At 36.8% G+C, this 46,145-nt stretch carries 39 protein-coding genes, 1 pseudogene and 1 riboswitch; of the genes and pseudogenes, 6 read left to right on the forward strand and 34 right to left on the reverse strand.

Going from position 1 to position 46,145, the window contains the following annotated elements; genetic code table 11:
• Positions 1 to 56 precede the first annotated feature (56 nt).
• Genes U473_RS12065 through U473_RS12080 form a run of 4 tightly spaced genes read right to left on the reverse strand, consistent with a single transcriptional unit; the run spans position 57 to position 4,028 of the window.
• A complete protein-coding gene (locus tag U473_RS12065) occupies positions 57 to 1,046 on the reverse strand; it encodes a TIGR01212 family radical SAM protein (protein WP_068726724.1) in 990 nt (329 codons plus the stop codon).
• Between the two features lie 55 nt (positions 1,047 to 1,101).
• Positions 1,102 to 1,899, reverse strand: a complete 798-nt coding sequence (locus U473_RS12070) for a TIGR01457 family HAD-type hydrolase (RefSeq protein WP_068726727.1) — start codon at positions 1,897 to 1,899, stop codon at positions 1,102 to 1,104.
• 5 nt (positions 1,900 to 1,904) lie between these two features.
• On the reverse strand, positions 1,905 to 3,323 hold the full coding sequence (locus U473_RS12075; RefSeq protein ID WP_068726729.1) for a sodium:solute symporter family protein: 1,419 nt from the start codon (positions 3,321 to 3,323) through the stop codon (positions 1,905 to 1,907).
• Positions 3,324 to 3,347: 24 nt separating this feature from the next.
• The gene (locus U473_RS12080; RefSeq protein ID WP_068726732.1) at positions 3,348 to 4,028 is read right to left on the reverse strand and encodes a site-2 protease family protein; all 681 of its coding nucleotides are present in this window, start codon (positions 4,026 to 4,028) and stop codon (positions 3,348 to 3,350) included.
• A 75-nt stretch (positions 4,029 to 4,103) separates the two neighbouring features.
• Between U473_RS12080 and U473_RS12085 the strand changes: the two genes are divergently transcribed.
• The gene (locus U473_RS12085) at positions 4,104 to 4,664 is read left to right on the forward strand and encodes a beta-class carbonic anhydrase (RefSeq protein WP_068726734.1); all 561 of its coding nucleotides are present in this window, start codon (positions 4,104 to 4,106) and stop codon (positions 4,662 to 4,664) included.
• A 46-nt stretch (positions 4,665 to 4,710) separates the two neighbouring features.
• On the opposite strand, the gene pheA is transcribed toward U473_RS12085, so the two are convergent.
• The 3 genes from pheA to U473_RS12100 form a co-directional block, all read right to left on the reverse strand.
• The gene (gene pheA / locus U473_RS12090) at positions 4,711 to 5,844 is read right to left on the reverse strand and encodes a prephenate dehydratase (RefSeq protein WP_068726736.1); all 1,134 of its coding nucleotides are present in this window, start codon (positions 5,842 to 5,844) and stop codon (positions 4,711 to 4,713) included.
• A 25-nt stretch (positions 5,845 to 5,869) separates the two neighbouring features.
• Positions 5,870 to 6,883 (reverse strand): 3-deoxy-7-phosphoheptulonate synthase, encoded by a 1,014-nt coding sequence (aroF, locus tag U473_RS12095; protein ID WP_068726739.1) that lies wholly within the window; start codon positions 6,881 to 6,883, stop codon positions 5,870 to 5,872.
• Positions 6,884 to 7,168: 285 nt separating this feature from the next.
• A complete protein-coding gene (locus U473_RS12100; protein WP_161937333.1) occupies positions 7,169 to 8,251 on the reverse strand; it encodes a prephenate dehydrogenase in 1,083 nt (360 codons plus the stop codon).
• A 277-nt stretch (positions 8,252 to 8,528) separates the two neighbouring features.
• Here U473_RS12100 and U473_RS12105 point away from each other — a divergent pair, with 277 nt between their 5' ends.
• Complete coding sequence (locus U473_RS12105; protein WP_068726741.1) at positions 8,529 to 8,828, forward strand: hypothetical protein; 300 nt, start codon at positions 8,529 to 8,531, stop codon at positions 8,826 to 8,828.
• A gap of 94 nt (positions 8,829 to 8,922) precedes the next feature.
• Here U473_RS12105 and U473_RS12110 read toward each other — a convergent pair whose 3' ends face one another.
• The 5 genes from U473_RS12110 to U473_RS12135 form a co-directional block, all read right to left on the reverse strand.
• Positions 8,923 to 9,522, reverse strand: a complete 600-nt coding sequence (locus tag U473_RS12110; RefSeq protein WP_321164171.1) for a ZIP family metal transporter — start codon at positions 9,520 to 9,522, stop codon at positions 8,923 to 8,925.
• A 343-nt stretch (positions 9,523 to 9,865) separates the two neighbouring features.
• Positions 9,866 to 10,591 carry a formate dehydrogenase subunit gamma gene (locus U473_RS12115; RefSeq protein ID WP_068726743.1) on the reverse strand — a complete coding sequence of 242 codons (726 nt, stop codon included), beginning with the start codon at positions 10,589 to 10,591 and terminating at the stop codon, positions 9,866 to 9,868.
• On the reverse strand, positions 10,584 to 11,432 hold the full coding sequence (locus tag U473_RS12120) for a 4Fe-4S dicluster domain-containing protein (RefSeq protein ID WP_082732533.1): 849 nt from the start codon (positions 11,430 to 11,432) through the stop codon (positions 10,584 to 10,586). The genes U473_RS12115 and U473_RS12120 overlap by 8 nt, the downstream gene beginning before the upstream one ends.
• Positions 11,429 to 14,512 carry a formate dehydrogenase-N subunit alpha gene (gene fdnG / locus U473_RS12125; protein WP_082732534.1) on the reverse strand — a complete coding sequence of 1,028 codons (3,084 nt, stop codon included), beginning with the start codon at positions 14,510 to 14,512 and terminating at the stop codon, positions 11,429 to 11,431. Before fdnG ends, U473_RS12120 begins: the two co-directional genes overlap by 4 nt.
• A gap of 109 nt (positions 14,513 to 14,621) precedes the next feature.
• Positions 14,622 to 14,789 carry a twin-arginine translocase TatA/TatE family subunit gene (locus U473_RS12135; protein WP_068726750.1) on the reverse strand — a complete coding sequence of 56 codons (168 nt, stop codon included), beginning with the start codon at positions 14,787 to 14,789 and terminating at the stop codon, positions 14,622 to 14,624.
• 280 nt (positions 14,790 to 15,069) lie between these two features.
• Between U473_RS12135 and U473_RS12140 the strand changes: the two genes are divergently transcribed.
• Together U473_RS12140 and U473_RS12145 are read left to right on the forward strand one after the other, a co-directional pair.
• Positions 15,070 to 16,248, forward strand: coding sequence for a pyridoxal-phosphate-dependent aminotransferase family protein (locus U473_RS12140; protein ID WP_068726752.1), 1,179 nt, complete (start codon positions 15,070 to 15,072; stop codon positions 16,246 to 16,248).
• 189 nt (positions 16,249 to 16,437) lie between these two features.
• Entirely contained in the window at positions 16,438 to 16,623 is a 186-nt protein-coding gene (locus U473_RS12145) for an H-type small acid-soluble spore protein (RefSeq protein WP_068726755.1), read from the forward strand.
• 221 nt (positions 16,624 to 16,844) lie between these two features.
• On the opposite strand, the gene U473_RS12150 is transcribed toward U473_RS12145, so the two are convergent.
• From U473_RS12150 to metX, 3 genes are read right to left on the reverse strand one after another with little or no spacing between them, the layout of a single operon-like run.
• Positions 16,845 to 17,612: a methylenetetrahydrofolate reductase gene (locus U473_RS12150; protein WP_201024192.1), complete on the reverse strand. Its 768-nt coding sequence runs from the start codon at positions 17,610 to 17,612 to the stop codon at positions 16,845 to 16,847.
• A complete protein-coding gene (locus tag U473_RS12155; RefSeq protein ID WP_068726757.1) occupies positions 17,612 to 18,931 on the reverse strand; it encodes a homoserine dehydrogenase in 1,320 nt (439 codons plus the stop codon). Before U473_RS12155 ends, U473_RS12150 begins: the two co-directional genes overlap by 1 nt.
• Positions 18,918 to 20,012 (reverse strand): homoserine O-acetyltransferase MetX, encoded by a 1,095-nt coding sequence (gene metX, locus U473_RS12160; RefSeq protein ID WP_068726760.1) that lies wholly within the window; start codon positions 20,010 to 20,012, stop codon positions 18,918 to 18,920. The genes U473_RS12155 and metX overlap by 14 nt, the downstream gene beginning before the upstream one ends.
• Positions 20,013 to 20,121: 109 nt before the next feature.
• Positions 20,122 to 20,228: riboswitch (SAM riboswitch) on the reverse strand.
• 153 nt (positions 20,229 to 20,381) lie between these two features.
• On the opposite strand from metX, the pseudogene U473_RS12165 reads away from it, so the two are divergent.
• Positions 20,382 to 20,813: pseudogene (locus U473_RS12165) on the forward strand (cell wall hydrolase).
• A gap of 17 nt (positions 20,814 to 20,830) precedes the next feature.
• The gene (gerQ, locus tag U473_RS12170) at positions 20,831 to 21,238 is read left to right on the forward strand and encodes a spore coat protein GerQ (RefSeq protein ID WP_068726762.1); all 408 of its coding nucleotides are present in this window, start codon (positions 20,831 to 20,833) and stop codon (positions 21,236 to 21,238) included.
• Positions 21,239 to 21,411: 173 nt separating this feature from the next.
• Here gerQ and ptsP read toward each other — a convergent pair whose 3' ends face one another.
• The 19 genes from ptsP to U473_RS12265 all read right to left on the reverse strand — a co-directional run bounded on the left by ptsP (position 21,412) and on the right by U473_RS12265 (position 46,062).
• Entirely contained in the window at positions 21,412 to 23,142 is a 1,731-nt protein-coding gene (gene ptsP / locus U473_RS12175) for a phosphoenolpyruvate--protein phosphotransferase (protein ID WP_068726764.1), read from the reverse strand.
• A gap of 40 nt (positions 23,143 to 23,182) precedes the next feature.
• Positions 23,183 to 23,440, reverse strand: a complete 258-nt coding sequence (locus U473_RS12180) for an HPr family phosphocarrier protein (protein ID WP_068726767.1) — start codon at positions 23,438 to 23,440, stop codon at positions 23,183 to 23,185.
• A 41-nt stretch (positions 23,441 to 23,481) separates the two neighbouring features.
• On the reverse strand, positions 23,482 to 25,521 hold the full coding sequence (gene ptsG / locus U473_RS12185) for a glucose-specific PTS transporter subunit IIBC (RefSeq protein WP_068726769.1): 2,040 nt from the start codon (positions 25,519 to 25,521) through the stop codon (positions 23,482 to 23,484).
• 124 nt (positions 25,522 to 25,645) lie between these two features.
• Positions 25,646 to 26,506 carry a glucose PTS transporter transcription antiterminator GlcT gene (gene glcT, locus U473_RS12190; protein WP_068726771.1) on the reverse strand — a complete coding sequence of 287 codons (861 nt, stop codon included), beginning with the start codon at positions 26,504 to 26,506 and terminating at the stop codon, positions 25,646 to 25,648.
• A 114-nt stretch (positions 26,507 to 26,620) separates the two neighbouring features.
• A complete protein-coding gene (locus U473_RS12195) occupies positions 26,621 to 27,556 on the reverse strand; it encodes an FTR1 family iron permease (RefSeq protein ID WP_068726774.1) in 936 nt (311 codons plus the stop codon).
• Between the two features lie 149 nt (positions 27,557 to 27,705).
• The gene (locus U473_RS12200) at positions 27,706 to 29,217 is read right to left on the reverse strand and encodes a glycosyltransferase family 39 protein (protein ID WP_161937334.1); all 1,512 of its coding nucleotides are present in this window, start codon (positions 29,215 to 29,217) and stop codon (positions 27,706 to 27,708) included.
• 17 nt (positions 29,218 to 29,234) lie between these two features.
• A complete protein-coding gene (locus U473_RS12205) occupies positions 29,235 to 29,996 on the reverse strand; it encodes a hypothetical protein (RefSeq protein ID WP_068726779.1) in 762 nt (253 codons plus the stop codon).
• A 75-nt stretch (positions 29,997 to 30,071) separates the two neighbouring features.
• Positions 30,072 to 30,818, reverse strand: coding sequence for a glycosyltransferase family 2 protein (locus U473_RS12210; RefSeq protein WP_068726781.1), 747 nt, complete (start codon positions 30,816 to 30,818; stop codon positions 30,072 to 30,074).
• Positions 30,778 to 32,289, reverse strand: coding sequence for an alkaline phosphatase family protein (locus U473_RS12215; protein ID WP_068726783.1), 1,512 nt, complete (start codon positions 32,287 to 32,289; stop codon positions 30,778 to 30,780). Before U473_RS12215 ends, U473_RS12210 begins: the two co-directional genes overlap by 41 nt.
• On the reverse strand, positions 32,286 to 33,224 hold the full coding sequence (locus U473_RS12220; protein WP_068726785.1) for a lysylphosphatidylglycerol synthase transmembrane domain-containing protein: 939 nt from the start codon (positions 33,222 to 33,224) through the stop codon (positions 32,286 to 32,288). The genes U473_RS12215 and U473_RS12220 overlap by 4 nt, the downstream gene beginning before the upstream one ends.
• Positions 33,221 to 34,171, reverse strand: coding sequence for an NAD-dependent epimerase/dehydratase family protein (locus U473_RS12225; protein ID WP_068726788.1), 951 nt, complete (start codon positions 34,169 to 34,171; stop codon positions 33,221 to 33,223). The genes U473_RS12220 and U473_RS12225 overlap by 4 nt, the downstream gene beginning before the upstream one ends.
• A 213-nt stretch (positions 34,172 to 34,384) precedes the next feature.
• Positions 34,385 to 35,557 (reverse strand): hypothetical protein, encoded by a 1,173-nt coding sequence (locus U473_RS12230; RefSeq protein ID WP_068726791.1) that lies wholly within the window; start codon positions 35,555 to 35,557, stop codon positions 34,385 to 34,387.
• A 71-nt stretch (positions 35,558 to 35,628) separates the two neighbouring features.
• A complete protein-coding gene (locus U473_RS12235; RefSeq protein ID WP_321164185.1) occupies positions 35,629 to 37,056 on the reverse strand; it encodes a UDP-glucose dehydrogenase family protein in 1,428 nt (475 codons plus the stop codon).
• A complete protein-coding gene (locus tag U473_RS12240; RefSeq protein ID WP_068726796.1) occupies positions 37,020 to 38,402 on the reverse strand; it encodes a glycine--tRNA ligase in 1,383 nt (460 codons plus the stop codon). Before U473_RS12240 ends, U473_RS12235 begins: the two co-directional genes overlap by 37 nt.
• A gap of 342 nt (positions 38,403 to 38,744) precedes the next feature.
• Positions 38,745 to 40,409 (reverse strand): glutamine--tRNA ligase/YqeY domain fusion protein, encoded by a 1,665-nt coding sequence (locus tag U473_RS12245; protein WP_068726799.1) that lies wholly within the window; start codon positions 40,407 to 40,409, stop codon positions 38,745 to 38,747.
• A gap of 385 nt (positions 40,410 to 40,794) precedes the next feature.
• The gene (treC, locus tag U473_RS12250; protein WP_068726802.1) at positions 40,795 to 42,474 is read right to left on the reverse strand and encodes an alpha,alpha-phosphotrehalase; all 1,680 of its coding nucleotides are present in this window, start codon (positions 42,472 to 42,474) and stop codon (positions 40,795 to 40,797) included.
• A gap of 22 nt (positions 42,475 to 42,496) precedes the next feature.
• On the reverse strand, positions 42,497 to 43,903 hold the full coding sequence (treP, locus tag U473_RS12255; RefSeq protein ID WP_068726804.1) for a PTS system trehalose-specific EIIBC component: 1,407 nt from the start codon (positions 43,901 to 43,903) through the stop codon (positions 42,497 to 42,499).
• A 151-nt stretch (positions 43,904 to 44,054) separates the two neighbouring features.
• Positions 44,055 to 44,765: a trehalose operon repressor gene (gene treR, locus U473_RS12260; RefSeq protein ID WP_068726806.1), complete on the reverse strand. Its 711-nt coding sequence runs from the start codon at positions 44,763 to 44,765 to the stop codon at positions 44,055 to 44,057.
• Positions 44,766 to 44,898: 133 nt separating this feature from the next.
• Complete coding sequence (locus U473_RS12265) at positions 44,899 to 46,062, reverse strand: DEAD/DEAH box helicase (protein WP_068726808.1); 1,164 nt, start codon at positions 46,060 to 46,062, stop codon at positions 44,899 to 44,901.
• Between the last annotated feature and the right edge of the window lie 83 nt (positions 46,063 to 46,145).

A 46,145-nucleotide genomic window follows, 5' to 3' on the forward strand; every position in this document is an offset into this window, starting at 1 on the left:
TGGGAGACTTCTTTCGGAGGGAAGTTAAAGCATTTTCACCAATCTTTCTTTCAAGATTAGAGGTGATCATCATGGAAGATACAATTTTCTTCAAAATATTTGCCTTGCCATGTATCCCTTCTTGCTAATTCTTTATCAATCCCATTTAAAACTTCCCATTTCTTCAATGTCCATAATGGTTCTACTAAAAGATCTGGTGGGCCATCTCCTGTTAAACGATGAACAACCATCTCAGGAGGCAAAATTTCAATCATATCTACGACCAACTTGGTGTATTCCTCACGATTCATAAAAGTTAATTTGCCTTCCCGATATAATTTCATCATCGGTGTTTTTCTCAAGAGATGAAGCATATGGATTTTTATACCTTGAACAGGCATCTGGGCTACAGCTTTTGCCGTTTCCATCATTTCTTCTTCACTTTCTCCAGGCAAATTCACAATAATATGAACCACTACATTAATATTCCGTTCTCTTAATTTACGAACGCCATCTAAAAAAACTTCATAACTATGGGCTCTGTTTATCAATTGTTGGGTATGCTCATGAATGGTTTGTAGACCCAATTCGACCCAGAGGTTTGTTTTATGATTCATTTCCTCTAGTAAATCAAGAACATCATCTGGCAAACAATCTGGGCGAGTAGCAATGGATAGGCCAACAACTCCTTCTTCCTCTAAGATTGCTTCATACATCTCTCGTAATTCGTTTACAGGAGCATACGTATTAGAGAAGGCCTGAAAATAGCCAATATATTTTGCCTTCGGCCACTTTTCATGCATCTTATCTCGTACTTCTCTAAATTGCTGTTTTAATTCTATTCTTCTATCTCCAGCAAAATCGCCGGATCCACGAGCACTACAAAAAATACAACCTCCTGTAGCCACTGAACCATCACGGTTTGGACAAGTAAATCCACCATCTAACATCACTTTAAATACTTTTTCTCCAAATTTCTGGCGATAATCATAATTTAATGTATGATAACGTTTGTTCCCCCATAAGCGAGGAACCTGCTCTTGAACACTTGTTGTTGATTTGATCATTACGTAATCTTCCATTCTTGTTTTCAAAATGATATCTACTATTTTAACATACTTCCTATAATAATTTCTGTGCTAACTCAAACAAATCATTTACCACAATTTGTGGCTGAAATGAAGAAAGGTTAAGATCATCTGCTTTGGTTATCCCTGTTAATACTAATGCAGTTGATAACCCGGCTTTGATTCCTGCTTGGATATCTGTATGCAGATTATCACCGACCACCCAGATATTTGCCCTAGATAAAGAAGGGGCTTGACTCATTAGCTTAGTAATGGCGTATTCCATGATGATTGGTGAGGGTTTACCAATCACCACCGGTTCTTTTTTGCTCGCGGCCTGAATCGCTGCTGCAATTGAACCCGCTCCTGGTTGAGGCCTTTTGTCAGAAGGAAGAAGATGATCAGGATTTGTTATGATAAACCTTGCCCCTTGGTGGATCAATTGAACAGCTTTCGTTAATTTTTGATAATTGAACGCTCGATCGATTCCTTGAATAACCGCATCAATCTGTTCCTTTCCCTCATTAATTCCCTCACTAATTTGGATTCCTACCTCTTCTAGTGCTGCTTCTAATCCAGATTCACCAATCATATATACATTTTTACCTAGTTTGTAGTCAATAATATATTGTGCTGTGGCTTGAGCCGATGTATAAATCTCATGCTCATGTGCAGGAATTCCTAGTTTGTTAAGATGATCGGCCACCATCTTAGGTGTCCTTGAAGAGTTGTTGGTTACAAATAGGAATGGAATCCCTCTTTCCCTTAAATGTTGAATGAATGATGGGGCATGAGGAATTGCTACTCCACCATGATACATCGTTCCATCTAAATCAATTAAAAATCCTATCAATCTGATTAAAACCTCCTTGGTTTTGTGAAAAGAACCATCAACAGGATCAAGCCAATCGAAACAATCATCCCAATCGCTTGAGGGGTTAAAATGCCAAACCCTTTTCCACCCGTAGTATAATTTAGTACCAAAGTAATCCCTATCCCAAGTCCACTTGCCAGAAAAGCAGATAATGTATTGGCCCCCTTTGAATACAGACCGAATAATAATGGTGCAGTAATCGCAACAGACATTAAAGAATAGAAGATAGACAAACTAGCAATGATATTAGGTAAATATAAGGCTAACACCACACCAGCTACGCCACTAACAATAGTAATCATCCGGCTTACTTTCAGCAATTCTTGATTGGAAACCTTTTTATTGATATAGGTTGCATAAATATCCTTTGCTAATGAGGATGTAATCATAAATAATACCGCATCAGCAGTGCTTGCCTCGGCAGCAAAAATAGCAGCTAGCGCTAACACGCTGATCCCAACAGGCAGCATTTCTTTCATTACCATAGGTAAAGCCATCTCTCGACTTGCTAGTTCAGGGAAAGCGGCAAAAGCCGTCATTCCTATGATGACTGGGATAAAAGCAAAAAATAATTGAATCAATCCATTATATGCCGTTCCTTTTTTGACTACCTGCTCATCTTTTGCACCAAAAATCTTCTGAATCAGTCCAGGCGAGATAATAAAAGAAGGTGTTAATAAAAAGATATAGCCAATAATCGCCTTGATGCCAATTCCGCTAAAAGAGAAATATTGTCGACTTTTCTCTACATCATCTAGATGTTGACTAACTAATTGTACTAATGAATCCCAACCGCCAATGGAATTGAGAGCAAAAGGCAAAGAGATGATAAAGCCAAACAAAATCATAGATAATTGAAATACATTAACGATCGCTGAGGATAAAAGACCGCCGATCACAAAATAAAGACTAACTACAATTGCCCCAATGAGTACACCGACCGTTTTTGAAGTTCCAACAACCACCGTTAAAATCCAAGAAATCCCAATCAATTGTCCAGCGAATAATGCCAGTGTACCAATGGCCATCATGGCTGCAATCATTAAACGGAAAGAAGTATGATATCGATGTTCAAGATAATCACCTAATGTGATAAGATTATATTGTTTTGATAGTCCCCAGATTTTAGGCCCTACTGTATAAGCTAACAGAAAGGAACCAATGGCTGAAGCACCAATCCACCACCATGCAGAGACCCCATTGATATAGCCCAAACCCGCTACTCCTACTGTTGACCCAGCCCCAATATTAGCTGAAAGCAAAGTGGTAAATAATAGCCCAGTGTTTAGTCTACGTCCTCCAACCAAGAAATCTGAGGAATCTTTAATATATCTTTTTGTAAAGATGCCAATGCCAAAAATAATAAGTAGATAAAGAATAAAACCAAAGACATAAATAGACATTACGCCATCCCTCTTATCTATAAATTACAAGCTAAAGATGAAAAGAAATAAATTCTCCAATGAATTAAAGATGATTGGTTGGATAATATCAAAGATTGAGCCAAACACAAAATCCCCAACAGGTGTGATAAATAAAATGAGGAAAATAAACAAACTATAATGTTCATATTGAATAAGTTTTGATCTGACTTGACTTGGTGCTAAATCCTCGATCACTCGATAACCATCAAGTGGAGGAAGTGGGATTAAATTAAATATAAATAACACCACATTTAAATTGATCAAAATTGTAAATAATGGAATAAGAACATCTATTGCCCTAGCGCTTAATTGAGCAAGTATTCCAATAGCATCAAGTGCAAACCATAATCCCATAGCGATGGTAGCCACCAATAAGTTACTGATCGGGCCTGCAATGGATACTAAAACACCAGCAAGTCGTTTATTCTTAAAAAAGAAGTAATTCACAGGAACTGGTTTTGCCCAACCTAATCCAGCAATAAATATTAAAATCGTTCCAATCGGGTCTAAATGAACCGCGGGATTTAATGTCAATCGGCCTTGATTTTTAGCAGTAGGATCGCCAAATTTATACGCAACAAAGGCATGGCTAAATTCATGTACAGTAAAAGCGACAATTAGTGCAAAAATAACATAAGGTAATTGGTTGATAGGATAATATAAAAAACGTTGTAATGTCTCCATTTTCTTCACCACCTTCAACCTATTATAGCTAAAATGAATTGAGAAGTAAAAAACTTTAGCAAAGGAGCAATAGAAATGGAAAAACTTTATGAAATTTTAGCGTTTAATGAAACGTTTGTCGAAAATACTGAATATGAAAGATATCAGACAAGCAAGTTCCCCAACAAGAAAATAGTGGTCTTAACCTGTATGGATACCCGTTTGGTGGAACTACTTCCCCAAGCGATGAACATAAAAAATGGAGATATTAAAATGATAAAAAATGCAGGAGCGATTGTTTCTCATCCATTTGGAAGTGCGATGAAAAGTATTCTTGTTGCGCTATATGAGCTTCAGGCAGAGGAGGTAATGGTGATCGGCCATTATGACTGTGGTATGAGCCAAATTGATAGTAAGCAAATGATTAAACATATGAAGGAAAGAAGTATATCTGAAGAAGTGATCAATACACTGGAACATTCAGGTATTCCTCTTGTTGAATGGTTATCTGGATTTGAAAGTGTGGAGGAGAATGTAAAACATAGTGTTCAAGTCATTAAAAACCATCCCTTATTACCAAAGGGGACCCCTGTTCATGGACTAATTATCGATCCACATACAGGCAGATTAGATTTGATTGTAGATGGGTATAAATAAGGGGATTAGGCTACACCTAGTCCCCTTTTTTTCTTAAGTTTATTCCCTAATAGTTTCCGATGATTTTTAAATTAATGATATTCTCTTGTAATTCCTCAATTGCTCGTTGTATTTGTTTATCTAATAAATTCCCTTCAACATCCACATAAAAATGATATTTCCATGGTTGGTTAGGAATTGGCCTTGATTCTAATTTAACAAGGTTAATACCGTGTTTTGTAAAAATTCCTAAACTATCATACAGTGATCCAACATTATGTCGTAAAGAATAGATCAAACTTATTTTTTTACTTTCTTCACTCAATTCCACTTTTCTCCCTACGATGATAAAACGAGTCCAATTTTCTTGATTGGTTTGAATATTGTTCTTTAATACCTTTAAGCCATATAATTCGGCTGCTTCCTTACTTGCAATCGCCGCTTTACTTGTCTCGTTCAATTCTTTAATGAGTTTTGCACTTGCTGCTGTATTATCATAAGTGATCAATTTCCAATCAGGATGCTGATCTAAAAAGGATTTGCATTGACGGAATCCCTGGATATGGGAATATACCTCAACAATTGATTCTTCGGTCGCCCCTTCAACACTAAGAAGATGATGTTCAATCGGTAAGATTTCTTCACCTACAATATATAAATCGTATTTTAGCAGAAGGTCATAAACTTCATGAATACCCCCTGTTGATGAATTTTCAATCGGTAATACCCCATAGTCGGCATTCCCCTCTACTAATGCCTTAAACACATCCTCAAATTTTTCAAAATGAAGAACGGTTTCTTTATTACCAAAATATTTTTTTAAGGCTTGATGGCCAAATGCACCTGGTTCACCCTGAAAAGCGATTGTTTTTTTGCTTAATGGTTCCCCAATTGGAAGTAAAATCGATTCTCCTATCAAAAGCAGATCTGACAGATTCCACTTTTTAGCCTGAATCTGTCTACTTAATTTCATGATAATTCGATATAATTCCTGAATTTCTTGAGTTAGTTCTTTATCTTGTAGATGTCGAACCACTTTATCCAAAACGAGTTGTTCTCGATCTTGTTGCAGGATAGGAAGCCCAAGCTCTTGTTTGATTTCTAAGGCTTCTAATGCTTTTTTTATTCTTTTTTCAAAGTATTCAACGATTTGTTGATCATATTGATCAATTTCAGCTCTTATTTGGTCTAACCGTTCCATGTTTCGTACCTCTTTTTCAAAGAAATTAGATTTTACGACCCATTACATCTGCCATTTTCTTCAGATCATTGATTAAGTCATCAAACATCGGTAAGGTTAGTTGCTGGGCTGCATCGCTTAAAGCAATTTCTGGTTGTTGATGGACCTCAACAATAATTCCATCGGCTCCTACAGCCATTGCTGCTCTTGCAAGTGGAATCACCCAATCTCTTTTTCCTGCAGCATGACTTGGATCAACAATCACTGGCAAATGACTTAATTTTTTTACAACCGGGATAGAGCTTAAGTCTAACGTATTTCTGGTATATTTCTCAAAGGTACGAATACCTCTTTCACATAAAATGACGTTCTCGTTTCCTTCAGACAAAATATATTCAGCCGCTAATAACCACTCTTCAATCGTAGCAGAAGCACCTCTTTTTAACAAAACAGGCTTATTGGTTTTACCGATTTCTTTTAATAGTTGGAAGTTCTGCATATTCCTTGCACCAACCTGTAAGACGTCAGAATACTCACTCACAACCCCAACTAAATCAGGAGAGATAACCTCTGTTACAATGGGTAAAGAAGTATGCTCTTTAGCCATTTTTAATAATTGTAGTCCTTCTTCCTGTAATCCTTGAAAACCATATGGCGAGGTTCTCGGTTTATATGCCCCACCTCGAAGCATATGGGCACCTGATTCCTTAACACCTTGAGCCACAGTCATTATCTGCTCTTCACTTTCAACAGAACATGGGCCGGCAATGATTGTAAAAGAGTCGCCACCTACTTGTTGGTTCTCAATCTTTACTGTTGAGTTCTCAGGATGGAATAAACGATTGGCCAATTTAAAAGGTTGTTGTACTCTAATTACTTTTTCAACAATATCAATGGATTCTAACTTACTGGTATCTAATCTTTGTGTATCACCAATTAATCCTAGTATTGTTAAATCCTGTCCACGACTCACATGAACTAATACACCCATTTTCTCAATCTTTTCACTTACCTTACTTACCTGCTCTTCATTTACTCCGCTTTTTAATACAACGATCATAATGACGCCTCCTTTTTATTTTTTGGTAAAAAAATAGAGGCTCTAATGAGCCTCTTATGAATAAATTCAAGATTAAGCTTTTATTCAATACTCATTAAAAAAGGTAGTTTTCGTTTTTTATAACCCAAAAAACCAGCGCTAAAATAAAAGCCCCAGCTAAAAAAGTAGTTATAAAATCGATTCCCTTTTTTAATATTCGTAAGCATGGTTTAACTCCAACGCCTTTCTTGAACAGTTGTGAAAATTTAAACTAATTTTAACCCTTTAAAGTGTGTGTGTCAACCCTTATTTAAAAACAAGATATTCATGTTTTTGTAAAACTTGATAAGCAGAGACTTGATCTAAACGATTTTCAAGAATAATTTTTAGGCAACCATTTTCAAATTCCCGATTATGAATGATTCCGATATTTTTAATATTGATCTGATGTTCGTAAAGTAAGGTTGAGATCTTGGCAATCATGCCAGGCCGATCTTCGATATCTACAATTAAAGCATATTGCTTGGGGATATCTGTGTTTACCGTATCTACGATTTGGTCTCTCATCTCTTTTGCCTTTGAAAAATAGGTAAACAGATAATCGTTGTTCTCTTCACGTAATCGTTGTTTATATTCATCAATGGTTGTAAGAAGCTGTTTTAATACTAGATCGATTTTTTCTTTATTACTCAAACTAATATGTTGCCATAAATGAGGACTTGATGAAGCAATACGTGTAATATCTTTAAATCCTCCAGCTGCTAATTTGATTAACACCTCTTTATGATCAAACTCTTTTATCATATGCACCAATGCAGAAGCTATAATATGCGGAACATGACTAATAACAGCTGTAAATAAGTCATGCTGTTCTGCATCCATGGTAATTGGCATCGCCCCAATCGCATCGATCATTTCATATAAAAGGGTGATTTTTTCTTCTTTGGATTGCTCTAATGGTGTGAGAATAAAATAGGCATTTTCAAACAAATGGCCTTTTGAATGGATATAACCGGATTTTTCCGAGCCAACCATTGGATGCCCACCTATAAAATCATAGTTTACCTTTGCTGCTAGCTGCATAACTTGCCCTTTGGTACTACCAATATCGATGACAGTAGCCGTATCCTTTACTTTGCCATCAATTCTTTCCATCCATTGTAAGGTGATTTCAATCGGTGTACAAAAGATAATCAGATCAAAAACTTCCCAAGATAAGGTTTCTAAATGATTTAATCCATATTGGATTGTTCGTTCGGCCATAGCAGTTTCTATAGTTGTTTGATCTTGGTCCACTCCCGTAATGGTTACATCCCACTTACTTTGTAATGCCTTTGCTAAAGATCCCCCCATAAGACCTAGACCAATGATTGCAATTTGTTTTCCCAATCTCCTTCTCCCTTTCTCATTTAGTAACATAGTTATATTATAATTTACAGCTTTTATGTTTAAAAGCATTAAATTACTATTTTTCTTTTTAAATTTTTGATTTTGCTTATTTTTCTGATTATTGCTAAATATATGTAATATCTTTTTTGAATATTTGTCACACCTTTTTCTTTGTTTTTGATTTATAATGTCAATTGAGGATGTGAAATGATTAACAAATAAATATATCCTTTTAAAGCATGGATAGAAGAAAATATGATCATCGGGGGAATTCATTATGAGTATTTTTGAGATTGTCATGTTACTTTGTTTTGGTGCAGCATGGCCATTTTCTATTTACAAATCCTATGAATCTAGATCTATAGAAGGTAAAAGCTTTTTATTCTTAACTATTTTACTAATAGGTTATATTGCTGGGATTTTAAATAAACTTTTCAATAGCTATGATGGGGTTATCTATTTATATATCATCAACTTTGCCATGGTTGCAACAGATATGGCATTATATATCCGTAATCGCCGTTTTCAAAACCAACATGTGCAAAAACGCCCATTACGTTCTTCACACTCGCATTAAAGTGTATCGTATTTTGCATACGCTCCGTCATTCATGTCTTTTCTTGAAATAAAACAATAATAATTTAAAACACCTCGATTGAGGTGTTTTTGTTTTACATAAACCATTCATTTAAAAAGAACATGACTAATAAGCCATTGACAAAAGCAATCGTTGCTGATACTTCATAACCATGGCCATGGCTTTCTGGAATCAGCTCCTTGTATACGATATAAATCATAGCCCCAGCTGCAAAAGCTAAACCATATGGGACAATAAAATCCACAATACTTATGGCAAAATACCCAGCAATTGCTGCTACCACCTCAATCATTCCTGTAAAGAGGGCAATGAGAAAGGAACTTCCTTTGCTAATTTTTTGTTGGACTAGGAAAAGCCCAACCAATAGCCCTTCAGGTGCATTCTGCAAACCGATGGCTATAGCAATAAGTGGCCCCAGTTGACTATGTTCTGAGGCATAGGATACCCCAACAGACAAACCCTCTGGAATATTATGTAGAGTAATGGCCACAACAATTAACCATGCTTTATGATCAATTCCTTTTAAATTTTGGTTAAAGTTCTCGATGTCAATGTGCGGTATGACTCTTTCCATTAAAAGCAAAATGTTGGTTCCTAAAAACACTCCTATAAAAACAGGAAGAATTCCTCCCTCTTTTGCCTGAGGGATTAAACTAAATGTACTTGCAGACACCATCACCCCTGCTGTAAAAGCTAAAAGGGTATCTCTCATTCTATGATTTAATTCTTTTAAAAAAACAGGGGTAAAGCCCCAATGCCGGTGGAAATCCCCGCTAATAGACTACCGATTAACATGCTTATCATACTTTACACCACTCTTTCTAGCAAAGCACCCCTAATATATTAAATTAATATCTTCTTATATTTTACGTGAAAAAAAGAAAAGAAAAAAGTTTTACTCCAAAATGCTAATCTCCAAATGTAGAGTCCCTGTCCATGCACTTGTTAAAAGAAACCAGAAATAATGGTTATCGAAAAAGGCACACTTACGTAATGTAAATGTACCTTTTTCCTGTTTAAGCTTGGAATGTATTGTTTTTATTTTGATCGACCTGTTTCATTTTCCTCATTTTTCTCTCACCACAGGTAATCATTTGATCGTACTTCACTTTATCAAACCATAATTTGTGGTGATGTTCTGCATATTCTGCCTCCATCCATCCTGTTGTCATCGCATTGAAAGATGCTCTTTCTCTGGCATGGAAAACGGTTAAATGCAAATGGATCCCGAAGAAAATCGTGATGATTACCGCAGAAACATCATGTATGACTAGCATCCATACTCCCAAAGAACCATTAAACCAATCAAACCATAATGCAAAACCTGACATGGCTAGTAGCAAACCAAAGACAATGACAACTAGAAAATACAGTTTTTGTCCTGTATTATACTTATCCTGTGGCGGCATCCCTTCACCACCAATAAAATAGTGTTTAGGAGCGGCCTTTAACCAACCAAAGTCATATTTGCCCCATTTAAAAGCAACTAAAAACCCCCAACGTTTACTAGAAAAAAGAAAATAAATCAGTGGTGCACCAATGAAGAGAATCGCCCCAATGCGATGTCCTTGGCGAAAAGCCATACCTGCTTCTGTTGTGAGCAGTGAAGCTGGTCCTTTAAAGAAAATCATAAACCCCGTTACAAGTAAAAGTATAAAACCAAGGGCAACCATCCAATGCATTATTTGATCGGGAACACAATATCTTTTTACATATTTCGTCCGTTTATAGGCTTTACTCATGTTTCTTCTCCTCCTTCAAAAAATCTTCAGGCTCATCTTTTCCATTAAAGTTAAAGGCGGTGGAAGAAACAATAAAGTTGGCTAGGAATCCAATTCCCGCGACACCCATTAATACCTCGGTAACAGGTTTGATTACACCAGAGCGGAATTCAACCAATTCATTTGTTTTTGGATTGGTTGGTAAACCATACTCCTCCGGTTTCTCAGTTAAAACGTAAATATAGTGGGTTCCACCCATTAATTTGTCACCGTAAACATTCGCATTTGGAAAACGATTTTTAATTTGTTTAACTCGTTTATAGGCTTGTTTTATTGCCTCATCCCATGACATGAATTCTAATGCTTTGGTCGGACAAGTTTGTACACATGCAGGTGCTTCTCCATTGGTAATCTTATCCTGACAAAAATTACATTTATTCATCTTATCCTTACCTGTAAAAGCATCATGCTGGTATCTTGGGATATCAAATGGACAAGCCTTCTCACAGTAGCCACAACCAATACAGCTTTCCTGATCAAAAGCAACAAAACCTTCCTTATGCTGATATAGCGCCCCTGTTGAACAGATCGCAACACAAGGAGCATCGGAACAATGCATACATTGATCTTTGCGAATTAACCACTCAAAAGTATTGGTCTTCGGATCATATTTTTCATCAAATCGCATCAAGGTTAAGGTATTAAACGAGCGATCAGCAGGGTTTTGGTAAGTACCTGGAACCTTATCAAACTCCGTAGCTGGAAGATTATGCCACTCTTTGCAAGCCAATTGACATGCTTTACAACCTGTACAAAGTGAGGTGTCAACTAATATCGCTTTATCTGTTTTTTGTGCCATCATTCATTATCCCCCTTCGTCACATTGCATAAGCATGCCTTATATTCTGGTGTACCTGTATTTGGATCGGTTACCGAGTTGGTCACAAGATTAATTGAATCCCCAGTTACAAGACCTTTAAATCCCCAACCCCAAGGAACACCAACGACTTCAATTTGTTTCCCATTAATCGTTAAGGTTTGGATACGATCAGTTACCATTGCCGAAATTGTTACCTTTCCCCGTGCTGTGGAAATCGTGACTTTATCTCCAGACTGAACACCGATTTTCTTTGCAAGATTTTTACTCATCTCGACAAAGTTGGAAGGCATTAATTCGTTCAATTGCGGTGTATTCCTAGTAACCCCACCTGATAAAAATTGCTCTGTCAGCATATAGGTGGTTAGAACATAAGGATAGTCTTTTGCTTCACCCAGTTTTTGAATTTCGGGAACTCTGAACTCACGCAAAATCGGGTTATTTTTTTGTTTTGGATAAAAAGCATTTTCTACCGGTGACTCTTTCGGCTCATAATGAGCAGGTAATGGTCCATCTGCAATTCCTGCTTCCTTAAGTATTGGAGCCACTTTGAATATGTTAGGGTCATACCCTTCTTTCAATTCTACAGATACTTTTTCTGCTTGTGGTTGGGCATAAACCGTTCTAAACAATGCTCCTTTTGCATCAGCGATTGGGAAGACTTTTGATCCTTCTGGTGTATTTGGTGCTTTATCTTTGGCAGCAACGTCTAAAATATCTGGACCTGTCCACTTGGTTCCATCCCACCATACAAGGGCACGATCTTTATCTCTAGGCTTCCCATTAATGTCAGCAGATCCACGGTTATAAAGAATACGAATATTTCCTGGCCATGCAAACGTCCAATTTGGATAAAGTCCCAAGCCGCTAGGATCACTATTATCATGACGTAACGTGTGGTTTCCTTCCTCTGTAATCACGCCTGTATAAAGGCCGCCTAAGCCAGAAGAAACTGTGCCTGGTTCTGCTTTTTGGATCTGTGCTGCACTATTTAATAGTTTCCCAGTTGTTAAATCATAGCCGTTTATCTCTTTTAAGACTTTCTCAAGATCGATTTCTTCTTTGCCTTCTACATGATAATCCCATGTTAAATCGAGAATTGCGCGATCTTTTTCATCAGTGCTATTTTTATATAATTCTTTTAACTTTAATAGAATCATTGAGATGATATCGGCATCTGGTTTTGCTTCTCCAGGTGGACGAACCGCCGCCGGTTTCCCTTGAATCCACCTTGCAGAGTTGGTCATTGTACCTGCTTTCTCAAAAGACATCGCTGCAGGTAAAAGAATGACCTCTGTTTTGATCTCTTTTGGATTAGCACCAGGATGTTGCCAGAATGCTGCCGTTTCCGTTTCAAATACTTCAGAAACGACCAACATTTCTAATTTCGATAAGCCTTTCCAGACTAACTCTAAGTTCGGCGTACTAACCGCAGGGTTTTGTGCAAAAATAAGTCCTAATTTAAACTTCCCTTTGTTCATATTTTCAAAAATGGAAATATGACCTTGAGATGCTTCTTTTGAATCCCGTTTTGGCAAGTAATGATAACCGAACTCATTTTCAGAAGTTGCTTTATCCCCATACCATGCTTTTAATAATGCAATTGTCTGCTTCGTTCTTGTTGTACCAAATGCCATCGCATAATCATTTAATGTCGCATGTTTATCGGTTGGCGCTGGCATATAACCAGGTAAAATATGTGGTAAACAAGCCATATCGGTTGATCCTTGAACGTTAGGTTCTCCGCGGTTTGCATTGATACCGCCACCAGCCATTCCCATATTTCCAAGAAGTAATTGAAGGATTGCATACATGCGAATTCCTTGTACTCCAGTTGTTTTTTGGGTCATTCCTAAAGCATAAAGAATGGTTCCTGGACGATTTTCTACAAGAGTATCGGCAATTAATTTAATTTTTTCCGCCGGAATTCCCGTAACCTGGGAAGCCTTTTCAAATGTATAGTCTTTAAAATGTTCTTTTAATTTCATCAAGACGGTATCGGGATCATCAAAAGAATCGGCCACGATCGGTTTTCCATCTGGTCCTAACTGATAGGTCCAAGTATCTTTGTTATATGTTTTCTTTGCTTCGTCAAAACCAGAGAATAAACCTTCATGAAAAGAGAACTCTGGGTTTACCTTGTAAAGTGCTGTGGTGTAATATTTGACATACTCTTGATCATATAATTTATTCTCAATGATATATTTCACAATCGCACCTAGATAAGCGATATCTGTCCCTGGTCGAATTTGGGCATAGATATCTGCTACTTTCGCGGTCCGATTGAAGCGTGGATCCACGACAATGATCTTGGCACCATTTTTTTGTGCTTTTAGTACCCAGCGCATCGCCATTGGATGGTTTTCTGCGGTGTTATTTCCTCCGATTAAAAGAACTTTTGCATTTTTCATATCGGTAAAACTGTTTGTCATCGCTCCGCGACCAAATGAAGGGGCTAAACTAGCCACCGTTGGCGCATGTCATATCTCGGCTTGGTGTGTGTAATATTGAACACCAAGCGCACGGTTAAACTTTGTGTAGAGGTAAGCTTCTTCATTATCGATTTCCGCGCTTCCTAAACTAAACATTCCATTCACACGATTCACTTTCACGACTTTACCATCTTTGGTAGTAATTGTTTTTTCAAAGGTGTTATCACGAACCTCTTTAATCTTATTGGCAATTTTGCTAATCGCATCTTCCCAAGAGATGGGTTCCCATTTGTCACTTCCTGGCTTTCGCACTAATGGATAAGTAAGACGCAATTTTGAATTGTGCATTTCTTTTAAGGATCGACCTTTTGGGCATAATGCACCTTCATTAATCGGATGATTTTTTAATCCTTCTGTAGATACGATTTCATTTCCCTTTGTTTTAATCTCAATCCCACATCCTACGGAACAGAAGTGGCAGATACCATATGATGTAGCCGCACCTGCTGTCATTAATGGATATGTTTTATCATTTTCATTGTCTTTAGCAAATGCTTGTTTTTCTGCAAGGTAGGAAGCTGCTACAGATGCTGCAGTAAATTTAAAAAACTGGCGCCTTGTCAGCTTTGGCATTTCTATCCCCTCTTCCTGAAAATTGATTTTTCTCTTTTGCTCTAATTTAAGTTCAAAATATTAAAAATATTGGTAAATGTGAAATTATTCACAAATAGTGATATTGTTTTTACTTAGTGGTCGGTTGATCATCAATGATCTCTTTTGTTACACTTTTAAATTCCTTTAATGTTCGGCCAACAGCCTTTCCAAGCTCGGGTAAGCGATTCGGTCCAAAGATCACTAATGCAATCACCAAAATTAAAATTAATCCTGGCATACCAATATTAGAAAGCATCTTTTCGTCCCCCCCTTTTTTTATTTAAGATCTTTACAAATGTTGTCTTAGAACTTAATTGTAACTAAATTGTCACATTATTTATATATCTATTTTAATACTAATTCTTAAAAAAGAGAATGGTTAATTTTTTTAATTTTCAAATTTATTGTTACTTTTTTTATGGTGTCAATAGATTTTTCTTTTTTTTAAAATTTAATATTCTCATGAAGGTATTTTATGAAAAATATTGAATATTTAAACTAATATATATAAATCATGATTCATAGGAGGAGAGCGCATGAACCAAGAATTAATTTTACCGAAACGATTATTGATGGGTCCAGGACCTAGTGATGTTCATCCGCATGTTTTAAAAGCAATGGCAACCCCATTATTAGGACATTTGGACCCGACCTTTCTTAATATTATGAATGAAACCATGGAATTGATTCGCTATGTTTACGAAACAAAAAATCAAGTAACGATTGCGATGTCAGGTACTGGCAGTGCTGGTATGGAAACGGTATTTGTGAATCTGATTGAACCAGGAGACAAGGTCATTATTGGGGTTAATGGTTTATTTGGTCAGCGGATGGTTGATGTTGCAAAAAGAGCAGGGGCTGAAGTGATTCAAGTTCATGCAGAATGGGGAAGAATTATTAATCCAGATGATATAGAAAAAGCATTAAAAAATTATTCCCCTGTAAAAGCAGTAGCGGTGGTACACGCAGAAACATCTACAGGTGCAAACCAACCATTAGAAGAAATAGCAAAACTAGCGAAAGAATATGATGCTTTAATGATTGTTGACGCTGTTACTTCACTAGGTGGAACGAAAGTTGGGGTAGATAAGATTGGGATTGATGCGGTCTATAGCGGTACGCAAAAATGTCTTAGTGCTCCCCCAGGACTATCCCCAGTCAGTTTAAGTGATAAAGCGGTTGAAGTTCTAAAAAGCAGAAAAACAAAAGTACAAAGCTGGTACCTTGATTTGTCAATGATCCAGGCTTATTGGGGACAAGAACGTTTTTATCATCATACGGCACCGATTTCGATGATTTATGCACTTCATGAGGCATTAAGATTGATTAAAGAAGAAGGCTTAGAAGCTACCTTTAAACGTCATGAACAAAACGGACGTGCTTTGCAAGCGGGAATTGAGGCGATGGGATTGGAGTTATTTGCGCAAGAAGGTCATCGCTTACCTATGCTCACCTCAGTCAATATTCCCGATAGTGCTGATGATGTGAAAGTACGCCATTTATTACTCGAGCGTTATGGGCTTGAAATCGGAGGAGGTTTAGGACCCACAAAGAATAAAATTTGGCGTGTAGGCCTCATGGGATATTCTTCTCAGAGAAGTAATGTCATTCAGTTCTTAACGGCATTGGAATCGATCTTATCCGAGTTAAAAATTAAGATCAATGAAGGGGAAGCTGTAAAAGCTGCCGAGAATTACTTAAATAATCATGAATAGTATCGCTTCACCATAGAAGTAAAAAATAGGTTTGAGCCCTAATTTTTGCAATGCTTGAATTACAGGTTGAGTAAATCTCAAAACATTGAGGTAGGTCATTAGTATTTCCTCTCCTTACACACCTTTACTTCTTTGCATACTTTAAAAATAAATTAGAAACGCTATTAAAAAGAAAAGAGGTGAGTAAAAATGAATTTTCATAGAGCAGAGGAAATTCTTCAAGCGAAAGAAACGATAGAGGTCTTTTATGATGATCAATCTGTTTGGATCAATAGCCTTGATTCTCAAACAGGAACTGCTGAAGTAACAGATATGGATAATCATCGTTTAAAGGTTCCTGTTGATGAACTTACTGAGGGTAAAGTGATATCGTAAGAAACTGAAAAAACCATCAAAGTATCAAAAAACCATGAACAAGGGTGAACATTTCCTATCGGTCATGGTTTTTTCATTCTATGATATATTATCAAATTATTTTTTTATCTGCTTATCAGATACTTGCAAGAGATCAGATACAATCGACAAGTCACCAATTGGATAAATGTGAACACCTTGAACGATCCCCTTTATCTCCTCAATTAATTGTTGTGCTATCTCTATTCCTGCTTTTCTACCCCCTGTTCTACTTTGGCAATCATCTCCGATGAAATATGGATACCTGGTACTTTTTCATTTAGATAATAAGCCATTTTCACACTCTTTATAGGAAGAATGCCAAAAATGACATGAACTGGTAGGCCTCTTATTTTCTCTAAAAATCGTTCTACTTGGGAAAGTTCATAAACAGGCTGAGTTTGAACAAATTCGACTCCAGACTCAATCTTTCTTTTTAGTTTTTCCACTTCAAGCTCTAGGTCATCATTTCCAGGGTTTGCAGCACCGCCGATAAAGAAATCAGTTGCGCTGTTTAAAGGATTGCCTGATAAGTCCTTTCCTTGGTTGAGTTGATAGGCAATGTTGGCTAATCCTGTCGAGTCGACTTCAAAGACTCCTTTTGCTTGTGGGTGATCTCCTCTAGCTGGTGAATCTCCTGTTAAGGTGAGGATGTTTCTAACACCTAAAGCTGCAGCACCTAATAGTTCTGATTGCAGTCCTATGATATTGCGGTCACGACAAGTTAAATGGAATATCGCCTCTATCCCCATATCCTGTTGAATCACATGTGCTAAAGCAATGGGACTCATTCGTAGTGTAGCCATGGGGCTATCTGCAATATTTACCGCATCCACAATCCCCCTCAAAAAGGTAGCCTTCTCTAAAACAGGCATTGGATTTGCTCCTTTGGGCGGTTCTAATTCTACTGTGGTGACAAATTTCCCTAACGTTAATTTTTCTTTTAATCCATGAATTTGATAGATACTCATTATGATCTTCCCCCTAGCTTTATTCCTTCTTCTTCCACCCTTTCTTCATGATGACAACTTAATGCAGGATAATAGATCATTTTTGTGCGATGGTTTACGTTTTGTTTCAATGCTAAAATTTGTTCCTCATTCCCCTTTACCAGATGGCCTACCAAAAATCCCTTTTGTACAGAGATGGTTTCTCTTTTTATCATTTCTAATTCAAATTGGTGTAGCTTTACTTGCCAAAACATTTGATCTGCACTAGTCATTGGATGATGTTGCTCATGAATGATTAACCAAAATGGATTTTCTATTGATTCTGTAACCGTGGCCGTTGTTTCTATTTCCTTTTTATGGTGATAGGAATAGGTTGGATGTTGAAGAACGTCTACTAAATCCTCTACAATCGCACTAGCTGTAGGAAGAGAGCCTGCTCCTGGACCTTGTAAAAATAGGCGGCCAACAACATCAGTTTCAATAATGATCGCATTATCTACCCCTTCAACACTATACAATGGATTAGACTCTGCTAAACAGGTTGGTTCTACTCGGACATTCCAGCCTGTATCTGACTTATAAAGTGATGCAACTAGTTTCATTCGTAAGCCTAGTTCTTCAACAAGAGCCAATTGTTCCAGCGTAACCTCCGAGACCCCAATCTTTTTCACTGAAGCCCAGTTTGGTCGTTCAGGAAAGATGATGTCACTTAAAACCATTAATTTATAAAAAGCATCCCAGCCTTCAATATCATTTGTAGGATCTGCTTCTGCAAAACCTGCTGCTTGTGCTTCCTTTAACGCCTGTTTAAAGGAAATTCGTTTTTTCCTCATTTGACTCAGAATATAATTCGAAGTCCCGTTTATAATCCCTTGGATTTTTGTAATTTGATTCACTTGAAGCAATTGTTTAATCGTCCGAATAATAGGAATTCCACCAGCTACACTAGCTTCAAAGGCTAGCATTACCCCATATTGTTTCGCGATTTCCTTTAATTCAGCTCCATTAAATGCCATTAATTCTTTATTTGCTGTAATCACATGACAACCTTTTGAGAGTGCCTGAATGATATATTGATAGGCAGGATCTCTTCCCCCTATCATTTCAATGACTACGTCTAATTTAGGTAATTGTAAAATATCCTGATAATTCGTTGTAACGAGAATAGAATCCCTCATCTCCAAAACTCGTTTCTTCTCTATATCCTGAATCAAAATCGCAACGACTTCAACAGACTTGCCTAAGATATGTTGTAATTGTTTTTGATGGGAAATGATCGTTTGATATACACCAGTTCCCACCGTACCCAAACCTAGTAAGGCTACCTTAATCGATTCCATATAAACCCTCCTTTACAATCGATCCCCATTTATCAAATTCGACTAAAAAACCATCATGGCCATAAATCGTATCGATCTCATAAAAATTTGCATGACCTCCTAATTGACGATAGGCCTCTGTTAGCTCCTTTAAACTTTCTGGCGGATAAAGCAAATCCCCTTTATAGGCAATAGCGATCATAGGGGCTTTTAATAATTTCAAGGCTTCTTTCCATCCTCCACGGCCACGACCGATGTCATGACTATCCATCGCCTTAAGTAAATATAGATAGCTATTGGCATCAAAACGTTTTGTTAATTTATCTCCTTGATAACTAAGATAAGATTCTATTTCAAACGTAATTTCATCGTGGGAATTCCCCCACTCATTACGAAGGCTCCTCTGAAAACGTTGATTATACAACTCTTGTGAACGATAAGTAATCATTCCTAACATACGTGCAAGACTTAATCCATGATCAGGTTTATCTTCCAATGGATAATTTCCATGATTCCATTTAGGGTCATGAATAATAGCAAAGCGGGACATAGCATTAAAAGCGATGGCATAGTCACTTAAATAAGAAGTCGCAGCAAGGGGAAATAGCTTATCCATAAAGGTAGGGTAAAGAATTCCCCATTCCAAAACTTGCATTCCACCTAATGACCCTCCAATCACTGCATGCACATGATCAATACCCATTTTCCTTAATGCTTTGTATTGAGCATGAACCATATCCCTGATGGTAACAAAGGGAAATGAAGCACGATAAATCTCTTTATTGTCAGGGTTTATACTTAAAGGACCTGTTGTACCATTACATCCACCAATCACGTTTGTCGTAATCACTTGATACTCATTCGTATCAATCCATTGATAGGGGCCAATCATCCCAGACCACCAACCAGATGTCCCATCATTTCCATAAGCAAATTGATTTCCTGTCAAACCATGACACACTAATATAACAGGTGCACCAATGGAGCCTACCCTCTCATAAGCTATATGAGCTTGTGGTAAAATCGTTCCAGATTCAAGCATTAAATCTCCAATTTCTATTTTTCCATACTCATAATGAAGATTGATCTCTGCCACCGCCATCCTTACTCCTCCTCTTCATCCATTCAAATCCCCTAAAAAAGTAAAATCCCCTTCCTAAGAAGAGGGATTAAAAAACCATCTCTTCAAGAAGAGATGGTGATCGCCGCTCTTCTTATCTATCAGAACATGAATGTTCTGCAGGAATTGGCACCGCGTTTTATTTAAACCGGTTGCCGGGCTTCATAGGGCCAGTCCCTCCGCCTCTCTGGATAAGAATTTCCTTTATTAAATTAAATGATTAATACAAGAATACAATGCATTAAAACAGATTGTCAAGGGATTTTTTTAAAATGATTCCTTTGTTTTAATCACCTATTCTGCATAGGTTAAATATATTGTTATGGAAGCCTATATATGCGGGGTGAATCAATGGCTGTAATAAAAGCTAATTCAAAAGACGTGAAACTGTTGGCTAGATTAATGAGGGCTGAAGCTTAAGGTGAAGGGAAGCTTGGCATGCTAATGGTCGGTAATGTTGGAGTTAATCGTGTACGTGCTAGTTGTTTAGACTTTAAAAACATTCGGACAGTTAAGCAGATGGTTTTCCAATCTCCTGGTGGATTTGAAGCGGTTCAAAAATCTTATTTCTATCAAAGAGCCAGAACACAGGATATCCAACTAGCAAGAAAAGTGATTAGAGGTAATAAATACCATCCAGCCACTCGAGCATTATGGTTTTTTGAACCACTAGGTCCGTGCCCAAGAACATGGTATAACCAACCCAATGCGGGGCGCTATAAAGACCATTGTTTTTTTCACCCTACTTACAGTAATTGCCCTTCCGTTTACCGAACTTATTAAAGAGGAGTTGAATTTCGATGTATCCTTACAATCCATACTATTATGATTCATATTTAATCAATCCCTATGATATGAATATGCCCGATTACATGCAACCAATGGTACCACAACAACCAATGGTACCAATTCCACCATCACCTGAAACAGGAATCGATGTGCCTGGTCTTTTACCAGCAGAACAATCTTATATTGAAAATATTTTAAGACTTAATTTGGGAAAAATTGCAACGATTTATATGACTTTTGAAAACAATAAAGAATGGAATGCCAAAGTATTTAAAGGTAGTGTGGAAGCTGCAGGTCGCGATCATATTATTATTAGCGATCCACAAACTGGAAGACGTTATCTTTTATTGATGGTTAATCTTGATTATATCACTTTCGATGAAGAACTAAACTATGTTCCTCCAACTGTCAGATTATAGCCTTTTAAAACAGAAGGGACACCTTTAACGTGTTCCTTTTATTTTTGCATCGGCTCTAGTTCTCTTGCAATTTCTTCTTTCTCTTTTTTAGATAAGGCTAACCATTGAACTTCCATTTATTATAAAAAACAAGCCCCATATCGCTACAGGGCTCATGTGCTCAAAATTTGTTTTTACTTTAATTTGGCTAACACTTCTTGCTCTACATATTCCTTAATTTCTTCAGCTGTTTCCATTTGTAATACTTTTTGTGCCACATTTTTCATTTCAGACACATTCAACTTACGGATCAGGGATCGTGCAGGTAGGACGGAAGAAGCACTCATGCTAAATTCATCTAAGCCCATTCCTAAAAGAATTGGAATCGCTGTAAGATGCCCTGCCATTTCTCCACACATTCCAGCCCATTTACCTTCTTTATGAGCAGCTTGAATCACCATATGGATCAAACGTAATACAGCAGGGTTGAATGGTTGATACAAATAGGAGACTTGTTCGTTCATTCGATCCGCTGCCATCGTGTATTGGATCAAATCATTGGTTCCAATACTAAAGAAATCCACTTCTTTAGCTAATTGATCTGCGATAATGGCGGCTGCAGGAATCTCAATCATCATTCCTACTTCCATTTCTGGATTAAAAGGAACCTTTTCATTGATTAATTCTTGTTTTACTTCTTCTAAAACCTGATTGGCTTGGCGAAGCTCTTGAAGTGAAGCAATCATGGGATACATCAATTTAATATTGCCAAATACACTTGCCCGAAGAATTGCCCTAAGTTGGGTTTTGAAAATATCGGTTCGGTCCAAGCATAAGCGGATCGCCCGATAACCCAAAAATGGATTCATTTCCTTTGGTAGGTTAAGATAAGGTAACTCCTTATCCCCGCCAATATCTAAGGATCTGATCACAACAGGGCTTTCTTGACTAAACATTTCAGCTACAGTTTTATAAGCTGCAAACTGTTCTTCTTCAGAGGGTAAATCACTTCTACCCATGTAGAGGAATTCGGTACGAAATAAACCAATCCCTTCTGCTCCATTTTCTAAAGCGCCTTTACCATCTTGAGGGTTGCCGATATTTGCTACGATTTCAACTTGATGTCCGTCTGCAGTAATCGAAGCCTCATTTTTTAAGGTTTTTAGTTCAGCTAAATGCGCTTCATACTGTTCTTTTTTTGTTCTGTATTCCATAACCAAATCATTTTCAGGATTGATATAAACGATTCCCTCATTTCCATCAATAATGACATAGTCCTCTTGATTGGTCTTTTCAAGAATATCCTTTAATCCTACTACAGCTGGAATCTCCATCGATCTTGCCATAATTGCTGAGTGAGAGGTTCTTCCTCCAATATTCGTAGCAAAGCCTGCTACCATTTCACGATTTAATTGGGCAGTATCTGATGGTGTTAAGTCATGAGCAATCAAGATGACCGGCTCTGCAAACTCATCTAAAGACATTTCTTTAATCCCTAATAACCGTTTTAAGACCCTACTGCTTACATCACGAATATCTGCAGCACGCTCTCTCATATATTCGTTATCCATACTTTCAAAGATCATAATAAATTGATCTGTAATCTCTTGTAATGCTGCTTCTGCATTGATTAAATCGGTCTTAATTTTGTCTTTTACAGCACCAATATACTCTGGGTCTTGTAGTACAAGAATATGCGCTGAAAAAATTTCTGCTTCCTTTTCCCCTAATTTTTGCAGCGCCTTTTTCTTAATTAGTTCCAATTCGTCAATCGCTAGTTTTACTTTTTCTTCAAAACGGTTGATTTCTTGCTCCACTTGCTCTGCTTGAAGGGAATGCTTCTTTACTTCAATCTTGTCTTCTTTCAAAAGAAAGGCTGGCCCCATCGCAATACCTGAGGATGCTGCAATGCCTGTCCAATTCATTTATACAAACCCCCTTATCCCATGATTAAAAGAAAAATGATTACTCAAGGACAGATTCTAGAATCTCACCAATTGCATTTAGTGCCTCTTCTTCTTTTTCTCCACTGGTTACCACGGTTACTTGGTCTCCTTGTCTAATTCCTAAGGACATCACGCCCATAATACTTTTTGCATTTACGGTTTTATCCCCTTTAACTAAGGTGATTTCTCCAGGGAATGAACTTGCTTTTTGTACTAATAATGTAGCTGGTCTTGCATGAAGACCAGCTGGGTTTTTGATTGTAAATACTTTTTCCATAATGAAATTCCCCCTATTTAATCATCTATCTAAATAAAACTTTAATCTTTCTTATCGATGATTGCAACCTCTGTTTCCTTGGCAACAGCTTTTCCCTTATTCACCTTTAGTACCTGGTTCTCTTGTAAATTTGTGAAAACAATTGGTGTAATCGTTGAAGTTGCATGTTTTTCAATATACGGCAGGTCAACCTTTAATAATGACGTACCTACTTCAACTTCATCCCCTTCATTTACTAATAATTCAAATCCTTTTCCCTCAAGTTTCACGGTATCGATTCCCACATGAATCAAAACTTCTAATCCACTATGAGAGACTAAACCAATCGCATGTTTGGTTGGGAATGCATTTACCACTTTTCCTTTAATCGGTGAAACGATTTCCCCTTTTTCCGGTTTCATAGCGAAGCCATCCCCCATCATTTTCCCTGCAAAAACTTGATCAGGCACTTCTGTGATGTCAATCACTTCACCTGTTAGAGGAGCAACGATAAATTCAACACCATCGATTACTGTTTCAATATCACTTGTTGTAGATGGAGTTGCCTTCACATCCTTAATCTCCTCAGGACTTTTTCCATTGATGACAGCTTTGATTTGCTCTTTTAATTGATCTGATTTTGGGCCAAAGATGGCTTGAATATTATTTCCTACTTCTAGAACACCTGCAGCACCAAGCTGTTTAAGGAGATCTTTATTTACTTTACTGATATCATGAACAGATACCCGTAAGCGTGTAATACATGCATCTAAATTAGCTATATTTTCTTTTCCTCCAAGTCCTTTCAAAACACCTACGGCTAAATTACCAGCCTTTTCAGTGCCTTGAACTTGTTCCTCATCTAATTCGCGACCAGGCGTTCTTAAATTCCAAGTGCGAATCGCAAAGCGGAAGCCGAAGTAGTATATAACAGAAAATACTAAACCAACAGGAATAACTAACCACCAATTTGTTCGGTTAGGTAATACACCAAATAAAATATAGTCAATCACTCCACCTGAGAAGGTCATCCCAATCTTTACATTTAAAATATGCATAATCATAAATGACAAACCAGCAAAAACTGCATGAACTGCAAATAATGCAGGAGCCACAAAAAGAAAAGTAAACTCAATCGGCTCTGTAATCCCTGTTAAAAAAGAGGTTAAAGCTGCAGAAGCTAAAATTCCTCCAACTAATTTGCGTTTTTCAGGACGAGCTTCATGATACATCGCTAACGCAGCAGCAGGGAGTCCAAACATCATAAATGGGAATTTTCCTGTCATAAAAGTACCTGCCGTTAATGGAACCCCATCCTTTAACTGAGCAAAGAAGATCGATTGGTCACCACGAATCACTTGACCCGCTTTATTCACATATTCACCAAATTCAAACCAGAAAGGTGAGTAGAAAATGTGATGCAAGCCAAATGGAATGAGCGAACGTTCAATTAAGCCAAAGATAAAGGCAGCTAAGGTTCTATTCGTATCAATCATGCTATAAGAAAATGTATTTAATGCATGTTGAATGGGCGGCCAGATAAAAATCATCAGAATCCCTAATAGAAGTGCTGATCCAGCGGTTACGATCGGTACAAAACGCTTACCAGCAAAGAACCCTAAAAACTGTGGCAACTCGATATTGTAATACTTTTTGTACAGATAGGAAGCTAAAATACCAACAATGATCCCCCCAAACACCCCTGTTTGTAAGGTTGGGATTCCCACAACCATGGCATAGGACTTATCTGCAGCAACCATATCTGGCGTTACACCTAAGATGACACCCATCGTAATATTCATGATTAAGAAACCAATGATTGCGGCAAGTCCTGCTACCCCTTCACCTCCAGCTAATCCTACGGCAACTCCTACCGCAAACAACAACGATAAATTTCCAAAGATGATTCCCCCAGCTTCTTCCATCACTTTTGCAACTAATTGAAATGTCGGATTCGATAAAAAAGTAAGCCTTTGCACTAATGCTGGGTTTTGGAATGCATTACCAAAAGCAAGCAATATTCCCGCTGCAGGCAGGATGGCAACTGGAAGCATCAGCGATTTTCCTACTTGTTGTAGGATACCAAATATTTTTTTAAACATAAAATCAACCTCCAATAGTAATTTAAACACAAAAAAGACATGAGAAATTACCAACTTATACAACTTAGGATGTCGCATAAATCGGAAATTTACTCATGCCTGATCGAATCAGTTACACGATTCTTTACTTTGTATTCATTTTCTGATAGATTCGCTCAATATGTAGCGTAAGATAACTTACTTCTGCTTCTGGTATCTGTGCCTTTAATTCATTCTGCATGATTTTAACGAGTTGCCAACTAAGATTATAGCATATGGGATATTCTTTCCGCAATAAGGTAGTTAATGGATGATCTTGGTCAAGAAATTGGTTTCTTTCTGTCCTCTCAATCGCAAAACGAAGATGAGTGATTAATCTTGCATAATCTATGGAATCTCGATCAATTTTAATTTCCAATTCGTTTTCTATCACTTGTATCAATTTACCAATAAGGGAAGAAAATTGGTTCATTTTGGAAACGCTTTGCTTTGTTTTTGCACTGTGCAAATGGAGGGTAATAAACCCGATCTCATCATCAGGAATTTCCATTTTTAAAAGTTTACTTAACATGTTCACTCCATCTTGAGCCAAAGCATATTCCTCAGGATAAAGGCTACGAACTTCATGTAAAAATGGATTTTGGATTTGTATCCCTTGTTTTAAACGTTTAATCGCAAACGAAATATGATCAATAAAAGAGACAAGAAATTGTTCAGTAAGCTTAACTTCTAATCGGTCCTCTATATATTGAATATAATCGTTAATGGCATGGATAATCTCTTCTTCTGTTTCGGTAAAAATCCGTAACATCGTTTCTCGATTGTTATCGGAAGAGAGAACAAATATTTTTTCTATTGATGAGTCGTAGGGAATCCATTCTCCCTTTTTTCTATTAAAACCAATCCCTTTACCTAGGAGGACAACCTCTTTCTGAGATTCATCTACTGCTAAAACCGTATTATTATTTAATGTTCGTTTAACCAGATAACTTTTTCCTTCATTCATGAGATTCATCCTTGTCTTCGTGCTATATAATAAATATACATGATATGAAAACGTTTTACCAGAAAGAAAAAGCTATCCTCATCATTTATCGGATAGCAATGTTCCATATAGCAATTAAACTGCAGTTGGATGGTTTGCTTTGAACGAGTTATTCTCCGTGTTTGCCTCGTTTGCTTTGTTTTCCTCTTTACGTTGGTTCGTGTATCGAACCCAAAAGATCACTACGATAAAATATCCTAAATACGCTAATAACTCTTCAATCGATGGGTGGTGGGAATAACCAAACATGGCTTTCATAAAGATTCCTACTTGGCCACTGATTAGTGGTTGTTTTCCTGTGTCTCTAATATACTGTGCGGCATCGATTGGATGTTCAGGCATGAAGCCAATAATATTATATACTTCAGGCATTGCACTACCCAAGATTCCTAAATCTTGCATCATGCCAATACCTTGGACTAACAATCCAGCAGCAATCATCATAATCAATATACCAGTAATTTTGAAAAAGGTTTTTAATGGGAAACGGACAAGTCCTTTAAACATTAAATAAGCAATGACCGCAGAAAGAATTAAACCAAACAAGGCGCCTTTACTTTCAATGGCTCTAGTAATATCTCCCCCTGTTATAGCTGCAAAGAAGAAGACTGTTTCTACTCCCTCACGGAGAACAACTAAATAAGCATGTGTCACCATGCCAATGACACTACCAGTTGTGACGATTTGCGAAAGTTTATCTTGTGTCTTAGTATGCACGTCTCTATTGTTTTCATTCATCCAAAAAATCATTTGCGTTAAAAGAACGCTTGAGACTAACATAATTCCTAACTTCATATAATTTTGACTTCCCATTGATGTAAATCCAGTCAAAACTACCTGAAAGATTAATGCCATTAATAAGCTTGAAATAACTGCGCCAAATGCACCAGTCCAAACCCATTTATTATATTTTGCTCGGTCCATTTTTTTTAAATAAGTAATGATGATCCCTATAATGAGAAAAGCTTCTAACCCTTCCCTAAAGGTGATTAAAAATGCCTGAAAATCCATTCTCCTTTTCCCCCTTAAGACAATCTAATAGATTCGTTCCCATCATAAGTATATGGCTATTTTCACTATTATGATATTGTTATCTTTATTATTACGATAATGATAATCATTATCATTTGTAAATATTTTATTGCAAATCATTCTCATTGTCAATGCTTTAATTTTTCATATAACTCTGGCAATGCTTCATATAAGACGATCTGATAGTAAGTAGGATAAAGAAATGAATCTGCTTCGGTTTGAAAAACAGGTTTTAAATAAGGTGCGTACTTTCCCTTCTGTTCTCCGAAACCATCTAAAACAGCATTCGTCACCAAAATACGCCGATTCTCCCCATAAATAAGGATTTGATTTTCAAAATCTGCTGGATTCCTTAAACGAATGGTTTGAAAATCAGGATATAAATATTGAATCACCCTTTGCTCTTCCCAGGTAAAAATCGTTGTTTGTTCAGGATGATAGGATTGGTTGATTTGATTCGCCAGTTGTACCATCGGCGGTTTTTCAACTGCATACTGTTCTACTAATGGAATCGATGTAATCATCGTAACGAAAGCTAATCCTAAAAATATCGGTTTAGAAAACCGACCTATTTTCCCTAGACTCCATACAAAACCTATCAATATGAATGGGATCAAGATTGCAACATGCCGCGGTTTATCTAAGTTTTGTCCAATAAAAGCCCAAAGAATATAAGGGATTGTACTAAGTAAATAGAGTAGGCAACGGTAGGATTTCATCGATTGAAAGTGAAAGTATTTTGGAAAAAGCCGAATCTTTTTACTTACTTTTAAAAAGTGATAAACGATCCATAGCAATCCTCCAAATAGAAAAAAGGAAATAATCCAACTTTTCCCCCCAAGGCTTACCCAAATCAGTTTGATAAAGCTTTCAACTCGATCTAGATAACGTGGGCTAGTTAATACAGTTCCTCCCCAATCGGTAAAATGTCCTGAAGTAAAAGCAATTCCTAACCTCAAGTAAGGAAGAAGTCCCCCTTCTGTATAAGCCACTGGAAAAAACCATAATGCTAATCCGAAAAAAAGTGATAAGGCCATCAATACAGTATGCCTTAATAAAGTTCTCCATTTGATCCTTTGTTGAAGATCAAAGCTAGACATGAGAAGTGGTAGCAAAAGGACTGCGACAAAAGGAAAATAAGAGATTCTTACGCCCATGGCTAATCCATAAACAAATGAAGCGATGATTCCTGTACGCAGATACTCGGATTGAGTTAAGGATTGATTGAAGGTACGGGAGATAATCCACAATACGACCCAAATCATCATCATCCCCAAACTATCTGACATCGGTTGTTCAGCCATTAGCCATAGCAGTGGATTAACGGCAGAAAGGATTGTAGTAAAAAGAGCGATCTTTTTCCCTAGCCAATTCTTTATCGTGAAATAGATAAGAGGTATCATGATGATTCCAGCGATAGCACTTACCAGACTTAGTGAAATAATGGGTTCACTCACCAACTTGTTCATCCATTTTGTAGGTAAAAGGTATAAAGGGTACCCTGGAAAATGAGGCTGCATGTTGTAGATATCATATCTAACAACACCTAACGCAAAATCGACCGTATCCCAACTATCAGGATAGCGGCCGATATAAAGCAAACGGGGGATTGCAATAACACCCAAAGCAAAAAAGATCAACCATTTTTCCCCTTTTATCATTTAGTTCGTTTTTTCCCTTTCCTTGTAAAAAGGAGTAGAGCTCCTACAATCACGAATAAAATAATTAACAATGGAACCCAGTTAGCCCATGTTGTCGTGCCACCCTTTACCTCAATATCTGTTTGTCCAGTTCCCTTTGTATGTCCTTGATATCCTGCTTCTGTTTGGAAAAAATCCTTAATCTCATTTAAAATCAGATCCCGATTGGAATCAAACTTTGCCCGATCTGATGAAACTTTTCCTACTCCAAATAATCCAGGATTACCAAGGGAAGCTAAGGCTTCATCAAAAGCATTACGTATCTTTTGGTCTAATTCTGGATCTGCTTTTATAACTTCTGGGGATAAGGCTTCATAGTTAGCAAACGCTTTAGCTAATAATACCTTTGCTTGAGCATAATCATCAAATATTTCCCCCATATTGGTAAATCGTCTTTCAATGTTACGAACGATCACAACCTTCATCTCATAAATCACTAGATTTGCATCCTTGTCATCAATTCCTTTTTGAATCCGATCCACCTGCTCTTGGCCAAACTCTTTTACCATTTCTGGTTTAATTTCATTCAATTTGTTTTGAACTGCTGCAAAATCCTTCGGCTCTTTACTCAATGCTGCTAACATATCTGTATAAGCTGATGCAATTGCATCTTCATTAGGACTACCATAAGAATAGGCATTGACATTTGTAGGAATGAATGTTGCTACTAGCATGAGCATCATGAGTAAAGAAGCAACCATGTTACTAGTTTTCATCATTTTTAACCCCCACTCGAAATGATAAAATCTTCCTTTTCTATTTTAATTGATAATGATTATTATCGTCAAAGAAATTTAACTATTTTTTGACCATTGATGCGCATCCTTGATAATTTTTACTTTTTGTACAGGTCTACTCATTTCTTTGAAAATAGCTGGAATCACTTTCGTCAAATAAGCTTTAAATTTAATGAATGACTTTCCTTTTTGTCTTACTTGATATTGAATTGGAATTTCTTTAAGCCTAAAACCCTTTCGAACCAAATTCAAAGTTAGGACTTGAGCATAGTTGTAATCATGAATGATTTCCGCATGCTCCATTGCTTGCTTGGAAAAAGCTCTCATCCCTGATTGGCCATCATAAATCCATTTTCTTAATAATAAGGACTGTAAAAAGGTAAAGGTGTAATTACCTAAACGTCGATGTAGCTTCATGCCCTTAATTTGTCCTAAAAAGCGTGAACCTATGATATAATCTGCCTCCCCTTTAAAAAGAGGTTCTAAAAGATCAGGGATCTGTTCAGGGGGATATTCATTATCTGAATCAATATAAACGCCGATATCAGCCCCTAAACAGAGAGCTTTTTCTAGCCCTTTTCTTACTGCTGCTCCTAATCCTTGATTGCTTGAGAACGAAAAAATATAATCAGCACCAGCCCTTTTTGCAACAGAGACGGTTTGGTCTTCTGACCCATCATCAATCACTAGTACTTTCACATCTATTCTTGAATCAAAATTTCGAGGAATTCTAGCAATAACTTCGCCAATTGTTTCTTCTTCATTATGTGCCGGTAGAAATACGATTACTCTCTGCTTCTTCATTTATGTTCCCCTTTAACTCTTTGATTGCTTCCATTAGAACAGGACCTCTGCTATGTTCTGGGAATGGCGCACCTAATAAATAGGCGATGGTCGGAGCAACAGAGATTAAAGAATGTCGCTTATCCACTTGTTTCCCTTTTGCAATATTTGGCCCATGCATAAAGAATGGAACAAATCGTTCCCCTTCATCTAAATGGCCATGACCACCAATCCCATCTGATTGTCCATGGTCAGCAGCAATAATGATCGTAGTATCTTCCATCATGCCTTTATCTTCTAGCCAATGAACAAACTCTTCAATTAAATGGTCTGCTTCCTCAATTTTTTGCTTATATTCTTCATACAAAGAACCTCGACTATGCCCAGTTTGATCGGTACTAATCAGTTGAACTGCTAATAAATCAGGATTTTGCTCGCTCATTATTTTTTTTGCCCGTTCAATAATATTTCGATCTGCTACATCGTTATTCATGACTGCTGTCACACTTTCTACATCATCTGCCATTGCATCGATTAAATGAGCAATTCCTAGTAACCTGCCTTTTTTCCCAACCTTTCTGAGAGAATCAAAGACGCTCTCTACTTTAATTCCTAATTTCCATACCATATTCGATTTAATTCCATGCTCTTTTGGGTAAGTCCCTGTAAAGATAGAAGAAAAACAGACAACGGTTCTTGCAGGGTACACGGTTTCCATTTGTGTATATTCTGTTCCATTTAGTCGCAATTGATCGAGAAAAGGAGTATTGGCTTCAGCAAAACGATCTTTTCTTGCCCCATCTACAATTATCATGATCACTTTCTTGGTTAAAGCTTGACTTGATTCTGTGAAAAATTGTTTGGTATATCCTTCCCTTTCCTTTGGTTTCCAATCAAACAAATAATGGTGTAAGAGCCAGCTAAATAAGAATACAAAACCACCAAAACCTAATAATCTAATCCAATCTAACTCGCCAATGGTATAACCCTGTTGCAATAAGGAATATTGGCGATCCCACAAGAATAACAACAATAAAAACTTCGGGATCTGTTCTTGAGCATTACCACTGGTAGAATCGCTATTTTTTAAAACTAACTTCCAAAAGCGTGTAAAATTTAACCAAGATGTACCGATTCGTAAATGGTAATAAAAAGTTCCCCAAAAAAAGATAGTAAAGAAAAAATAGAGTCCTAAAGCAAATAAAGAAAGGCCTATATTTAGCTGATTCCATAAAATGAGCGAAACAACAAAGGGAATCCATAAATAATTCCTTAGCATCAATGGGTAGTCATAAACATAGTAAATTACAAGTAGAGGCAAAATGGTTAACATGCTCAAAGCCATAGTGGACCAGAACGAACTAGTAGACCAATCGGGAATATGAAAGAGCAAAAAAGTCCCTACTACAAAAATAGGAGTAAAAGGTTTTCCCTCATTTAATAAATTCCATCCCCTTGCCGCAATAATCTCAAACCAGGATGCTTTTTTCATTCTGCATTTGCCCCTTTCTCGTTGATTTTTAGCCACTTCTTTAATTCGCTGATCCGAATCGGGTATTTAAATAAGACGTAAAGACCAACTAAATAAGAAAAAAAGAACTTAAATCCATGACTAACCAAAGCAATACTATAGGCTTCCTCCCATGATAAACCCACTCTTGAAAGAGCAAAGCTCATCATACTTTCATAATTGCCGATTCCACCTGGTGTAAAATGAAAGACCTGAGTAGAGATTGTTAAACTGTTAACCCAAATTGCATCAAGAAAAGATAGAGAAAGCCCCGAGGCCATCGTTACGCCAAACACAACGATCGTTTCAAAAAGCCAACTTAGCGTAATAAACAAAATGAGATAGATTCCTTTTGTTCCTGAAAAAGCCTGTTGAATCATCTGCCAATGTTTTCGCAAAATGTCTGAATTCATTCTTTTTGATAACCAATAAAAGAGAAGGAGTCCTAAGCTTAAACCGGTAAGCACAATCAGAAATAGGCCTATAGAAAGATCGAAACCAATAAATAATGCACCAACATTTGCTATTAGACCCAAGATAAGCATATCTAGTAATCTCATTACCACGACTGAATGAAGAGTTTCATCAAACTGAACCTTTTTCTCTTTTATTAGCAATCCTACTCTTACTGCATCGCCTACTTTAAGTGGCAACAAATGATTGATAAAGAGACTATAGAATAAGGCATAAAGATAAACAGATAGAGGAATGGATTGATTCAAATACCATTTCCATGCCAATGCCCGAAGAACAAAAGCCAGTCCATAAACAACAAACATGGCGATTAACCAAGTTGGATTGGTTATTAGTTGCTTACTAACCCTTCCAATAAGATCGACATCGAAATAACGCAATGTTAAAAAGGTAAAAAAGATTAAAAAGATAAAGCCTATGAGTCGAAAAAGTGTTCTTTTCATAAAATCTCTTGATGTTCCTTTGCCCAAGTAATGGTACGTGACAATCCCTCTACAATCGATGTAGTTGGTTGATAACCTAGCTGTTCCTTTGCCTTGCTAATATCTGCCCAAGTCATTTTTACATCCCCTGTACGCCATGGTTTTTTCACGATTCTCATCTGTGGAAAATGCTTTTTAAATTCTTGTAATAGTTTGTTCATTGAGACTGGTTGGCCAAAACCAAGATTATAAACTTCATTGGTTGCTGGTCTTTCTATTGCTTTTGTGATTCCGGCGATAATGTCATCAATATAGGTATAATCTCGGGCAGAATCAAGAGCAAATACCTCAATCTCCTCTCCCTGTAACAGTTTCTTGATAAATTTAGATATCGCCATGTCTGGTCGACCAAAAGGTCCATAAACTGTAAAAAAACGTAAGATCGTTAGTTGAAAACCATAAAGTTGTTGATAGACATTACAAAAAGCTTCACCACTTACTTTACTTGCTGCATAAGGGGAAATTACTTTGCCATTAGCCATTCCTTCAGATAAAGGTGTTCCCTCTTGATCACCGTAGACCGAAGAAGAGGAGGCAAAAATCACCTGTTTTACCCCTGTTTCACCAGCCCATTTTAAAAGATTTATAGTCGCTTTAATATTTGAATCTATGTATATTCCTGGATGTTCTATGGAATAAGCCACACCTGGCATCGCAGCCAGATGAACCACTACATCAAATGCATTCTGCTTAAAAAGCTCCTTAACAAAATTCTCATCTATTAAATTCTCTTGGTAAAAATCTACCTTACCCATTCGTATGACACGTTCTAGCAGTTTTAATTTTCTCTCTTGAGAATAGTAAGAATTTAGCTCATCAACAATGATGATATGGTGATCTTTTTGTAATAGTTGAATCGCTAAATGATGGCCGATAAAACCAGCGCCACCTGTTACTAAAATTTTCAACCCATCTCACCTCTAAAATAAACGTTTGTTCACATCAATGAAAAAGCCGCAAAAAGCGGCTTTTTCAAAAAAGAGAAGAAAGTATAACTTTCTTCCACTTCTCCTTAATCTTTATTCATAGAAGGGCACGGATAACGGAGCGCGATGGAATATACAAACCTTTTCTTATTTTTGAGTCATTCAAAGTATATCCTTGTTACAACATTCTAATCATTACTTACTTGCTTTTTCAATCGCTGTGTTTAAGCTTTTCTCAATTTCGGTTAGAATATTTTTAGCTTCTTCTTGTTTTTGCGCCTTTGTAGCTTCAAGATGCTTTTGGGCTTGTTCATTTAAAGTATTGTAAGCTTCTTCTCCTAGAATTCGTTGAAGATCAGTATCAATCATATCAATAAACAGTGCTCCTTCAAGAGCTGTAATGACAGCTTTATCTTTGCCCCAATTCTCTTGGCTTTCTTCATATTCTTTAAGAGCAACCATCGCAAAACCTTTTACGAAGGCATTGTTTATTGCATTAGGATCTATTGCTTTCACATCTGTAGCAAGATCAAATTGGCTTTGAATAAATTCTGCTTCTTCCTTGGCGTTTTTCACTAAATATCCGTTTAAAGCTTGATAGAAGGCCCAACCCTCTGCTTGTTCTGCTTTTGCTTCTTTTTCATCTTCTTGTGCTGCAATTTTGCTTGCATAACCATTAGGTAAGGCCCCTGTAGCTAAATAGAAAGTCTTCATCAATGTTTTATCAACAACTTGTTTTCCTAGTTGAAACCCTAATTGATCTCCTGCTTCTATTGCTTTGTCCATTTCAGCAAAGCCTGCATCAATTTTAGCAACTAATTGAGTTTGGTAAGCTGCATCACGTTTTTCAACCGTAGATTTTAGAATCGCATAAAATTCTTTTGCTTCCTTCATTTCTTCTTTAACCTTATCTTTATTATCCCAGTTTTCTGCTACTTCAGTGAATTCATGACGAATGGTAAAGAAGAAATTCTTTTGCATTAATTTGTCAAAGATTTGCTTTACAACAACCCCATCCATTGAGTTGTTTTTTCCAGCCTCTAAGGCTGCCATGATCTGTTGATCAGCAGACTCATTAAATTCAGCATCACGTTTTTGAACCAATGGTTGAAGTTCTTTTGTATAAAGGTCAATCACCTTTTGATAATCTACTGTTTGTCCTTCCTTTGCTTTTGCAAGTTCATCTACTGCTTCTTTATAGATCGTAGATACGGACACTTCTTTATTTTCTTCTTTTTGTGTCTCTGTTTGATTCGTTTGTTGTGGTTCTATGTTTTTTTGGCTAGTTTCTGTTGTACTACACCCCGCCAAAACACCACTTGCTGCAATAATTCCTGTTAGAACTGCGATATGTAGCTTTTTCTTCATGATAACCCCCCTAATTGATAATGATTTTCATTTCTCTCTAACTGAAATTATAAAGATAATGAGAATCATTGTCAACTATAATTTCTCCCGATGCCGAAATATTGAAACCCAGCTTCTATTAATGGGGCAATATCTAATAGATTGCGGCCATCAATTATAATTTTATCTTCCATTTTTTTAGCTAATTCGCCATAAGGAAGGGTTTTAAATTGCTTCCATTCTGTAACGAGAATAATAGCATGACTATGCTCAAAAATCTCTTCGATCTTTTTAATATATTTAATCTTCCATTTAGGATATGTCTTTCTAAAGTTATCCATGGCTATAGGATCATATACTTTGATAGCTGCACCTAATTCCAATAATTTTTCTATGATTTCAATCGAGATCGCCCCTCGAATATCATCGGTATTTGGCTTAAAGGAAAGGCCAAGGATGCCAATCTCTTTATTTTTTAAATTCCCTAACGCTTCCTTTAATTTAGAAATGACCCATTCCTTTTGCTTTTGATTGACATCGATTGTTGCTTTGACCAATGACATTTCGATTCCTTTTTCTTTTCCTTGATTTAAAATGGCCGAGGTATCTTTAGGAAAACATCCCCCTCCCCAGCCAATTCCTGCTTTTAGATAGCTTGTTCCAATCCTTTGATCCAATCCAATTCCTTCGGCCACTTCTGTGATATCTGCACCTACTTTTTCAGCCAACCTTGCAATTTCATTGATGAAGGAAATCTTCATTGCTAAAAAGGCATTAGCCGCATATTTGATCAATTCTGCACTTTTAATTTCTGTTACAAACCATACCGGTTTAGGTTGATGATCTGGCCGTTGAATAGGCAACTTTAAGGATAAGGAAAATGTCTGATTTAGTATTGGTGAGTATAGCCTTTTTAATAAGTCTTGCACATGGGAAGAATCTGTGCCAATTACAATACGATCAGGATATAGACTATCGTATACTGCTAACCCTTCTCGCAAAAATTCTGGGTTAGATGCAACATAGATTTCTTGGTTAATTTCCCGTTTTTTCAGTTCTTCTTCGATCCATTCTTTAACACGATAAGTCGTGCCAACAGGAACTGTAGATTTAATGATCACAATAGGTTGACTTCCATTGCTCCACTTTTGGCCTATACTTTTTGCAACTTTTTCAACTGACGTTAAATCAACGTCGCCATTTTCCTTCATTGGTGTTCCAACTGTAATGATAATCAACTCTGTCTTAGAGTTAAACGATCCCCATGAAGAAATAAAGGTAAGGTTGGGTCTAGCCACCTCCAGTAGCTCTCCCAACCCTTCTTCAAAAATAGGAACCTCACCTTGTTTCAGTTTCTCTATCTTATCCTTATTATAATCTAAGAGGGTAACATCATTTCCCAAAGAAGCGAAAATCGCAGCTGTTGTAAGACCTACATACCCTGCTCCAATCATTGTAATTCTCAATTTTTGTTCACCTTCTATTAAAACTGAACCTTCTTTTCTAGGTATTCCTTTAATTCAGCAATAGGAATTCGTTGTTGTTCCATGGTATCTCGATCTCGCACTGTAACCATCTGATCTTGCTTTGAATCAAAGTCGTAAGTAATACAAAACGGTGTACCAATTTCATCGTGGCGACGGTAACGTTTACCGATTGAACCTGAATCATCAAAATCAACCATGAAATATTTTGAAAGCTCTTCAAAGATACCTCTAGCCTCTTCCGATAGTTTTTTCGATAATGGCAGGATCGCAGCTTTGTATGGAGCAAGTGCTGGATGGAAGTGCATCACAGTACGTGTGGTTCCATCTTCAAGTTCTTCCTCATCATAAGCATCGATAAAGAAAGCTAATGCTACACGATCCGCTCCAAGAGAAGGTTCAATACAATAAGGAATGTAACGTTCATTGGTTTCTGGATCGATATAGTTGAAGTCTTCACCAGAATATTGCATATGCTGCTTCAAATCATAATCTGTACGGGAAGCAATACCCCATAATTCGCCCCAACCAAATGGAAACTTATATTCAAAATCGGTGGTTGCATTACTATAATGAGACAATTCTTCTTCTGAATGATCGCGCATTCGGATGTTTTCCTTTTTCATTTCTAGGCTGAGTAGCCATTTTTCTGCATATTGCTTCCAATAATCAAACCATTTTAATTCTTCACCTGGCTTGCAGAAAAACTCAAGCTCCATTTGTTCAAATTCACGTGTACGGAAGGTAAAATTCCCTGGAGTAATCTCGTTACGAAAGCTTTTACCGATTTGAGCGATACCAAAGGGAAGCTTTTTGCGCATGGTTCGCTGTACATTTTTAAAGTTCACAAAAATTCCTTGTGCTGTTTCTGGACGTAAGTATATTTCATTCGTACTTGTTTCTGTAACCCCTTGGTGGGTCTTAAACATTAAATTAAACTGACGGATATTGGTAAAATTATGACTTCCACACTCTGGACAAGCGATATCATGTTCTTTAATCAATTGTTCCATTCTCTCAAATGGTAATCCATCAACGACCATTTCGATTCCTTTTTCGTCTAAGGCATTTTCGATTAACTTATCCGCCCGATGCCTCGCTTTACAGTCCTTACAATCGATCATTGGATCATTAAAATTACCAAGGTGTCCAGAAGCTTCCCAGGTTCTCGGATTCATTAAAATAGCTGCATCAAGACCGACGTTATAAGGGGATTCTTGCACGTATTTTTTCCACCATGCTCTTTTAATATTGTTTTTCAATTCGGTTCCTAGTGGACCATAGTCCCATGTATTCGCTAGTCCACCGTAAATTTCTGATCCTGGAAAAATAAAACCACGATGTTTAGCATGGGCTACAATTTGCTCCATTGTTACATTCATTTTGATTCGCTCCTTATCTATTACTATTCCAATTACTTTGAGGGACCCCACGAAACGAAAAAACTCTCGCCTCTAGGCCACCAAGCCTAGGGACGAGAGTTGATATTCCCGCGGTTCCACCCTAGTTGATACACAGATGTGCATCCTCTTTTCAAAAGCAACTCCAGACTGCCGTTTCACTGAATCTTTTTGCCAGGCTTTCACCCTCCCTAGCTCGCTTTAAAAAAGGATTTCAGTTACTATTGTCCTTTCATCGTTACCATTTACATTATGCTTATTTTGATGTTAATCATACAAAATTTAAATAGAAGAGTCAAACCCATTTACGCAAATAGGTTCACATTATTTATGCTCTTCAAGTTTAAATGAGCTCTTTAATGATACGATACGATTGAAGACTAAGTTCTCGTTTGTTGTATATCTTGGATCGACATTAAAATATCCATGTCTAAAAAATTGGAACTTATCTTGAACTTTTGCTTCCTTCATATTTGGTTCAACAAATCCATGTACCACTTCTAAAGAATTAGCATTGATATGATCGAGGAAGGTTGTTCCTTCTTCTTGATCTTCTTCTAAAATCAATGGTTCATATAACCTAAATTCAGCTGATACCGCATGTTTAGCATCTACCCAGTGAATCGTACCTTTTACTTTCCTTCCCGTAAATCCAGTTCCACTTTTGGTTTCTGGATCATAAGTACAATGTAGCTCAATGACGTTGCCATTTTGATCTTTTATAACATCATTACACTTAATAAAGTATGCATGTTTTAGACGAACTTCATTTCCTGGGAATAATCGATAATATTTGTTTGGTGGATTTTCCATAAAATCATCTTGTTCAATATAAATCTCCCTAGAAAATGGAATCTGCCGATTACCCATCTCTGGATTTTCTGGATTATTCTCTGCTTCTAACATCTCTACCTGATCTTCTGGGTAGTTCGTGATAACTACTTTCAATGGTCTTAGCACACCCATTGTTCTTGGCGCTTTTAATTTTAGATCTTCTCTAACAAAATGTTCTAACATTTGAGCATCTACTTTACTATTTGCCTTAGCGACCCCAATCTCTCTAACAAAATTGCGAATCGATTCCGAAGTATATCCTCTTCTTCTAAGTCCAGAAATGGTAGGCATACGTGGATCATCCCAGCCATCCACAATCTTTTCATCAACTAAAAGCTTTAGTTTTCTTTTACTCATCACCGTATTGGTTAAGTTTAAACGAGCAAATTCAATTTGTTGTGGTTGATGCTCCATTTCTGTTTCTCTCACTACCCAATCGTATAAAGGACGATGGTCTTCAAACTCTAATGTACACAAAGAATGGGTAACTCCTTCAATCGCATCTTCGATAGGATGAGCATAGTCATACATCGGATAAATACACCACTTATCACCCGTATTGTGATGTGTAGCATGTGAAATACGATAAAGAACTGGATCCCTCAGATTTAAATTAGGCGAGGCCATATCAATCTTTGCCCTTAATACCTTTTCTCCATCTTTAAATTCGCCCTTGCGCATCCGTTCAAATAAATCCAAATTTTCATCAATAGAACGATTTCGATATGGACTTTCTTTTCCAGGCTCAGTTAGTGTTCCACGAGTTTGCCTTATTTCTTCTGCTGATAAATCATCTACATAAGCTAAACCTTTTTTAATCAAGATGATTGCTCGATTATACATTTCTTCGAAATAATCAGAGGCAAAAAAAAGTCCGTCCCATTCAAAACCAAGCCATTTTACATCTTCTTTAATTGCCTCAACGTATTCAGTATCCTCTTTTAATGGGTTTGTATCATCAAACCGTAAGTTGGTTTTACCCTTAAATTCATCTGCTAACTCAAAATTTAATACGATCGATTTGGCATGGCCAATATGTAAATAGCCGTTAGGCTCTGGTGGAAACCTAGTGATGATTTGATCCCGCTTGCCAGTCTTCAAGTCTTCAACTACGATATTTCTTATGAAATTAGAAGGACTATTCTTTTCTTCCATTCTTCTCAACCTTTCTTATTCCATTGCATGGCATTCACATGTATATATATCACAAATCGCACAAAAAGCAAATATTTTCTATATATGTTTATCTATTATGTTACACTATTTTTTCCGATTTTTTCTTTCTTTATTAAAAAGGTTTGTATATTCCATCGCGCTCCGTCATCCGTGCCCTTCTATGAATAAAGATTACGGAGAGAAGGGCACTTCTGAAGGCACACAAAGTGTACAAGTCGTGCTACACAGCTAAAGCTGCTAGTCACGCTATGTCGCAGCTTATGGAATATACAAAACCTTAAATGACAAATGGAAGAAAGTTATACTTTCTTAATCTTTGAGAAAGGAAATGGGGACTTTATAAAAAGCCCCCATTTCTTAACGTCTATTTTATATAAAATACTACAGATTCATATGCTCTTAATTTAAGTTGATCAAATCGATTCTCTGTATCTTGGTAGTTCGAGATAAGAATACTAGATTCTCCAGTTAGCTCTAAACCCTCAGGTAACTCAAAAACGGTTTCTTGCGAATAAAAATTATTTATCACTAAAAGTTTTTTATTATGATATGAACGAATATAGGCAAAAATTTGTGGATGATTTTCCAGAATTAATTGAAAATCGCCATAAGCAATGACATCATGCTCTTTTCGTAATTGTATTAACTTTTGGTAATGAAAAAAGATAGAGTCCTTATCAGTTAAAGCTTGATCCACATTGATCTCTTTGTAATTGGAAGCTACTCCAATCCACGGAATTCCAGAAGTAAACCCAGCATGTTCATTTGTATTCCATTGCATTGGTGTACGGGAATTATCACGCGATTTTTGTTTTAATATAGCCATGATTTCTGTATCGGATTTCCCCTGATTTTTTAATGAGTAATAAGCATTGATCGATTCTACATCGCGATACTGATCAATATCATCAAAATTGGGATTAGTCATTCCGATTTCTTCTCCCTGATAAATATAAGGGGTTCCTTGTAATAAATGTAGAGCCGTTGCTAACATCTTGGCTGATTCTTTATGATATTCCCGATCATTCCCAAAACGAGAGACAACTCTAGGTTGGTCATGGTTACACCAAAATAGCGCATTCCAACCACCCCCCTGACTCATCCCGTATTGCCATTCACTAAGAATTTTCTTTAGTTTGATAAAATCAAAATCAGCTTTTACCCATTTTTCGCCATTTGGGTAGTCCACTTTTAAATGGTGGAAGCTAAAAGTCATACTCAATTCTTTTTCTTCCGGATTCGTATACCTTACACAATTTTCAATAGAAGTAGAAGACATTTCCCCTACCGTTAACATCTCAGGATAACGGGAAAAAGTTTTACGATTCATTTCCTTTAGAAACTCATGGATACGTGGTCCATCTGTATAATACTTCCGCCCGTCGTCTATTGGGGTTTGATACGTATCATTTGGAAATGATTGATTTTTGGAAATAAGATTGATGACATCTAAACGGAAGCCATCTACCCCTTTATTTAACCAAAAATTCATCATTTGATAAATTTCTTCCCTGAGTTGAGGATTTTCCCAGTTTAAATCTGCTTGTGTCACATCAAAAAGATGCAAATAGTATTGCCCTGTCTTCTCATCATACTTCCATGCATTCCCACCAAACTTAGAACTCCAATTATTTGGCGGCTCACCATTTTCCCCATCTTTCCAGATATAAAAATTTCGATAGGGATTCTCTTTTGCAGAAGAAGCTTCTTTAAACCAGGTATGTTCTGTTGAAGTATGGTTAACTACAATATCCAAAATGATTTTGATGCCTTTTTCATGGGCTTTTTGTAATAATATCTCAAATGTTTCCATTGTCCCATAATCTGGGTTGATTCGATAATAATCACTAATGTCATATCCATTATCTTTTTGCGGAGATTCATAGATCGGGGTTAACCAAATCACATCTACTCCTAATTCTTTTAAATAATCTAATTTATCGATAATCCCCTGTAAGTCACCGATTCCATTTCCAGTTGTATCTTTAAAACTCTTTGGATAGATCTGATATACAACGGATCTTTTCCACCAAGGTTGTTCCAATATTAACACCACCGATATTCAATTATTTCTTAACTTTCCCATAGAGATAAGTGAGTACAAATGGAACGACTAAAGCGATACCCATACCTATAAAGAATGGCCCCCAATTTTGTGGGAAAATAGATAAGAATCCAGGTAGGCCACCAACCCCAATCGAGGAAGCCCTTACATCATTTATTGTAATTACCACTGCTGCAATGGCTGACCCGATCATCGCTGAAATGAATGGGTATTTATAGCGAATATTTACCCCAAACATCGCTGGTTCTGTAATTCCTAAATAAGCAGAAATCGCAGAGGTTAGAGATAAACCTTTTGTTTTTTCATCTTTAGAGACTAACATCATCGCCAATGCTGCAGAACCTTGAGAAATGTTAGATAATGCAAGAATTGGCCATAAGAAAGTTCCCCCTAAGTTGGAAATCAACTGTAAATCCACTGCTAAGAAAGTGTGATGCATTCCTGTAACTACTAATACGGAATAGAATCCACCATAGATTAATGCACCTAATACAGAAAATTTATCAAATATTGCTACAAAACCAGAAGTGATCGCATTTCCAATTGCAAAGGTAACAGGCCCAATCACGATAAATGATAAGAAACCAGTGATTAATAATGTGATTGGTGCAACTAATAATAATTTAAAAGCATCAGGAACACGCTTATTTAGAAATTGCTCTATTTTAGCTAAGATATAGGATGAGAATAATACAGGTAATACTTGACCTTGGTAACCAATTTTTTCAACATTAAAACCAAAGAGATTCCAATATGGTACAGCACCTTTTGCTACAGCCTCACCATAACCCCATGCATTTAATAGTGCTGGGTGCACAAGCATCAGACCAAGAACGATACCTAATAATTCACTACCACCAAACTTTTTAACCGCTGACCAGCCAATCAAACCTGGTAGAAAAACGAAAGCAGTATTTGCAATTAAATTAATCATATCTGCTAAGTCTTTCCATTGGGTATATACATCAACAAATGCTTGATCTGCAAAGAAAATCCCTTTTCCTGTCAACACATTATTGATTCCCATTAATAAACCGGCAGTTACAATCGCTGGCAAAATAGGAATGAAAATATCTGCTAAGATTTTAACTGCTCGTTGAAACGGATTTAGATTCTTTTCTGCCACATCTTTAATCTCTTGTTTTGTCGCACGTTCAATTCCAGCCACCTCAACAAATTGATCATATACTTTATTGACCAACCCTTGTCCTATTACTACTTGAAATTGTCCATTCGCTGAAAATGAACCTTTAACAAGATCAATATTTTCTAACATCGATTTATCTACTTTATTTTCATCTTTTAAAGCAAGTCTTAATCTCGTCACACAATGAGTAGCAGCGATAATATTGTCCTTACCACCAATGGCTTGAATAATTTGTTCAACAGACTCTTTTTTTATGTCCATAATTTCATCCTCCTGTAATCGTTTTCGTTATCCATCATAACTTGTGTAAACAAGTTAGTCAATACTTGTATATACAAGTTTAAATATGTAATTTATGTCATTTTATTATTTTAATAAAGTTCAACTTTTATGTGGGACAAAAAAAGTCGCCCTAACGGCGACGAGCAAAATCAGAGAATACAAATCGATCTGGGCGATGATGTGACTCTGTATATTCAAATTGGGTTCCATCATTTAGATGAGCGAAGTTTTTAACAACTACCACGAAAGGGTAGCCTTTTATATCAAGGTTTTGCTTGTCTCTCATAGTTGCTGGTTCTACTTGAATCACTCTCCTTGCAAAACCAATTTTTAGTTTTAATATTTCTTCAATATATTGATAAATTGACTGTTCTGCAATTTCTTTTGTTAAATCTATAATCAAATCTTTTAGAAAGTAGTTTATGTCAAAAATAATTCGTTCTCCATCTAAATGACGGATTCGATAGATATAGTAGGCTTCTTTACCAATAGGGAGATTCGTCTTTTGATGAAGTGATTCATCAATAATTACTTCTTCAAACTTAGGGACTGTAGTGACAAATTTTTCCCCATTTCCTACACTTGCTTCTTTAAAGCTAACTAATCCCCCAAAGGAAAATGTGATTGTATCGTGGTCTAATACAAAGACACCTTTCCCATGTAAGCTGTGAACTAAACCCTCTTCCGCTAGTAGGTCTAACGCCCTCCTGATCGTACCGCGACTCGTGTTATATTTTTTACATAAATCATGCTCAGAGGGAAGTTTTTCCCCTGGACTATACTGTCTTTCCACAATGGCGTTTCTTATCTCCTCATAGATTTCGATGTATCGTTTATTCATAAATCCTCCTACCTATCGTACCCGTGTTTACTCATATTATAGCAGACTTTACTAGGAAACAAAGAAGGGATAAATGGAGTAGTTTCTAAAGAAAATTGGGCATTCTAACCACAGTGTCAACCCTTCTATTTTGTCACAGAAGGGTTTCTTGATCGCTTATTTTTCCATGATAAATAACCTTCTTTTGAATTAGAATTCCCGACGCACGGCTCAGTTTCTTAAGAAAGCTTTCTTCTCGCTTTGTCACGATAGAGATCACTGTACCTAATGCATTCATTCTTCCTGTTCTACCTGAACGATGAATATATTGTTTGGTATCATGGGGAAAGTCAAAATGGATGACATGATTCAATCCTTCTATGTCCAAGCCTCTTGCTGCTACATCTGTCGCCAAAAGTAGTGCTACCTTTCCCTCCCGAAAATGACGCAAGGCTTGTTGCCTCTCTCCTTTACTAGACTCTCCATTTAAAACTTCCGATGCAATTCCTTTATATTTTAATTTTGCTTGAACCTCAAACATTTTTTCCATGTCGTTGATAAATGCTAAAGCCTTTATTCCATCTATTCTCATGATTCGACGAAGGACATCAATCTTATCTCTAAGTTCACTTACAAAGTAGATGTGTTCTACATTAGATTCGCTATCTTTCTTCTTTTCAATTCGAATGACTTGAGGATCTTTCATCCATCTTTTTGCTAATTGTTCATTTTCTTTAGACAAGGTGGCTGAAAAGAATAAGAGTTGTCGTTCTTTTTGTGTTGCCTTTATGATACTTTGTACATTTTCAATATGATCTTGTACAATTAACATATCAAATTCATCTACCACGATCATTTTGACGTTATGCATTTTTAATTTTTTCATCTTGATCAGTTCTAGTAAACGCCCTGTGGTTCCCACTACAATCTGTGGATGCTTTTTTATTTTTTCAAGCTGGAGCTTTATATTAGCTCCACCTATAAAAGAGGCACTAGTGATTTCACTTCCTTGCGCCCACCTTTGAATTTCTTCATAAATCTGCATAACCAATTCTCTTGATGGTGCGATGATTATAGCCTGAGTTACCTTTTTCTCTAAATCAATCCTTTCTAACAAGGGTAAAAGATAAGTTATCGTTTTCCCGGTTCCTGTAGGAGATTCAGAGATTACATCCTTTCCTTCTAAAATCAATGGAACTGCCTTCTCTTGAATCATCGTTGGCTTTTGAAAACCTTTATGTTTCCAAGCTTCCTGTAAAAACGGTTTCAACCTTTGTAACACAGACCAATCGCCTATTCCTTTTGTGTTATTTTCCATTCGATAATTCCCTTTCTATTCGAAGTATTCACTTCACAGTATTTACAAATTATAATCGATTCAATCGGGTAGGAGGCTGGCCA

Origin of the sequence: Tepidibacillus decaturensis, from assembly GCF_001561915.1 — a bacterium.
In the GTDB taxonomy this organism is placed as follows: Bacteria; Bacillota; Bacilli; order Tepidibacillales; family Tepidibacillaceae; genus Tepidibacillus_B; species Tepidibacillus_B infernus.

What these genes read in the sequence shown, in the direction of transcription:
- U473_RS12065 (WP_068726724.1), bottom strand. Translation starts at nt 1,046, where the DNA reads ATGATCAAATCAACAACAAGTGTTCAAGAGCAGGTTCCTCGCTTATGG.
- U473_RS12075 (WP_068726729.1), bottom strand. Translation starts at nt 3,323, where the DNA reads ATGTCTATTTATGTCTTTGGTTTTATTCTTTATCTACTTATTATTTTT.
- U473_RS12080 (WP_068726732.1), bottom strand. Translation starts at nt 4,028, where the DNA reads ATGGAGACATTACAACGTTTTTTATATTATCCTATCAACCAATTACCT.
- U473_RS12085 (WP_068726734.1), top strand. Translation starts at nt 4,104, where the DNA reads ATGGAAAAACTTTATGAAATTTTAGCGTTTAATGAAACGTTTGTCGAA.
- pheA (WP_068726736.1), bottom strand. Translation starts at nt 5,844, where the DNA reads ATGGAACGGTTAGACCAAATAAGAGCTGAAATTGATCAATATGATCAA.
- aroF (WP_068726739.1), bottom strand. Translation starts at nt 6,883, where the DNA reads ATGATCGTTGTATTAAAAAGCGGAGTAAATGAAGAGCAGGTAAGTAAG.
- U473_RS12105 (WP_068726741.1), top strand. Translation starts at nt 8,529, where the DNA reads ATGAGTATTTTTGAGATTGTCATGTTACTTTGTTTTGGTGCAGCATGG.
- U473_RS12115 (WP_068726743.1), bottom strand. Translation starts at nt 10,591, where the DNA reads ATGAGTAAAGCCTATAAACGGACGAAATATGTAAAAAGATATTGTGTT.
- U473_RS12120 (WP_082732533.1), bottom strand. Translation starts at nt 11,432, where the DNA reads ATGATGGCACAAAAAACAGATAAAGCGATATTAGTTGACACCTCACTT.
- U473_RS12135 (WP_068726750.1), bottom strand. Translation starts at nt 14,789, where the DNA reads ATGCTTTCTAATATTGGTATGCCAGGATTAATTTTAATTTTGGTGATT.
- U473_RS12140 (WP_068726752.1), top strand. Translation starts at nt 15,070, where the DNA reads ATGAACCAAGAATTAATTTTACCGAAACGATTATTGATGGGTCCAGGA.
- U473_RS12145 (WP_068726755.1), top strand. Translation starts at nt 16,438, where the DNA reads ATGAATTTTCATAGAGCAGAGGAAATTCTTCAAGCGAAAGAAACGATA.
- U473_RS12150 (WP_201024192.1), bottom strand. Translation starts at nt 17,612, where the DNA reads ATGAGTATCTATCAAATTCATGGATTAAAAGAAAAATTAACGTTAGGG.
- U473_RS12155 (WP_068726757.1), bottom strand. Translation starts at nt 18,931, where the DNA reads ATGGAATCGATTAAGGTAGCCTTACTAGGTTTGGGTACGGTGGGAACT.
- metX (WP_068726760.1), bottom strand. Translation starts at nt 20,012, where the DNA reads ATGGCGGTGGCAGAGATCAATCTTCATTATGAGTATGGAAAAATAGAA.
- gerQ (WP_068726762.1), top strand. Translation starts at nt 20,831, where the DNA reads ATGTATCCTTACAATCCATACTATTATGATTCATATTTAATCAATCCC.
- ptsP (WP_068726764.1), bottom strand. Translation starts at nt 23,142, where the DNA reads ATGAATTGGACAGGCATTGCAGCATCCTCAGGTATTGCGATGGGGCCA.
- U473_RS12180 (WP_068726767.1), bottom strand. Translation starts at nt 23,440, where the DNA reads ATGGAAAAAGTATTTACAATCAAAAACCCAGCTGGTCTTCATGCAAGA.
- ptsG (WP_068726769.1), bottom strand. Translation starts at nt 25,521, where the DNA reads ATGTTTAAAAAAATATTTGGTATCCTACAACAAGTAGGAAAATCGCTG.
- glcT (WP_068726771.1), bottom strand. Translation starts at nt 26,506, where the DNA reads ATGAATGAAGGAAAAAGTTATCTGGTTAAACGAACATTAAATAATAAT.
- U473_RS12195 (WP_068726774.1), bottom strand. Translation starts at nt 27,556, where the DNA reads ATGGATTTTCAGGCATTTTTAATCACCTTTAGGGAAGGGTTAGAAGCT.
- U473_RS12205 (WP_068726779.1), bottom strand. Translation starts at nt 29,996, where the DNA reads ATGATGAAAACTAGTAACATGGTTGCTTCTTTACTCATGATGCTCATG.
- U473_RS12210 (WP_068726781.1), bottom strand. Translation starts at nt 30,818, where the DNA reads ATGAAGAAGCAGAGAGTAATCGTATTTCTACCGGCACATAATGAAGAA.
- U473_RS12215 (WP_068726783.1), bottom strand. Translation starts at nt 32,289, where the DNA reads ATGAAAAAAGCATCCTGGTTTGAGATTATTGCGGCAAGGGGATGGAAT.
- U473_RS12220 (WP_068726785.1), bottom strand. Translation starts at nt 33,224, where the DNA reads ATGAAAAGAACACTTTTTCGACTCATAGGCTTTATCTTTTTAATCTTT.
- U473_RS12230 (WP_068726791.1), bottom strand. Translation starts at nt 35,557, where the DNA reads ATGAAGAAAAAGCTACATATCGCAGTTCTAACAGGAATTATTGCAGCA.
- U473_RS12240 (WP_068726796.1), bottom strand. Translation starts at nt 38,402, where the DNA reads ATGAATGTAACAATGGAGCAAATTGTAGCCCATGCTAAACATCGTGGT.
- U473_RS12245 (WP_068726799.1), bottom strand. Translation starts at nt 40,409, where the DNA reads ATGGAAGAAAAGAATAGTCCTTCTAATTTCATAAGAAATATCGTAGTT.
- treP (WP_068726804.1), bottom strand. Translation starts at nt 43,903, where the DNA reads ATGGACATAAAAAAAGAGTCTGTTGAACAAATTATTCAAGCCATTGGT.
- treR (WP_068726806.1), bottom strand. Translation starts at nt 44,765, where the DNA reads ATGAATAAACGATACATCGAAATCTATGAGGAGATAAGAAACGCCATT.
- U473_RS12265 (WP_068726808.1), bottom strand. Translation starts at nt 46,062, where the DNA reads ATGGAAAATAACACAAAAGGAATAGGCGATTGGTCTGTGTTACAAAGG.